The organism is Qipengyuania sp., assembly GCF_965277845.1.
Lineage (GTDB): Bacteria > Pseudomonadota > Alphaproteobacteria > Sphingomonadales > Sphingomonadaceae > Qipengyuania.
In genome coordinates this window covers 672,049-729,719 of record NZ_OZ255844.1, presented here as the reverse complement: position 1 = coordinate 729,719, position 57,671 = coordinate 672,049, and the positions used below count along the sequence as shown (strand labels likewise).

General features: G+C 62.0%; 41 protein-coding genes (2 of these 41 only partly in view). 20 read left to right on the top strand and 21 right to left on the bottom strand.

The window, feature by feature from the left end:
• The 5 genes from ACQY4G_RS03575 to ACQY4G_RS03555 all read right to left on the bottom strand — a co-directional run.
• Positions 1–634, bottom strand: partial view of a TonB-dependent receptor gene (locus ACQY4G_RS03575; RefSeq protein WP_034922553.1) — the beginning only. The gene continues 2,099 nt to the left of window position 1, outside the view; 634 of the gene's 2,733 nt are visible here — the first part of the coding sequence; its start codon is at positions 632–634; the stop codon falls past the left edge of the window.
• A 166-nt stretch (positions 635–800) separates the two neighbouring features.
• Positions 801–1,871 carry an acyl-CoA dehydrogenase family protein gene (locus ACQY4G_RS03570; protein ID WP_067463589.1) on the bottom strand — a complete coding sequence of 357 codons (1,071 nt, stop codon included), beginning with the start codon at positions 1,869–1,871 and terminating at the stop codon, positions 801–803.
• A gap of 18 nt (positions 1,872–1,889) precedes the next feature.
• On the bottom strand, positions 1,890–3,101 hold the full coding sequence (locus ACQY4G_RS03565) for an acyl-CoA dehydrogenase family protein (protein ID WP_006834192.1): 1,212 nt from the start codon (positions 3,099–3,101) through the stop codon (positions 1,890–1,892).
• Positions 3,102–3,169: 68 nt separating this feature from the next.
• The gene (locus ACQY4G_RS03560; protein WP_006834191.1) at positions 3,170–3,496 is read right to left on the bottom strand and encodes a 2Fe-2S iron-sulfur cluster-binding protein; all 327 of its coding nucleotides are present in this window, start codon (positions 3,494–3,496) and stop codon (positions 3,170–3,172) included.
• A 28-nt stretch (positions 3,497–3,524) separates the two neighbouring features.
• A complete protein-coding gene (locus tag ACQY4G_RS03555; RefSeq protein WP_006834190.1) occupies positions 3,525–4,787 on the bottom strand; it encodes a cytochrome P450 in 1,263 nt (420 codons plus the stop codon).
• Positions 4,788–4,988: 201 nt separating this feature from the next.
• Between ACQY4G_RS03555 and ACQY4G_RS03550 the strand changes: the two genes are divergently transcribed.
• The 11 genes from ACQY4G_RS03550 to ACQY4G_RS03500 all read left to right on the top strand — a co-directional run bounded on the left by ACQY4G_RS03550 (position 4,989) and on the right by ACQY4G_RS03500 (position 19,305).
• The gene (locus ACQY4G_RS03550) at positions 4,989–5,717 is read left to right on the top strand and encodes a FadR/GntR family transcriptional regulator (RefSeq protein WP_006834189.1); all 729 of its coding nucleotides are present in this window, start codon (positions 4,989–4,991) and stop codon (positions 5,715–5,717) included.
• 77 nt (positions 5,718–5,794) lie between these two features.
• Entirely contained in the window at positions 5,795–6,910 is a 1,116-nt protein-coding gene (locus ACQY4G_RS03545; RefSeq protein WP_196848010.1) for an NAD(P)H-dependent flavin oxidoreductase, read from the top strand.
• Between the two features lie 80 nt (positions 6,911–6,990).
• On the top strand, positions 6,991–7,683 hold the full coding sequence (locus tag ACQY4G_RS03540; RefSeq protein ID WP_067463595.1) for a Coq4 family protein: 693 nt from the start codon (positions 6,991–6,993) through the stop codon (positions 7,681–7,683).
• Positions 7,680–8,852 (top strand): thiolase C-terminal domain-containing protein, encoded by a 1,173-nt coding sequence (locus tag ACQY4G_RS03535; protein WP_050599565.1) that lies wholly within the window; start codon positions 7,680–7,682, stop codon positions 8,850–8,852. Before ACQY4G_RS03540 ends, ACQY4G_RS03535 begins: the two co-directional genes overlap by 4 nt.
• Positions 8,849–9,325 (top strand): Zn-ribbon domain-containing OB-fold protein, encoded by a 477-nt coding sequence (locus ACQY4G_RS03530; RefSeq protein WP_006834185.1) that lies wholly within the window; start codon positions 8,849–8,851, stop codon positions 9,323–9,325. The genes ACQY4G_RS03535 and ACQY4G_RS03530 overlap by 4 nt, the downstream gene beginning before the upstream one ends.
• Before the next feature lie 6 nt (positions 9,326–9,331).
• Positions 9,332–10,582 carry an acyl-CoA dehydrogenase family protein gene (locus tag ACQY4G_RS03525; protein ID WP_067463598.1) on the top strand — a complete coding sequence of 417 codons (1,251 nt, stop codon included), beginning with the start codon at positions 9,332–9,334 and terminating at the stop codon, positions 10,580–10,582.
• Positions 10,582–11,673, top strand: a complete 1,092-nt coding sequence (locus ACQY4G_RS03520) for an acyl-CoA dehydrogenase family protein (RefSeq protein WP_067463600.1) — start codon at positions 10,582–10,584, stop codon at positions 11,671–11,673. Before ACQY4G_RS03525 ends, ACQY4G_RS03520 begins: the two co-directional genes overlap by 1 nt.
• A 63-nt stretch (positions 11,674–11,736) precedes the next feature.
• Positions 11,737–13,347: an acyl-CoA synthetase gene (locus ACQY4G_RS03515; protein WP_050599568.1), complete on the top strand. Its 1,611-nt coding sequence runs from the start codon at positions 11,737–11,739 to the stop codon at positions 13,345–13,347.
• The gene (locus ACQY4G_RS03510; RefSeq protein WP_421993142.1) at positions 13,344–14,981 is read left to right on the top strand and encodes a flavin-containing monooxygenase; all 1,638 of its coding nucleotides are present in this window, start codon (positions 13,344–13,346) and stop codon (positions 14,979–14,981) included. The genes ACQY4G_RS03515 and ACQY4G_RS03510 overlap by 4 nt, the downstream gene beginning before the upstream one ends.
• Entirely contained in the window at positions 14,978–15,949 is a 972-nt protein-coding gene (locus ACQY4G_RS03505; RefSeq protein WP_050599570.1) for an alpha/beta fold hydrolase, read from the top strand. Before ACQY4G_RS03510 ends, ACQY4G_RS03505 begins: the two co-directional genes overlap by 4 nt.
• A gap of 419 nt (positions 15,950–16,368) precedes the next feature.
• Entirely contained in the window at positions 16,369–19,305 is a 2,937-nt protein-coding gene (locus ACQY4G_RS03500) for a TonB-dependent receptor (protein ID WP_067463606.1), read from the top strand.
• A gap of 440 nt (positions 19,306–19,745) precedes the next feature.
• On the opposite strand, the gene ACQY4G_RS03495 is transcribed toward ACQY4G_RS03500, so the two are convergent.
• The 3 genes from ACQY4G_RS03495 to ACQY4G_RS03485 are packed head-to-tail and all read right to left on the bottom strand — an operon-like array spanning position 19,746 to position 23,955.
• Positions 19,746–21,233: an efflux transporter outer membrane subunit gene (locus tag ACQY4G_RS03495; protein ID WP_006834178.1), complete on the bottom strand. Its 1,488-nt coding sequence runs from the start codon at positions 21,231–21,233 to the stop codon at positions 19,746–19,748.
• Between the two features lie 37 nt (positions 21,234–21,270).
• Positions 21,271–22,824, bottom strand: a complete 1,554-nt coding sequence (locus ACQY4G_RS03490; RefSeq protein WP_050599572.1) for a DHA2 family efflux MFS transporter permease subunit — start codon at positions 22,822–22,824, stop codon at positions 21,271–21,273.
• A gap of 3 nt (positions 22,825–22,827) precedes the next feature.
• Complete coding sequence (locus ACQY4G_RS03485; protein ID WP_050599652.1) at positions 22,828–23,955, bottom strand: HlyD family secretion protein; 1,128 nt, start codon at positions 23,953–23,955, stop codon at positions 22,828–22,830.
• A 108-nt stretch (positions 23,956–24,063) separates the two neighbouring features.
• Between ACQY4G_RS03485 and ACQY4G_RS03480 the strand changes: the two genes are divergently transcribed.
• The 3 genes from ACQY4G_RS03480 (at position 24,064) to ACQY4G_RS03470 (ending at position 26,712) form a co-directional block, all read left to right on the top strand.
• The gene (locus tag ACQY4G_RS03480; protein ID WP_050599573.1) at positions 24,064–24,582 is read left to right on the top strand and encodes a MarR family winged helix-turn-helix transcriptional regulator; all 519 of its coding nucleotides are present in this window, start codon (positions 24,064–24,066) and stop codon (positions 24,580–24,582) included.
• Positions 24,583–25,533 (top strand): MlaD family protein, encoded by a 951-nt coding sequence (locus ACQY4G_RS03475; RefSeq protein WP_082737151.1) that lies wholly within the window; start codon positions 24,583–24,585, stop codon positions 25,531–25,533.
• Positions 25,534–26,133: 600 nt separating this feature from the next.
• Entirely contained in the window at positions 26,134–26,712 is a 579-nt protein-coding gene (locus ACQY4G_RS03470) for a hydrolase (RefSeq protein ID WP_421993140.1), read from the top strand.
• Positions 26,713–26,789: 77 nt separating this feature from the next.
• Here the strand turns inward: ACQY4G_RS03470 and lptB are convergent, their stop codons facing one another.
• Positions 26,790–27,638 (bottom strand): LPS export ABC transporter ATP-binding protein, encoded by an 849-nt coding sequence (gene lptB, locus ACQY4G_RS03465; protein ID WP_421993138.1) that lies wholly within the window; start codon positions 27,636–27,638, stop codon positions 26,790–26,792.
• 81 nt (positions 27,639–27,719) lie between these two features.
• On the opposite strand from lptB, the gene ACQY4G_RS03460 reads away from it, so the two are divergent.
• Entirely contained in the window at positions 27,720–28,955 is a 1,236-nt protein-coding gene (locus ACQY4G_RS03460; protein WP_428483091.1) for a hypothetical protein, read from the top strand.
• A 27-nt stretch (positions 28,956–28,982) separates the two neighbouring features.
• On the opposite strand, the gene ACQY4G_RS03455 is transcribed toward ACQY4G_RS03460, so the two are convergent.
• Entirely contained in the window at positions 28,983–30,059 is a 1,077-nt protein-coding gene (locus tag ACQY4G_RS03455; protein ID WP_291177262.1) for an NAD(P)-dependent alcohol dehydrogenase, read from the bottom strand.
• 104 nt (positions 30,060–30,163) lie between these two features.
• Positions 30,164–31,087 carry a 1-phosphofructokinase family hexose kinase gene (locus ACQY4G_RS03450; protein WP_421993134.1) on the bottom strand — a complete coding sequence of 308 codons (924 nt, stop codon included), beginning with the start codon at positions 31,085–31,087 and terminating at the stop codon, positions 30,164–30,166.
• A 229-nt stretch (positions 31,088–31,316) separates the two neighbouring features.
• Between ACQY4G_RS03450 and ACQY4G_RS03445 the strand changes: the two genes are divergently transcribed.
• Positions 31,317–31,901: a phosphoribosyltransferase gene (locus ACQY4G_RS03445; protein WP_421993132.1), complete on the top strand. Its 585-nt coding sequence runs from the start codon at positions 31,317–31,319 to the stop codon at positions 31,899–31,901.
• 5 nt (positions 31,902–31,906) lie between these two features.
• Here the strand turns inward: ACQY4G_RS03445 and ppsA are convergent, their stop codons facing one another.
• The 4 genes from ppsA to ACQY4G_RS03425 all read right to left on the bottom strand — a co-directional run bounded on the left by ppsA (position 31,907) and on the right by ACQY4G_RS03425 (position 44,173).
• Positions 31,907–34,312: a phosphoenolpyruvate synthase gene (ppsA, locus tag ACQY4G_RS03440; protein WP_421993130.1), complete on the bottom strand. Its 2,406-nt coding sequence runs from the start codon at positions 34,310–34,312 to the stop codon at positions 31,907–31,909.
• A complete protein-coding gene (locus tag ACQY4G_RS03435; protein WP_421993128.1) occupies positions 34,309–42,558 on the bottom strand; it encodes a GH36-type glycosyl hydrolase domain-containing protein in 8,250 nt (2,749 codons plus the stop codon). Before ACQY4G_RS03435 ends, ppsA begins: the two co-directional genes overlap by 4 nt.
• Complete coding sequence (locus ACQY4G_RS03430; protein WP_421993126.1) at positions 42,558–43,592, bottom strand: universal stress protein; 1,035 nt, start codon at positions 43,590–43,592, stop codon at positions 42,558–42,560. Before ACQY4G_RS03430 ends, ACQY4G_RS03435 begins: the two co-directional genes overlap by 1 nt.
• A 137-nt stretch (positions 43,593–43,729) precedes the next feature.
• Positions 43,730–44,173, bottom strand: a complete 444-nt coding sequence (locus ACQY4G_RS03425) for a DUF2267 domain-containing protein (RefSeq protein WP_428483090.1) — start codon at positions 44,171–44,173, stop codon at positions 43,730–43,732.
• A gap of 238 nt (positions 44,174–44,411) precedes the next feature.
• On the opposite strand from ACQY4G_RS03425, the gene ACQY4G_RS03420 reads away from it, so the two are divergent.
• From ACQY4G_RS03420 to ACQY4G_RS03405, 4 genes are read left to right on the top strand one after another with little or no spacing between them, the layout of a single operon-like run.
• The gene (locus ACQY4G_RS03420) at positions 44,412–45,434 is read left to right on the top strand and encodes a sodium:calcium antiporter (protein ID WP_421993122.1); all 1,023 of its coding nucleotides are present in this window, start codon (positions 44,412–44,414) and stop codon (positions 45,432–45,434) included.
• A gap of 60 nt (positions 45,435–45,494) precedes the next feature.
• Positions 45,495–46,235, top strand: coding sequence for an ABC transporter ATP-binding protein (locus tag ACQY4G_RS03415; protein ID WP_421993120.1), 741 nt, complete (start codon positions 45,495–45,497; stop codon positions 46,233–46,235).
• Positions 46,232–48,595, top strand: a complete 2,364-nt coding sequence (locus ACQY4G_RS03410; protein WP_421993118.1) for an ABC transporter permease — start codon at positions 46,232–46,234, stop codon at positions 48,593–48,595. The genes ACQY4G_RS03415 and ACQY4G_RS03410 overlap by 4 nt, the downstream gene beginning before the upstream one ends.
• Positions 48,595–49,752, top strand: a complete 1,158-nt coding sequence (locus tag ACQY4G_RS03405; RefSeq protein WP_421993116.1) for an efflux RND transporter periplasmic adaptor subunit — start codon at positions 48,595–48,597, stop codon at positions 49,750–49,752. The genes ACQY4G_RS03410 and ACQY4G_RS03405 overlap by 1 nt, the downstream gene beginning before the upstream one ends.
• Positions 49,753–49,764: 12 nt before the next feature.
• On the opposite strand, the gene ACQY4G_RS03400 is transcribed toward ACQY4G_RS03405, so the two are convergent.
• From ACQY4G_RS03400 to ACQY4G_RS03375, 6 genes are all read right to left on the bottom strand, one after another.
• Positions 49,765–50,355 carry a CC0125/CC1285 family lipoprotein gene (locus tag ACQY4G_RS03400; protein ID WP_421993114.1) on the bottom strand — a complete coding sequence of 197 codons (591 nt, stop codon included), beginning with the start codon at positions 50,353–50,355 and terminating at the stop codon, positions 49,765–49,767.
• Between the two features lie 344 nt (positions 50,356–50,699).
• Positions 50,700–51,224 carry an Hsp20/alpha crystallin family protein gene (locus tag ACQY4G_RS03395; RefSeq protein WP_421993112.1) on the bottom strand — a complete coding sequence of 175 codons (525 nt, stop codon included), beginning with the start codon at positions 51,222–51,224 and terminating at the stop codon, positions 50,700–50,702.
• 75 nt (positions 51,225–51,299) lie between these two features.
• Complete coding sequence (locus tag ACQY4G_RS03390; protein WP_421993110.1) at positions 51,300–53,426, bottom strand: acetate--CoA ligase family protein; 2,127 nt, start codon at positions 53,424–53,426, stop codon at positions 51,300–51,302.
• The gene (locus tag ACQY4G_RS03385) at positions 53,423–56,086 is read right to left on the bottom strand and encodes a cation-translocating P-type ATPase (protein ID WP_421993108.1); all 2,664 of its coding nucleotides are present in this window, start codon (positions 56,084–56,086) and stop codon (positions 53,423–53,425) included. Before ACQY4G_RS03385 ends, ACQY4G_RS03390 begins: the two co-directional genes overlap by 4 nt.
• A gap of 15 nt (positions 56,087–56,101) precedes the next feature.
• The gene (locus tag ACQY4G_RS03380) at positions 56,102–56,695 is read right to left on the bottom strand and encodes a GNAT family N-acetyltransferase (RefSeq protein ID WP_291168839.1); all 594 of its coding nucleotides are present in this window, start codon (positions 56,693–56,695) and stop codon (positions 56,102–56,104) included.
• A protein-coding gene (locus ACQY4G_RS03375; protein ID WP_421993106.1) for a L,D-transpeptidase family protein crosses the window boundary here: on the bottom strand, positions 56,683–57,671 show its 3' portion. It continues 262 nt past the right edge of the window; the window shows 989 of its 1,251 coding nt (coding positions 263–1,251); its start codon lies off the right edge, out of view; its stop codon occupies positions 56,683–56,685. The genes ACQY4G_RS03380 and ACQY4G_RS03375 overlap by 13 nt, the downstream gene beginning before the upstream one ends.

Here is a 57,671-nt window from a genome sequence, read left to right as displayed (position 1 = left end):
GCGCAGCTACGGTGTCGCCAAGCGGAGCGTTTATGCCACCTTCGACGCGGATCGCATCATAGTTGCCATAAGTGAAGGCCCCGTATGCGCTGAAATCGAACTCGGGCGGTGCGGTGTAGATATTGATCAGGCCTGCCGATGAGTTCCGCCCGCCCAGAGTACCTTGGGGACCGCGAAGGATTTCGACCCTGTCGATAGGGCCGAGCTCACTCAGGGCGCTTCCCGAACGAGAGCGATAGACTCCATCGACAAAAACCGCGACCGAACTTTCCAGACCAGGGTTGTCGCCGACCGTGCCGATACCGCGAATACGCGCGGAACCGTTAGCTTCGTTGCCGGTGGAAGACACCAGCAGGGACGGTGCAACCTGGTTCAGCTCACGTATGTCGCTGGCGCCCGAATTCTGGAGGGTTTCTCCGGAAACAGCTGACACGGCGACTGGAACATCCGCCAAGACCTGCGATCGCCCTTGCGCGGTAACAATGATTACGTTTTGGTCTTCGACATCGGCCCCTTCAACCAGATCCGCATCGGGTTCGCCAACATCCTGGGCGAAGGCGGCTGTCGGTGTGAAGGCAAGTGCCGCTGCCAATGCACCAAGGGCGCAATGGTGGCGTGATGGAAATCTTTTCATGTGCCTCTCCTCTAAGAATGTGCCCCATCCTAGGCACTAGTCGATGTTAGAAACGATGCCGATAAGCGCGTTTCATTTCAAGACTTGGTAGATGAATTGACGGATTATTTCACATTGTCGACAAGCATGTGGCAAAAATGCCATGCAGGTCACTACATGCAGGTTTCTAGTAGCCAGAAAGCTTGGAAAATCGGTCCTTTAACCAGCTCGACGAACCGAAGCTCTGCTCCAGCACGCGGGCGCGCTTGAGATAGAAGCCGACGTCGTACTCATCGGTCATGCCGATCCCGCCGTGCAGCTGGATGCCCTCGTTTGCCATGGTGTGCATAACGCGGTTGGCTTCCGCCTTGGCGATGGTCGCCGCGCGCGCCACGCCGAAGCCGGCATCGACGGCTTGCAGGCCCGCCTCGACCGCGCTGCGCATCTGGGCGAGATCGGCGAAGAGGTCCGCCATGCGGTGTTGCAGCGCCTGGAAGCTCGCCAGCACCTGGTTGAACTGCACGCGCTGCTTCAGATAGTCGAGCGTGTCGTCGAACACTTGCTGCGCCATGCCGAGCATTTCGGCTGCGGTGAGCACGCGCGCGCGGTCGAGCACGTCATCGAGCAGGTTGTCGCCGCCATTGGCGAGCTTCTCCGCCGCCGCGCCGTCGAAGGTGACGTCGGCATGGCTGCGCTGGTCGGTCAGCTTGCGGGTGGTGAGCGCGACGCCGTCGCCTTTCTCGACCAGGTAAAGCCCGTCCTTCGCCGCGACGACGAACAGGTCCGCACCATGCGCTTCATGGACGAAGGCCTTGGTGCCGCTCAGCTTGCCGTCGGACACACTGGTCTCGATCTTCGCAGGATCGTGGCTCGGCCCTTCGTCGACGGCGAGGGTGGCGATGGCCTCGCCGCTCGCCAGCCTGGGCAGCCACCTGGCCTTCTGCTCGTCGCTGCCGCCAAGAACGATCGCCGAGGCGGCGACGGTGTTCATCACCAGCGGGCTGGCGGTGAGCGTCTTGCCGAGTTCCTCGACGACGAGGCCCGCGGACAGGAAGCCGAAGTCCGACCCGCCATGCTCTTCGGGGATGATGACCCCGGCCCAGCCCATCTGCGCCATCGTCGCATAGGCGTCGCGGTTGAAGGCTTCGGGCTCGCCGCTGGCGCGGACCTTGCGGAATTCGGTGACCGGGCTTTCGTTGACGGCCCAATCGCGCGCCATGTCGCGCAGCATTTCCTGTTCTTCGTTGAGAACGGCCATTGTCCTTGCTCCCCTCTCTTACTGGTGGTCGAGCATGCCGAGCACGCGCTTGGCAATGATGTTGTTCTGGATTTCGGTCGAGCCGCCATAGATCGTCGTGGCCTTTCCGAAGAGCCACGCGCGCACGGCCCCGAGCTCGCCGTCCGAAAAGCCGTCGCCTTCCCAGCCGAGGCCCTGCAACCCGCGGATTTCGATCAGCAATTCGCTGCGTTCCTGGCTCAGCTTGGTGCCGAGCTTCTTGAGCACAGAGCTGATTTCGGAGACGCCGCCAGCTGCCTTGCTCTCTTCCATCGCGCGGCGCGCGGTGAGCAGGAAGCTGTTCCAGCGGATTTCGAAATCAGCGATCTTGTCGCGCAGCACCGCATCGGCGAGTTCGCCGTCGGCGCCCGTCGGCTGGTACTTCTTGGCGATATCGCCAAGGCTCTGGCCCATGAGTCGGGCGAGGCTGCCGCCGCCCGAGATGTTGGTGCGCTCGTGCTGCAGAAGGCGCTTGCCGATGGTCCAGCCCTGGCCTTCCTCGCCGACGAGGTTTTCCTTCGGGACCTTCACGTCGGTGAAAAAGGTTTCGCAGAACGGGCTGGTCCCGCTGATCATGGTGATCGGGCGGACTTCGACGCCGGGCGTGTCCATGTCGATCAGCATGAAGCTGATGCCCTTGTGCTTGTCGCTCTTGTCGGTTCGTACAATTGCAAAGCACTTGTCGGCCCATTGGCCGCCGCTGGTCCAGGTCTTCTGGCCGTTGACAAGGTAGTGGTCGCCCTTGTCCTCGGCAAAGGTCTGGAGGTTCGCGAGGTCAGAGCCGGCATTGGGTTCCGAATAGCCCTGGCACCAGCGGATTTCGCCGCGGCAGATCGGCGGAATATGCTCCTGCTTCTGTGCCTCGTTGCCGTATTCGAGCAGCGTCGGGCCGAACATCATGACGCCCATGCCGCCGATCGGGTTGTAGGCACCCGCCTTGGCGAATTCCTGGTCGATGATCTTGGCCTGCGCCTTGGTGAGGCCGCCGCCGCCGTATTCCTTCGGCCAGGTGGGGGTGCCCCAGCCGCGCGCGCCCACGGCTTCGCGCCACTTGGTCTGCGCCGGCGTTTCATTGGTGGGGCCGTCCACGCCGGCCAGCGCGTTCGACTGGCCCTTGAGTTCGGCGGGAAAATTGTCCGCCAGAAACTGCTGCACTTCCGCGCGGAAGGCGTCTTCGTCGGTCTGGGTTGCGGGCTCGATTTGTGTGGCCATGGGTGTTTTCTCGAAGAATCAAGGAAAGACAGATAAGAATGTAGGCTACGGGGACGAGGATCCCTCCGTCAGTATTGTTGTTCGGGTAGGTGAAGAACCAATCCATCCAGCATCGGCTTCATCGGAATCTGACAGGCAAGGCGACTGTATTCAGTGGTGCCTTCGGCGAACTGCAAGAGGTCGGCCTCCATTCCATCATGCATAAGCCGACCCACCTTGTCGATCCATTCGGGATCGACATGCACATGACAGGTCGCGCAAGCACATACCCCTCCGCAATCGCCATCGATACCCGGCACGTCATTGTATAGCGCCGCTTCCCTGGCTGTCTCGCCTTCTTCTATTTCGACCTCCCGTCGCTCACCATCGCTAGCCACGAACGTAATTTTGATCATCTTGAACTCCGCATTTCGATCTCGAGAGTCAGCGGGCGCGGAGCCGCACCGGCAGCCTGGTGATTCCGCGGACGAGGTTTGAAAAAAGACGCTCTGGTTCACCCGTAACCTCGACCCGGGAAAAGCGCTTGTGAATTTCTTCCCAGATGATCCGCAGCTGCAGTTCCGCGAGCCGGTTTCCCATGCAGCGGTGAATGCCATAGCCGAATGAGAGGTGATGGCGCGGATTTTTGCGGTCGATGATGAACTGGTCCGCGCGCTCGATAGCACTCTCGTCGCGGTTGCCTGACAGGTACCACATCACCACCTTGTCGCCCTTCTTGATCTGTTTGCCGCCGATCTCCCAATCTTCCAGCGCGGTGCGGCGCATATGAGTGAGGGGGGTCTGCCAACGGATGATTTCCGGAACCATTTTGCTAATGAGCGAAGGATCCGCGTCGAGTTTCGCGTACTCGTCCGGGCTTTGGTTCAAGGCGAGCACGCCGCCGCTGATGGAATTGCGTGTTGTGTCGTTTCCACCGACGATCAGCAGCATAAGATTGCCGAGAAACTCGAGGAACGGCATGTCGCGCGTGGCGGGAGAATGAGCCATCATCGAGATGAGGTCGTTCTTCGGCTCCTCGTTTATCCGTTCGTCCCACAGAGTCTTGAAATACATCGCGCAACCGATGAGTTCTTCGCGCCGCGCCTCGTAGGATTCGACGATCCCGGTTTCAGGTGCCGCAGTTGCTACATCGGACCAGCGCGTCAGCTTGCGCCGCTCCTCCCAAGGGAAATCAAACAAGGTTGCCAGCGTCATCGTCGTCAACTCGATCGCAACCTTATCCACCCAGTCGAAATCTTCGCCAATCGGGAGTTCATCGAGAATCTCTCCCGCGCGCTTGCGGATGATCGGCTCGAGCAGTTGCAGGTTGGACGGAGCCACTGCCGGAGTCACCGCCTTGCGCTGCTGATCGTGCTTGGGCGGGTCCATCGCTATGAACATTTCAAGTTCGAGCGCGCCTTCCACCGAATGCATGTCCTGGATTGCAATTCCGCCTAGCTTCGCTTCCGAAGAGAAGACCTTATGATTGGTGTCCACCGCCATGATGTCGTCGAACTTGGTAATGGACCAGTAAGGGCCGACATAGCTCTCGCGGCAGTAGTGGACAGGTTCTTCGGCGCGCAACCTGTCAAAAAATAGACCGATGGTATCGTTCTGAAACAGGCTTGGCCGGGCCACGTCGATTTCCTCGATCGGAATTGACGCGATCCTCGCCGCGGCATCCGGCTCGGCGATCTGGCTGTCCATAAGAACTATTCCTTCTACATCTCAGGCCTGATCGGCCTTCAGTCATCCTTAAGGGAGACATCTCGTGCAGTCAATAAATCGTATACTCTTTTAGTCCCTTGCAGACACCAATCCCATCGGATAGTGTGCCGATCCAACGAAGGTTTGCTAATATCCTTATACTTTTTATTCGAGAGGTGCGGGTGTGCTGATGAGTGGCGGATGTCAGCGGTGAAGAAGGCCAAGCGTGCCCTTTCTCTTGCGCAAAGCATCGTGCGGGACATCGAGGCGGGTCGCCATAACCCGGGTGACAGGCTTCCGCGCGAGGATGAAATGCTCGCGCGTTACGAGGTTGCGCGCGCAACTTTGCGGGAGGCTTTGCGGTTCCTGGAATTGCAAGGGGTCATCCATCTCCAGCTCGGCCGTGGTGGAGGTCCCGTCGTAGCCCGTCCGCAGACCGGCGATTTTGCAAGCAGTTTGTCATTGATTCTGCATTTCATGGAAGCCGATTTGCGTGGTTTGCTTGAATTGCGCGAAGCAATTGCTCCCGATGTCGCAGGGTATGCAGCCCAGCGTGCAACTACCGCTGATCTCAGCGCGTTGGCAGGGTGTCTGGCGGAATTGAGGCATCATGAAGCCTCTGATCAATTCGAGGAACTTAATCGCAGATTTCACGACTTGTTGGGTTGGGCGAGCGGCAATCCGCTGTTCGGTTTGCTGACCTCTGCGATGCATCTGTTGACCCGCGAGTTTTCCCATTCGCTGGGATATTCGGCACAGGAACGGGCGGTGCAGATGAAGTTTCTGGTGCGGGTGCTCGAGGCAGTGCGGACTGGCGACAGCGCCGCGGCCCGTCAAGCAATGAGCCGGTTGGTGGCCGGCTCTGCCGTCTATCTTTCGGAGCGCAGCCCCGAGCTGGTCTCGCAGCGGGTGCGGTGGGGGCAGCTGTAGAATTTTCAATAGTTTGAGTGTGCGTTTAGGCAAGTGGCTGGAGAGGAAGAATGGCGTTGAAGAGCCGAATATGCGAAATGCTGGGGATCCGGTACCCGATCCTGCTTGCCGGGATGGGCGGAGCGAGCGTTCCGGCGCTGGCGGCTGCGGTTTCGAATGCCGGCGGGCTCGGGGTCCTGGGTGCCGCGGCGTGTTCGCCCGATCAGTTGCGTGACTGGATTCGCCAGACCCGGGAATTGACCGACAAACCTTTCGGTGTCGATACGCTGCTCCCCGCGTCGGTCAGGCGCGGCTCTGCCCCTCAAAGCGGTGCTGCACCCCAAAATCCCATGGATCTGATGGGTGAATATCAGCAGTTCGCGCGCGACTTCATGGATCGTGAAGAGCTTCCGGAGGTCGATGCTGCCGCCGCCATGCGGGCGGCGGGCGCGCCTGAAATGGGCAAGGGCGGCCCGCAGTTGTTCTCGAAGGAATTCTTTGAGGCGCAGATGGAAGTGGTGATCGAGGAAAAGGTGCCGGTTTATGCTGCCGGCCTTGGCAATCCTGAACCGTGGATGGATCGGCTCCATGCCAATGGCACCAAGGTCATGGCGGTGATCGGCAAGGTCAAGCACGCCGAACAGGTCGTCGGGTCGGGCATCGACATGATCGTCGCGCAAGGGCACGATGGCGGAGGTCACAACTCGCCGATCGGGACTATTTCCTTGATTCCCCAGGTGGTCGACGCCGTTGGCGATCGTGTTCCTGTCCTTGGGGCCGGCGGTATCTCGGATGGCCGGGGTGTTGCCGCTGCGATGATGCTGGGGGCAGAGGGCGCGTGGGTCGGCACGGCATTTCTCGCGACCGAGGAAGCGGGCATCGAGCGCTTCCAGAAAGAGGCGATCACCGAAAGCGGCGATGCCGATACGGTCGTTAGTCGATCGCTTACCGGCAAACCGGCGCGCATGATCCGTAACAAATGGGCCGACGCCTGGGTGCAGGCCGGAAAGGAGCCTCTGCCGATGCCCTATCAGTCGATGATCTCCGGCCCGGTCATGGCCTCCGGGATCAAGGCAGAGCGCAAGGATGTCATCCCCGGCTTCGCGGGGCAAGGCATCGGCCTGATCGATTCGATCCGGCCTGCCGCCGAAGTGATGCGCGACCTGGTCGATGGAGCCGAGAAGGCGTTGGCGTCCGCTGGCATCTACAAGTGAAGCGCAGGAGGCAAGAAGATGGCTTACGCCAAAGGTCATGAATTGCGCCGCCCCGTAGAGCCTCTCAGAGCGCTGGGGCAATGAGGCAGTTGATTGCCGACAGGGAGGATACGGAGCAGGTGTTCCGTATCGTCAAGGCATTGTCGGGCAATTCCTATTATCGGAATTTCAATCGCTTCATGAAGTCGAGCGATGGGCGGCGTATCGCTTCCGACCGGGCCGACCTACTTGAAACCTTGTGCGATCGCAAACGCCTTGCGACCTGTGCGTCTGGCACGCTTGGCCGAGCCTACCTCGATTTTGTTTACGGGGAGGGTCTGACAGCAGAAGGTCTGGCGGAAGCCAGCGAGGCCGGAGGTCTGGAGGACCTCGGCGACCCCGATGTTTCCCTCTATCGTCGGCGCCTTCGCGATTCGCATGACCTGTTTCATGTCGTCGCCGGATACGGCAGGGACGCACTGGGCGAATTGTGCGTGCTGTCCTTCGGAAACGCGCAATTCTATAATCACGGGATCGCTTTCATCTTGGGCGTCGGCATTCCCAAGATGAAACTGGAAGCTGCCCAGTTGCCAGTGGCGCGCGCTGCATTTGAAGCGTGGCGCCGGGGCCGGGCTGCAGCCGATCTGACCACCTTCTACTGGGAAGAAAATCTTGATCGTCCGTTGGAGGATGTCCGCCGCGGGTTGCGACTGCGTCCGCCGGAGACCTATCAGAGGGTGCGCGCTCTTTCCGAACAGCTCGAACGCGATTACCAGGCGGTCAGGCAGGCATGAGCTTAAGCGACAAATCGGCCATCACCGGAGTGGGCGAAACCGCTTTCGTGAAAGGCACCGAGAAAACCGCGGTCGACATGATGCTGGAAGCATCGCGCAAAGCCATAGCAGATGCAGGGCTGAAGCCGTCGGATATCGACGGCATGGTTCCTCCGCCGATCTACACCACCTCGGAAGAGATGGCGGCTAACCTCGGTATCGAAGTTCTGCGCTATGCCTCTACGGTCCACATGGGCGGGGCGAGCCCTACCACGGCACTCCAGAACGCCGCGATGGCAATTGCCAGCGGCTTATGCGACCATGTGCTGGTGACGCTCGGGTGGAACGGTTATTCCGCCTTGCGGCCCAAGCCTGGCGCACCGCCGACGCGGCCGATGAACATGAACACCCTGACGAATACGATCCAAGGCTATTACATTCCGTATGGCGTGTTCCTGCCGGTGCAGATGTATGCCTGGCTCGCCACCCGGCACTCCCGAATTTACGATATCGGCCCGGAAGCGATGGCGGCCGTTGCACTGGCGTGCCGTCGCCATGCGCAGATGAATCCGCAGGCCTTCACTTATGGCCGGGAACTGGATGCCGAAACCTACCATTCCGCGCGCTGGATATCCGAACCCTTTCGCCTCTACGATTGCTGTCTGGAGACTGACGGGGCATGCGCAGTCGTGGTTTCGCGAATGGACCGCGCCAGGGACATGCCGCATGTTCCCGTGAGCATCGCCGGTGCGGCTGAAGGGCATCCTTACCCCGCCGACGATATCCCTTCGCGTCCCGACCCCTTCAAGATCGGCCTGAGCTACGCCGCGCCGCGCGCGTTCGAAATGGCGGGGGTCGATCGCGAAGACATGGATTTTCTGCAGATCTACGACTGCTTCACCTACGTGGTTCTCCTGCAGCTGGAGGCCCTGGGCTATTGCGAACCAGGTGGACAGGCAGAGTTCGTCGCGAATGGCCAGATCGAGCTGGGCGGGCGCTATCCCGTCAACACCCATGGCGGCCTGCTGAGCGAGGCCCATGTTTGGGGACTGAACCATGTCGTCGAGGCGGTGCGTCAGTTGCGCCACGATTGTGGGGAGCGGCAGGTCGAAGGCGCCCAGACCGGCCTGGTGACCGGCTGGGGCGATCTGGGTGACGGCAGTATAGCGATTTTGAGGAGGTTTGCGTGAGCGACGAGAAAGATCTGCCGCCCAAGATGCGCCCCTCGGCGCAGGCCGCACCAGCCAAGCCAAAGCCGCGCCCGCAGGATCCGGTGGAGCAGGAATTCTGGAACCGGTGTCAGGACGGCAACCTTTACTTCCAGCAGTGCGAAGGATGCGGCAGTTTTCGGCATTTGCCGCGCTATATGTGCGCCCGATGCGGTTCTCCTGAGTGGTCGTGGGAGCGTAGCACCGGCAATGGCACGCTGTTTTCCTGGACGGTGACCCATCAGGCACTGCATCCCGCCTTCGCCGGCGAGATTCCCTTCATCGCTGCGGTGGTGGAACTGGAGGAGGGAGTGCGCATGGCAACCCGGCTGGTCGATTGCGCGCTCGACGAGCTTGAGCTCGATCTGCCGGTCACGCTGGATTTCGAGCCGATCTCCGAAGATTTTCGCCTGCCAGTATTCCGACCCGTCGCGATCGCGCGCGCAGAAGGATAGACCAAGATGGATCTCGACTACGGACCCCAGTATGACGTGTTTCGCGAGGAAGTGCGCCAGTTCCTGCAAACCCACGGTCACCGCGCACCCGATGGCCAAGGCCGTGCCGCGCGCCCTTCCCCCGAAGCCGTCGAATGGCAACAGCTGTTGATCCTGCATGGTTACACCGCGCGCACGATTCCCAAAGAATACGGCGGATACGGAGCCGAGCCGGACATCCTGAAATCGCGGATCATTGCCGAGGAATTTTCGCGCGCTGGCATCCCCGCAGGCCTTGCGAACCAGGGCATTTCCATGCTCGTTCCCACGCTGCTGGAACTCGGAACCGAAGCCCAGAAACGGCAATGGATCGAGCCGACCCTTAATGGCGAGATAGTCTGGTGTCAGGGATATTCGGAACCTGGAGCGGGATCGGACCTCGCCGCGCTCAAGACCAGCGCCCGCGTCGAAAATGGCGACTTTGTCATCAACGGACAGAAGATCTGGACCAGCACGGCCAAGCAGGCGGACATGATCTTTTGCCTTGTGCGGACCGAACCGGACGCGCCCAAGCACGGCGGCATCTCCTACTTGATCTTCTCGATGGACACACCAGGGATCGAGGTCCGACCACTCAAGACCATGACCGGTCATGCCGAGTTCAATGAAACGTTCTTTACCGACGTGCGGGTTCCCCTGGATCAGATCGTCGGGCAGCGCGGGCAGGGGTGGTACGTGGCCAATGCCACACTGGGCCATGAACGTGGCATGCTGGGCGACCCCGATGCACTGGAAAACCGGCTCCAGGCGCTGGTCAGGCTGATGCAAAAAGAACGCATCGGCCAGGGTTGCGCAATGGACAACGCCGTTCTGCGTGACCGGCTGGTTGCATTGCAAGCCGAAGTCGCGGCGATGAAATTCAACGGCATGCGCATCCTGTCGAACAGCCTTAGGGGGGATGCCGGCGGCATGGCGAAACTTGTCGTGAAGCTGCAGAGCTGTGAGCTCGCCCATCAGATTTCCGCGCTCGCGATCGACGCAATGGGCGAGATGGGCATACTCTATCACGGAAGCGAGCGCGAGCGCGAAGACGGTGCCTGGCAGTGGAACTACATGTTCCAGCTTGGTCTGATCATCGGTGGAGGCACCGCCCAGATCCAGAAGAACATCATCGCCGAACGCGGGCTGGAAATGCCGCGCGAACCCAAGTTCGCAACGCCTCCCGCGGCCGAACAGGCGACGGCCGTTGCAAGCGGGCAGAATAAGGGAGCCGCCTGATGGATTTCGGACTTTCGCAAGACCAGGAGATGCTCTGCGACGCGATCAGCCGCACTCTTGCTGATACTTGTCCGCTCGATCATGTGCGCGAATGCGCGGAGGGCTCGGTTCCCTTCAGCGACAACGTGCGTTCGGCGCTGGGCGAAATCGGCATTTGGGGAATGATGGTTCCCGAGCAACATGACGGGCTCGGGATGACAATGCTCGATGCCGCCGTTGTGGCCGAGCAGCTCGGCTATGCCGTCGCGCCGGTGGCTTTTATCGGTGCCCATGTACTGGCACCCCTTGCGCTGGCACAGGGCGGTAGCGAGGAGTTGAAGGCGCACTGGCTGCCGAGGATAGCGAAGGGCGAGGCGCAAATCGCCGTCGCGATCGCGGAAACGGTGGAGATCCGGGACCGGGCAGGCGTGGACTTCGACGGCGCAAAGCTCGACGGAACGGCTTTGTTCGCGCTCGACTTCCTGGAAGCCGACGCGTTTCTGGTAGCCGATACCGCCGGTCGTATGCACTTCGTAGCTGGCGATGCTGCGGGTCTGGAGAAGGTTGCTCTCAAAACGATCGACCGCACCCGGAGCGTAGGGGAGCTGCGGTTTTCTGGCGTAGCGGGCGAGGCTCTCGCGGACGATGGTGGGGCCACAGTCAGGCGCCTGCGGGACGCCGGCCGGGTGCTCCTGGCCGCCGATAGCCTCGGTGCGGGCCAGGCTATGATCGAAAAAGCGGTCGACTATGCCGGGCAGCGCGAACAGTTCGGACGAGTGATCGGCAGCTTCCAGGCGGTCAAGCATATGTGCGCGGAAATGGCTGCCCGCCATGAACCATGCCGTTCGCTGGTCTGGTATGCCGCCCATGCGTTCGATGCGACGCCCGACGAGGCTTCGCTGGTGGCATGCCATGCCAAATCACATACGGGCGAAGTCCACCGTTTTGTCGCCCGAACCTCAACCGAGGTGCATGGGGGGATGGGTTTTACCGATCTCCTAGGTCTGCATTTCTGGTTCAAGCGAATCGGTTTCGACCGCCAGGTTCTGGGCGGTCCCGAAGCGGTCCGGGCCGAAGCAGCGGCCTTGCAGGGGTGGACGCAGGTCGCATGAGACGATGAATTAGGCGCACGCTACCGACAAAATCGTGGCCACCAAGGAGAGAGGAATTAATACGTGATCGACTGGAACCTTGGCGACATCCTTGATGCAATCGAGCCTGCGGTCCCAGAAGATGCTCCGGCGCTGATTCACGGCGACCGGATCATTAGCTGGCCCGAAATGTCGAAGCGTTCGAACAATTTGGCGCGCAATCTGCGCGCGCAAGGTGCAGGCGACGGGGCGAAGATAGCCTTCTACATGCGCAACCGTCCCGAATACGGGGAATTGATGGCCGCGTGCTTCAAGGGCCGCCTCACGCACGTGAACATCAATTATCGTTACCGTCCCGAGGAGGTTTTCTACATCTTCGACGATTCCGATAGCGAGGTAATTGTTTACAGTTCCGAGTTCCGCGACTGCATTCTTGAACTGAAGGAACGGTTGACCAAGGTTCATACATTTGTAGAAATCGGCGATGCTTCGCAGATCGCTTCCTTCGCGCTTCCTTACGAAAAACTTGTAGAAGGTAACGGCGCGCCTCTCGATATCGAGCGTTCCCCCGATGACCTGCTGTTCATATATACAGGCGGTACCACCGGCATGCCCAAGGGCGTGATGTGGCGACACGATGATATGCGCAAGGCTCAGCTCGACGCGCAAAAGCTGCTGGGTCCGGTTCCCCAGACCATGGAGGAAATGGTGGCCCTGGTGAAGCAGGGCGAGCTTGCGCGCATCACTTTGCCGGCGTGCCCGCTGATGCATGGAACCGGGTTCATTACTGCTATCGGCACGCTCATGTCGGGCGGGGCCATCGTCACGCTGTCCGATCCATCCTTCGACGCCGAAGAATTGTGGGATGCAGTGGACCAGCACAAGGTGCAGAGCATCGCCATTGTCGGTGACGCTTTTGCCAAACCCATGCTGCAGGCGCTGGACGCCCACCCGAAGCGCTGGGACACGAGCAGCCTGATTTCGATCATCTCGTCCGGCGTCATGTGGAGTAAACAGGTAAAGGCGGGCCTGTGCAAACATATCCCCCAGGTCATCCTCATGGACAGTTTTGGCGCTTCGGAAGGGCTGGGCTACGGCTTGTCGGTGACGACCGCACAGGGCGGCACCAACACCGCGAAATTCGGGATCGGGGAATTTTGCGACGTATTCGACGAGAACGACCGGAAGGTCGAGGCGGGGAGCGGCGTGCCCGGCTTTATTGCCCGCAAGGGCGCAATCCCCACAGGATACTACAAGGACCCGGAAAAGTCGGCCAAGACTTTCAGGACGATCGATGGCGTGCGTTACTCCATCCCGGGCGACTGGTGCCGGGTGGAATCCGATGGAAGCCTGACCTTGCTGGGCCGCGGCAGCGTCTGCATCAACACCGCAGGTGAAAAGGTTTACCCCGAGGAGGTGGAGGAAGTGCTCAAAACCCATCCCGCCATTGCCGACGCGCTTGTCGTCGGGGTGCCTGACGAAAAATGGGGCGAAGCGGTGACCGCTGTGGTGCATTTGACCCAGGATGCGGACTTCGACGCGCAAGCGATCAAGGATCACGTGCGCCAGCAACTGGCAGGTTACAAAACGCCCAAGGCGATTTGCCCAACGCAAACCGCCTTGCGCGCGTCAAACGGCAAGGCGGATTATACTACGGCCAAAGACATCGCGAAAGCGGGTGCCGGGGCCTCGTGAGCCATTCGCCCCTTCCTGACTATGATGTCGTAATCGTCGGGGCCGGGTTCAGCGGAATATACCTGCTATACAAGCTGCGTCAGGCGGGGTTCGATGTTCTGCTGGTAGACGCAGCGGAGCAGCCGGGCGGAATCTGGTACTGGAACCGCTATCCGGGAGCACGGGTCGATTCCCAGGTTCCACTTTACGAAATTTCCATTGCGGAAGTATGGAAAAGCTGGACGTGGAGCGAACGATTTCCAGGCTGGGAAGAACTGCGCGCCTATTTCCTCCACGTCTGCGATACGCTCGACCTCTGGCCGGCAATGCGAATGAAAACACGGGTCGAAAGCGCGCCGTTCGATGAAGACACCGCCTGCTGGCGATTGAAGCTCGACGATGGCGGAAAAGTAAGCGCGCGTTTCCTCTTGCCGGCCCTGGGGTTCGCCTCGAAACCCTACATTCCCGATATCCCGGGCCTTAGCGATTTCGAAGGCGAATGGTGCCATACCGCCCGCTGGCCGCAGGAAGGCATCGACCTTTCCGGCCGCCGGATCGCCCTGATCGGCACGGGTGCCAGCGGCGTACAGGTGGCGCAGGAGGCGGCAAGCTGCGCGGAGCAGCTGACGCTTTTTCAGCGAACCCCGATTCTCGCCCTTCCCATGCGGCAGGAAAAACTGGACGCAGATCGTCAGCTTCGCGAAAAATCCGAATATCCCGCTGTCTTCCAGAAAAGGCTTACGACAAGTGGCGGTTTCGAATGCCAATCGCTGGACATTTCGGCCCTGGCTGTGACCGAGGAAGAGCGGACTACGCATTTCGAGGATTTGTGGCAGCGAGGAGGGTTGCGCTTCTGGTATCATAATTTCGCTGACATACTGACGAACGAGGACGCCAATCGCCACGCCTACGAGTTCTGGCGTGACAAGGTGCGCGAGCGGATCTGCGACCCGACCATTGCCGAGAAGCTCGCTCCCGATGAGCCGCCACATCCCTTCGGGACCAAGCGACCATCGCTCGAACAGAATTATTACGAGATCTTCGCACAAGACAATGTGACGCTGGTCGATCTGAACGACACCGCGATCACTCGCGTCACCGAGGCCGGGATAGAAACAGCCACTGGCATGATCCCGTGCGATCTCATTGTCTTCGCGACCGGCTTCGATGCCGGTCGTGGCGGGCTCATCGACATGAACATCACCGGCCGCGGAAGGCTGGCGCTGGCAGAAGCATGGAAGAGTGAGATCAAAGCCTATCTGGGCATGGCTGTCGCCCAATTTCCGAACATGCTGTTCGCCTACGGACCGCTCAGCCCTTCAGGCTTTTCCAACGGTCCGACAAGCGCCGAAATCCAGGGTGACTGGATCTGCGATTTCCTGATCTGGCTGCGCGATAACAGGATCGGCCTTTTCGAAGCCGATGCGCTGGCCCAGCGAAGCTGGACCGATATGGTCGCCCAAGTAGGGTCGATGACGCTCTTCCCCAAGGCTGAATCGTGGTACATGGGCGCCAATATTCCCGGCAAACCCCGACAACTGATCAATTTCCCCAGCGTATCTGGTTACGCCGATCTATGCCACGATGTCGCACGGCACGATTATCGTGGTTTTATCAGGAATACACTATCCGGTATGGAGACTGCGCCGAAATGAATGAAATGAAACCAATCCACGACGGGTCAACAGATATTGATCCCGTATGGGCCGGCGACGGGGCGGATATACCCGAATGGTTCGCCTGGGCGCTGAGCGTGCCCCGTGAGGAAGGCTTCGTAGAGGTTGGTGGCGCGCGGGTGCATTATCTTCGCTGGGGCAGGCGTGACCGGCCCAAATTGCTCATGACTCACGGTTTTCTCGCCCATGCCCGCTGCTTTGCCTTCATCGCACCGTACCTTGCCGAAGACTACGACGTGGTGGCGTTCGATCTGGCCGGTATGGGCGATAGCGAGATGCGCGGCGTGGCCGATATAGCTGCGCGGGGAAAGGAATTTGTCGAGATCAGCGAAGCGCTCGATTTGTTTGCAGATGGAAGCAGACCGACGATCATCGCCCATAGTTTCGGCTCGGGTGCAGCGCTGACCGCCGTTTCCCAATCGCCGGATGCCTTCGCCGGCGTTATTGTCTGCGATCTCATGGTGATGCGGCCCGAAAAGCTGGAGAAATACTGGACCATGGGCAGATCGAGCCCCGGGTCGGGTAATCCTGACAAACCGGTGCGACGCTACCCCACCTACGAAGCGGCGCGCGAGAGGTATATCCTGTCGCCGCCGCAGGCAGTTGGTGAGCCGTTCCTGATGGATTACATGGCCTATCACTCTCTCCGCCGCGATGGCGAGGAGTGGACATGGAAGTTTTCTCCCGAAGTGTTCCGGCGCAGCAACAAGCCCGACGAATGGCTGACAGTAGGCCAGAGGCTGGTCGATGCGCCCGGGCGCAAAGCGATTGTGTACGGCGAGAAAAGTCAGCTCTTTGATCGCGATTCCGCCCGCTATATCCGGGAACTGGGAGGGGGAAAGATACCAATTGTTGCAGTGCCCGATGCACGCCATCATCTCATGCTGGATCAGCCGCTCGCGTTCGTCGCTGCGCTACGGGCGGTACTGGCCTTTTGGAGCCTCTGAGATCCCCCATACTAAGAGGCTGGTTCCTGGTCAGAGGCCAGCGAGATGGGGGCAAAGGGCGTCCATATTCATCTTGTACTATATCCGAACTATTGTCGCCGTCGGCACGGCGAACGCTTCGTTGGTCTCGATGCCAGCTGGGGCAAAAGCTTTATCGGGAGCAACTCGCTTAGCACGCCAACCATTGCTGATCTTTAGCAAACGTTCACTCCGCGTGCGATCTGGATCGTGGCCCATGGGGTCAAAAGATAAGGCGCTTTACTAATATCACGCGGATGTATATGCCCATGGACGGGGATTGGGCTAATTCTCTCCCTCTCCTCTCCACAGACTAAGGGGCGACCCTCGAGGTCGCCCCATTTTGCAGTAAGCGGCGGAGCCAATTATCGTCGCACTGAAGAGATGGGAAGGGATGCTATATGACACTGAGAGCGATGGTGCTCGCCACTTCGGCCATCTTGGCTTGGCCGCAGATGGCTTTAGCGCAGGATTCCACAACTGATGAGGCGGAACCCCAAGGATCCGTAATCATCGTGACGGCCCAACGCCAATCTCAAAGTCTGCAAGAGGTGCCGATCGCGGTCAGTGCCTTCGATGCTACGGCTCTCGAAAGCCAGCAGATCGAGAACGCTGCTGACCTTCAATTGACGCTCCCGAACGTCTCATTTTCGAAGGGCAACTTCACCGGGTCGTCCTTCACCATCCGTGGTATCGGCGATCTTTGTGTTGGTGTGACGTGTGACGCAGCGACGGCTATCCATATCAATGGTTCCCCTCTTTTTGGTACCCGGCTGTTCGAAACAGAATATTTTGACCTTGAGCGAATTGAGGTCCTACGGGGGCCGCAGGGCACCCTCTTCGGCCGCAACGCTACCTCGGGTGTTGTCAACCTTGTGACAGCCAAGCCTGACCTCGGTTCTTTCGGCGCGGCCGGAGAGTTCGAGTATGGGAATTACAACAGCATCAAGGCCGAAGGGATGGTCAATGTCCCGATCGGCGATTCTATCGGCGTTCGGGTAGCCGGATTCTTTCTGAATCGCGACGGTTACACCACAAACCTTTTCGACAATTCGGATGTCGACGACCGAGACATGTACGCTGTTCGTGGTTCTCTTCGTTTTGAACCCGGTGCCGATACCACTCTCGACTTCATGGCATATTATTTCAGGGAAGATGACACCCGTTTACGTAATCAAAAGCAGGCCTGCCAGCGTGACCCGCTCGGCGTGCTGGGTTGTCTGAACAATCGCCGCGACTTTGACATCACCAATGCCAATTCCACAGTCGGCGCAACGCTCAGTTCGCAAGAGTTCTTCGCTATTCAGGGAATTCCCTCAGTACTGGGATTGGGAAGCCTGTACGGCCCCGATGCATTTGCAGGATTCGATAAGCCCGACGATGTGCGCACGGTAAACACGGCGTATACTCCATTCTATTTTGCCGATGAAGTGCAGCTACAGGCCCGTCTCGAGCAGCGCATCGGAGCTATGACACTGACTGCAACCGGTCTTTATCAGGACACCGAAGTCGATTCCCGGCAGGACTACTTTCTGGGCATTCAGGATCGTACCGGCTTTGCTACGGCCTTGAACGTGTTGTCCGGCTTCGCGGCCAACGGTTTGCCTACCGGCCTCCCCGCACCTGCACCGGCGTTCGTGCCAGGTTCGTCGGCGTATTTTACCCCGATTGTGGAGGCTCTCATCCCCAATGGCCCAGGGGGCTTATTGTGCACCTCCGATAACGATGATGGGAACAGGGGCGCGTTCGAAGGTAATGTATTGTGCGGCGAAACGCCGCTATCCTTCGACAGGTCTTCAGAGCAACGCGAATCCTGGAGCGGCGAAATCCTCCTTTCCAGTGATTTCGACGGAGCATTCAATTTCCTGCTCGGAGGGATCTATGCAAAGTCCAAGACTACCGACAACAGTTACTATGTAAACTCATTCGCGCTTGACTACGCCAGTGCCATTCTGGGATCGTTTGGTACTTTGGCAGGCGGTGCACCGCCATCCTACTTCGCAACATCCATGTACCGCAACAATTCTCTCGAGGCTAATCTTGAGAGCTTCGGTGTGTTCGGGGAGATCTACGTCGACCTGACCGAGCGTCTGACCTTCACCGGAGGTTTGCGGTATAACGACGACAAGAAAGACGTGACTGCGCGCACGACCTTGATTAGCTTCCTCAATCCTTACGCGAATGACGGGGAGCCGTTCGACAGCCCGATCACTCCCTTAACCGGTCCCTCTGGTCTTTTTGATGCCGATCCTGGTACGCCAGGTGAGCAGCTAACGCAATTTAGAGAAGTAGGTTTCGATGAAATAACCGGGCGTGCGGTGCTCGACTACGAAGTTACGCCTGACAATTCGATTTACGCATCTTATGCCAGGGGCTATAAATCCGGGGGTATCAACCCGCCCCTTTCGCCCGTTTTCGATGTGGCTGAAAGCTTCGGATCAGAAACCATCGACGCATTTGAAATCGGATCGAAAAATACCTTTGCGAATGGCGCACTGCAATTAAACGCTACTGCATTCTACTATAAGTATAGCGGGTTGCAGCTTAGCCGCATCGTCGCCCGTACCTCAGTTAATGATACTATCGATGCCGATATCTGGGGTGTGGAACTAGAGTCCGTTATCCGGCCCGATCCCGATTGGCTTGTCAACTTGACGTTCAGTTATCTCAACGCGGAAGTTGCCGGCGACCAGTTCTTCTCCAATCCGCGCGACCCGGGTGGCGGCGATCCTGATGCCGTCATCATCAAGGATATTAGCAACGGTGCTAATTGTGCCGTAACCGGGCCAGCCCCCGGCGCGGCCGACGCATTCGTGGCCGGAGTGAACGCAGCTCTGGGTCTTCGTGGTCCCGAAGAATTTCCTAATGACGGCAATCTTGCGTCAAGCGGCGCATTCAGCATTTGCGATGTCTTGGCCGGAGCCGTTCCGGCGGGCAGCGGCCTTGCGGTATTAAGCCCTGGCGTAGAGGTCAACATAAAAGGGAACAAGTTGCCGCAGGCCCCCGAAATGAAGGTTTCGATGGGTGTGCAGTACACCGCCACTTTCGACAATGGCATGACTCTGGTTCCTCGCGTGGACGTAGCGCTGACTGGTGAGCAATACGGCAATATCTTTAACGGCAGGGTCAACCGGATCGAGCCATTCGTGCAAGCCAACGCGATCGTGCAGTTGAACAGTGCGGATGAGCGTTGGTTCGTGCGCGGATTTGTTCAGAACATTTTCGACAGCAGCTCGGTGACAGGATTGTACTTGACCGACGCATCCTCGGGGAATTTTACCAATATCTACACTTTGGATCCTCGTAGATATGGTGTTGCTTTGGGGTTCAGTTTCTAACAGGTCCAGATCGTGTTGGCGGGGAGATCGGTGGTCCTCCCAACGACCCGAACGGACAGTGCCAGCTAGTTCGTATTTCGACCCATGACTTTATAGCTTTTCCAGAGCGGCGTAATGCTCGATGACCGCCTCGTAAGCCTACCGACGAGGCGGTCATCGAACCGGCCAAATGCGAGCTGCACTCGAAATGCCTGTACGATCGCTCGTTGATGTCGCTACGAGATGCTCGCGGAAAGCTTAAGGCCTTACATAGAAACGACAATGAAGAGTCACCGAATAGTGCAATCGGGATATCCGATGGTGATACTGGCAAACGCACTCTGCGAAAGGCGGAAACATGCTGACCCCTATGATCCAAGATTGGGTCGTAGTGCACGAGGTGCTGACGCGTTAGGAAAAGTTGGAAGGGGCTGCGGGGCAGACTTCTGAGAAAACTTATCCTAACTCTGTTCAGGTTTCATAACTGATTTTCGATCGACCGGAGCTGGCTCAACCGACGTGCGATTGTCGCGAGACAATTCGACCCATCCCAACCCAAGCGACTTCTGGATCGCGATCCAGCCATTTGTCATGGCGGCGATCGCCCGATCGAGATTTGCTCTGGCCTGTTCGCGCTTGCGGATCGAAGTGTTGAGTTCGCCTTGCGAGATTACCCCCGCGGCGCGGCGTTGCTCGTTAAGCTCCGCAGCCGTGTCGGCCTGCCGACTGATCTGCGCCAGCGCGGCTACGTTGGCTCTTTGTTGCCCGAACCGAGCAAGCGATTGTTCGGCGTCGCGTAGTGCGCCCAGGACCACTTCAAGATAGCGCGCTTCGGCCTCGTCGCGCGCACTCTCGGCCTGATCGATCGATGCTGCCGTGCGGCCGAAATCAAGCAGGTTCCACTGCAGCCGCGGCAAAGCGATTGCCGATAAGTTGCCCGGGTCCAGGATGTCGTCGGGCTCCGATCCGCCCAAACCGAGAATCCCCATGAAGGAAATCTTGGGGAAGCGAGCAGCCTCTGCCACGCCAATGCGCGCATTCGCCGCGGCCAGCATGCGTTCGGCGGCTCGAACATCCGGCCGCCGCGCTATTAGCGCTGCGGGATCGCCCACCGCGACCCGTTCGGGGGGAAGCGGAATTTCGGCCTGAGCCGCCAGGAGCCCGTCGAGTGCGCCGGGCGCTTCGCCCGTCAGCACCGCGAGCGTGTCTTTGAATACATCGATGTCCGCTTGAGCTTCCGCGATCTGCGACTTGAGCAGTTCGAGCTCGGCGTTCGCGTTACCGACCGGGAACAGCGCGAGAGCGCCCTGTGTATAGCGCTGATAGGTCAATTCGAGAATTTGCTGCTGCAAGTCGCGCTCTCGCTGGACAAGCTCGAGCCGCCCTTGCGCTTCTCGCAGGCTCACATACGCCCGCGCGATTTCGGCGGCGAGCTGGACTTTCGCATCCTCGGCGTTCGCCACCGAGGCCGCAGCCTGAGCGTTAATGGCCTCGACACGCCGTGCCTGCCCCCCAGCGAAATCGATCTCCCAGTTTGCATTGAGCCCGACGTTGTAGACGCTGAGGCTGTCCTGCTCTTCGGTGTCTGCAGGAGCGCCGGGCGATCCCGGGGGCGGGCCGCTGCCGATATCTAGCCCTGGGATATTCGCCTGGACCGCAGTCGCCTGCGCAGCCACGGCGGGTAGCCGGTTGGCGCGCTCCTGGCGGACAGAAGCCCTTGCCTGTTCGATGCGAGCGCGCGCCGCGGCCACGCCCGGATTGCCGACCAGCGCGCGCGCCTCCAGTTCATTGAGAACCGGATCGCCGAGCAGCGTCCACCAGTCGCCGGCAATCGGCGCAAACGGATCGATTTCGGGGCCGGCGCGTACGAACGCATTGCCTGCGGCGGTCGCAAGTTGCGGGGGACCGGCATAGTCGGGACCGGACATGCAACCCGCGAGGAGCGCCATGGGAGCGAGGAGGGTTAGGGTCTTGCGCATAGAGTTCTCAGTGCATCGAAAGGGATAAGTTCTTCGGGAGAGGCTTGAGGAACAGTACCAGCGGCACCGTGACCAGGGTAATCGCGCCCATGGCGAAAAAGACATCGTTGTAGGTCATCACGAACGCATCGCGCTGAATGATGCCGGAAAGCATCTCCAGCGCGGCCTGTGGGCTGCCCAGCGACGCCGTCATGCCGTCCAGGTATTCCTGTAGCCGGGGGCTGTTGGCGTTGAGGGTTTCTTCCATGCGTCGACTATGATGCCACAGGCGCTGATCCTGGAACGAGGCAAGCCCCGCGAGCGCGAACGAGCCCCCGAGGTTTCGCGCCGCGTTGAAGATCCCGGAAGCATCGCCGGCATCCTCCTTGGCAACCGAAGCTACCGTCGCCTGGTTGAGGAACATCATCGTGAGGATCATGCCGATGCCACGCAGGAACTGGCTTTCGGTGAACACTCCACCTCCCGATTCCGCTGTCAGATTTATGCTGACGAAACAGCTTAGCGCCATGATGAACATGCCCGCGCCGACCGCAATGCGGATGTGAATCCTGCGGATCATGAACGGGAGAACGGGCATCAACAGGAAAGCCGGAACGCCCATCCAGAAGATCACAAGTCCGGTCTGCAAGGCATTATAATCGGAAATTATCGCGAGAAATTGCGGGATCACGTAGGTCGAGCCATACATGACCATGCCAAGCGCCAGTGCCATCACCACGACGCTGGCAAACTGCCTGCTGAGCATCAGGCGCAATTTGAGCACGGGTTTGCGCGCGTAAAGCTGTCCGTAGGTCAGAAGTGCAAAACCCACGACCGTCATCAGTGTGAGCTGGACGATCAGCGTGGAATCGAACCACTCCTCACGGTGGCCTTCTTCCAGAACGATGGTCAGCCCACCCAACCCAAGGATCATACCAGCTATTCCCGCCCAATCAGCCTCGCGCAGGTAAACCCAGTCGGGCTTTTCATGGGGTAGCCCGATGAATAGTAAAGCAAGGAGCAACGCGCAGACGGGCACGTTGACGAAGAAGGCGTAGTGCCAGCTCAGGTTCTCGGTAAGCCAGCCCCCCACCAACGGGCCCATTACCGGCCCAAGAACCACGGTCATTCCGAAGAGCGCCATGCCAATCGGCTGTTGCGATGGAGGCAGTCGCTTTGCGACGATGGTCATAGCGGTTGGAATAAGCGCGCCGCCCATGAACCCTTGACCGGTGCGACCGATGATCATCGTCGTCAGATCGGTGGCAATGCCGCACAACACCGAAAAGGCCGTGAAGGCAGAAACCGCGACGATGAGCAGCGTGCGAAGGCCGAGCAGTCTTTCCAGCCACGCGCTCAGAGGGATGATGATGATCTCGGCAACAAGGAAGGCTGTCGCGATCCAGGTGCCTTCGGTTCCGGTCGCGCCGATTTCCCCCTGGATCGTCGGCAGCGCCGAATTGACGATCGAGATGTCAAGCGTTGCCAGCATCGCCCCCAGCGCACCGGCGGCTACGGCGATCCAGGCCGTAGCATCGGCCTTTTCGACCGGCGGCGAAACCGCTGCAGCGGCGCCTGCCATCGGTCAGTCTCCGGCCGCGTTGCGGATCGAATCGAGTTGGTCTCTAGCGGCGCGCGTATCGACACTCGCGACAACAGACATGCCCGGCACCAGCAGACGCAGGATCTCGGGCGAAGCCTGAATGGATATGCGCACCGGGACGCGCTGAACGATCTTGGTGAAATTACCCGTCGCGTTTTGCGGAGGTAGGATCGAGAATTCTGCCCCGGTACCCGGCGCGATGCTCTGCACTCTTCCTGATAGCTCGAGGTCCGGCAGCGCGTCGATTTCCAAGGTGACGGGTTGCCCCGGGCGGACAAGTCCGAGCTGCGTTTCCTTGAAATTTGCTGTCACGTAGAGGCGGTCGGTCGGTACGAGGCTCATAAGGCGTTGGCCAGGCTGGACAAATTGTCCAGGTCGGACCGTGAGGTCACCCACCCGCCCGGAAATACTGGCCTGGAGCGTGGTCGATGACAGGTTCAGACGGGCGGCCTCGAGTTGCGCACGAGCGGCGTTGGCTTGCGAATTGGCCTGGTCTATCTGCTCGCTAAGCGTGTTCTGTCGGCGCTGTGCCGCCGTGAGCGCGGCGCGCGCTGCCGCGACTTGAGCCTGCGCTTCTCTGGCCTGGGCCTCCAGCTGATCGAGCCTCTCGCGCGGCTCCGCTCCCGAAGCGGCAAGGGGGCGGTACCGGACAACCTGCTCAGCAGCGAGACCAGCCTGTGCAGATGCTGCTGCGAGCTGTGCACGGGCCTGGGCAATTGCCGCGTCCTGCTCTTGTTGCTGGGCGCGTACCGTATCTGCTCCGGCGAGCGACGCGGCGATCTGGGCTTCGACCTGGTTCGTTTGGGCACGATAATCTCGCACGTCCAGCTGGACAAGCGCATCGCCCGACGCGACCGTTTGATTCTCCGTCACTAATACGCGCTCGACGTAGCCCGCAATTTTGGGGGAGATGATGACGCTGTCGGCGGCAATATAAGCGTTGTCGGTGGACTGCTGGAATCTGCCGTACGTCTGATGATTGTAATACCAGTAGCTCCCGGCGAGCAGGACCAGAATGCCGGCGATCAGCAGACCCAGCCGGACCCGCGGACTGGACAACCCCGTCGGACGTGCGCCTTCATCGCTAGCCCCTGCTGTCTCGTCCGCCATGATTATTTCGCTCCTCGCCATCGTTTGAGCCGCTGCGCGAGCGATATAGCGGCCAAAACAAAATGCGAAAGTCCTTTACTATTTTTCTCCGATCGATAGGAATGTCTCATGCCAGAAGATGAGGGCACTCTCGCACTCGACAATGTCATCACCCACGATGATCGAGCGATCTTCATGATGGACCAGATCAGCCGCGCCGCGCGCAAGGCATTCGATGACCGAGCACAGCCGCTGAGCCTCAATCGTACGCAGTGGCGTGTGTTGGCGCAGTTGATCAGAGCTCCTGCCCTGAACCAGACGGACATCGCCAGGAGACTTGAAATCACATCCTCCAGCAGCGGCCTGGAAGACATGACGCCTTCGCGCTTGAGTGACCGGACGCGGCTTGCGCAAGTCATAGCAATATTCGGTCGCCACGGGCGGGGCGGCATCACGCCCGTGTTGGGACTAGGCCGATCTCAAAACCAAAACACATTCGACGCGCCCGGATGCCCCGCTCGTGGCGATTGCGCCAGGGGACGAACCTCGGTCATGTTCTATAGCGGACAACCGAATGGAGCATGCGGGACGCGAACTTTCATTGCACCGGCCCTCTGCCGGACGAACAAACCGCTGGCGGCGTGCTAGATGGAAACTAACGCAAACTTCTCCCTAGTGGCGTGGATCGTTGGCATTCTGATGCTTACGACCATCGCTTTCGCGATGTGGCTAATCGATCCCAGACCAAATCAGGAAACATATCAGATCAAGTTTGATCGCTCCGTGGAAGGCCTTCAGTCGGGATCGACTGTAACACTATCGGGAGTCCCTGTGGGACAGGTAACATCGGTCCGTCTGGCGGAAAATGAACCGGAAAACGTGGTCGTTGTTCTGACTCTCGATCCTTCTGCGGCGAAAGTCCACGGCCTTGAAGCGACAATCAGCACGGATCTGATAACTGGAGAGGCTGCGCTCGTGCTCGAGGGCCGACGGGGTCGTCAGGGCATTTACACCGACAAGTCAGGAAAAAAGATCATTCCCGCCGCGGACGAAACCGGACTATTGGGGAGGGATGCGACCGCCACTGTAGAGACCGTGGCAAATAGCATTCGCGCTCTGAACGAAGGACTGGAGCCAGAAAAGCAACGGGTGATCACCTCCGATCTTGTCCGGCTTCGAGTCACGACGGCCGCACTCGCATCGGACGCCGAAGGTTGGGACGAACGATTGGCCTCAACAAAAGGAAGATTGTTAGACTTAGGGCACAGGGTTGGTGGATGGGGAAATAATCTTCGAGATGCAGATCGGCGGATCTCAGGGCGGAGCGCTTCTGCTATCGCGCAACGACGCCTTCGCCAATTCAGGGAGGGCGTGCAGAACGCTGAAAACAAACTTTCCCAGATAAGGAGTGGCATTCCGGCGGTCGAAGATTCTTTGGTTGAAGGTGAAACGGACCTTCGCGAGCTTAGTCGCGAACTTGCTCCTCTCAGTGAAAAAATCGAAGATATTCAGGTTGAGGGAATTACATCAAATCCTCCCCTCCCAGACTATCGGCCAAAAAGAAGAGAAGCTGGAACGAATATCGATGATTTAAAGTAAACCGAACGGATGACTGCTTCCGGGCAGAGCGCGCAGCCCGTAGAATAGCGGAGATTGGAGCGCAAAGCGGATAACGACCTACTCCGCGGTCAAGTTTGAAATTGAAATTCCGAGTCCTAAAAAAGGCATCGAACCAATACATTAGAGGGATTTTGCGGGCCTTTTGCGGGCTTTTCAGCTTGACCGAAATATCTAAACATCAGAAATTAAACGGAAAAGAAGTTCGAATGTGATGCCTCTTCTGGGCACCACTTCTTCTTCTCTTGCCTCTCCGATCCGTCACTATCCGGACAGGGGCGCGGGCGTTTGCGAGGTCCGCGGTCTAGGGGCCCGTACAGCCTCCAATGCGGACTGGACCACCGTTCTTGTTGGCGCGCGAAGCGTTCCTGCGAGGTCGAAGAAACGCGCTGGCTTCCTTGGGAAGTGCGACACGCGATGGAAATCTGGGTGGCGAATTGGCGGGACTGCGATGCGGTTCGCGGCACCGAGCTTCGCCGCGGCAATACATCGCGCACCAGTAGAGCCACCTACGGACCTTCCCCTATTCCGGCGAGCCTGACGCGGGGAGCATCCTCTTGGCCCCGCTAGCAGGAGGCCGCCATGGGAACCGCTTTGCAAGCAGACTTGCCCGTAAATGCCACGCCGGAAATCGACCCGCTCGACAACACCACCGGCTGCTGTCCGCGCTTCCATCCGGAAGGGTGGGATCGCCAGAGCCTGCATTTCGAGGACAAGCGCTTTGTCCGTGCCACCACTCGCTCGCAAGATCACGTGCCGGTCGACATGGATAAGGTATTCGGCCGCGTACACGAGGCGATAGCCGATGCAGGCGCGCTTGATGAGCCGCATTTCCTGGTCCTCAGCCGCGATCTTTCGTCCCGGGAGGCCGAGCACCTCTTCGCTGTCGATGGCGAGGTGCCGGACGAGGAAACCGTGACGTTGTCCGGACATTTTCGCACGCGCGTATTCGATGCGCCCTATCCGGAGGCTCCTGTCCTGCTCGATGCCTACGCGCGCGAGCTTGCCGACGAGGGAGAGGAAGTCGAGGAGAGCTACATCTTCTATACGACCTGCCCCAAATGCGCCGAGGCCTACGGTCACAATTACATGGTGGCGGTGGACAAGGTGCGTAGCCGGGAGCCTGAGGATCAGAAGGCGCCGCCGATCATGACGATGTGAATCGCGCGCGCATCGCCGCACTATCGCAAGGTCCCACGGTTCGCCGACGAGGTGTCCGGAAGGGCGAGCGCACTCCATCAATCGTGATGGCCGAGATATCGCGCGATAACCTGCCGATCGCTCAGCATCTCCTGCGGACTTCCGGAGAAAACCGTCATGCCCTCATCGAGCAGGTAGGCCCTGTCGATGACGTCCGTCATTTCGGGTACGTTCTGGTCGGTCATCAGCACGCCGATCCCTTGCTTCTTGAAATCCCGTATCATGCTCTTGATGCTCGCGATCGTAAGCGGGTCGATCCCCGCAAATGGCTCGTCTAGCAGAACGAATAGCGGATCGAGCGCCAGCGCCCGCGCGACCTCGCAGCGTCGCCTTTCGCCGCCCGACAAGGATGTCGCCTTGGCGCCGCGCAAATGTTCTATGCCCAGGTCCGCGAGCAACTCGTCCAGCCGCTCCCGGCGGATCCCTCGGTCGGGCTCGACGATCTCGAGCATGGCCAGGATATTGTCGGCGACCGACAAGCCGCGAAAAACCGATGGCTGCTCGGGAAGATATCCCAGGCCCAGCATCGCGCGGCGATAAAAAGGCAGCCGGGAGATATCCGTATCGTGCAGCATTATCCGCCCGGCATCGCATTTCACCAGGCCGAGAATGCAATAGAAGGTGACGGTCTTGCCCGCGCCATCGCGCCCGAACAGGCCGACCACCTCGCCTCCTTTCACCGTCAGCGATACACCGTTCAGAACCTGCCTTGCCCCGAAGGATTTGCGAATGTCGACGACGTCGAGAGCGGTCGGCGAACCATGCCGCTCGCCGCCACGTGAAGGCCGGGGCTCCGCTCGCGGCGCTCTCGTGTTTCTTTCGAGTTTCATCTCGATCCGTTCGCGCTGCCCTGCGTTCCGATTTCGCGCTTGGCTCGTCATCATCATCTGCGAAGCGCGCTGAAAAACCTAAACGATCACGCCAGGCGCAGACCTCCGGTTATCTACGGATATCGGTCACAACGGCGCATGACCAAACAGGTTGAAAGCCAGCCGAAGAGGGTAATCGGAATGCTTTTCCAACGATTGAGACCCAGCAAGCTGTTCGCCTGCGCGGTGGCGGTAATGATCGCGGCCTTCGCACCCTCATCTCCGTCGTTCGGGCAGGCTGAGAGCCAAACGCAGGAACCTGCGGTCGCCACGGCGACAGAAACGGACATGGTATTCGTTTCGGCCGAGAACCTGGCTGTGTCGGCAGTGACGACGGATGATCTGTTCGCGGCCGGCGGCACCGTGGTGACCAGTGGCGCGCAGGCCGATCACCTGTTCCTGGCTGGCGGGGAGATCGAGGTGATCGACGCGACCGTTCATGACCTGATCGCATGGGGTGGCGAGCTCCGGTTGCGTAGCGCGCAGGTCACCGACGATATCATCGTCGGGGGAGGCGATATCGTGGCGAGACCGGGTTTCGATATCGGCGGGTCGGCCGTTCTCGCCGGTGGTTCGGTCAGGCTCGAAGCACCGGTGGGCGGGGACCTGCGGATCGGCGCGGGCGACATCTTCGTGAATTCCTCCGTGCAGGGCACGGCGCGCCTGTCTGGCGACACGATCGTGCTTGGCCCACTGGCGCGGATTGGAGGCGACCTTCTCTATCGTAGTGAAAATCTCACCATCCAGCCCGGCGCCGTTATCGAGGGCCGCAGGGCGGCCCTGCCGATGCCCGACCAATCCACTGCGGAAGAAATCGGCAAGGGCGTCGGCCAGCTGTTCCTTCTCTTTGGCCTATCCATCGTCCTGAGCTACTTCATTCTCGTGGCGCTGCTGGTCTTTTTTGCTCCGGGCCTGATGCGCTCTGCTTCGACCATGATGCGGGAAAAACCATGGCAGAGCTTCGGCATCGGCGTACTCTACGCGCTGATCGTGCCGCTGCTCGTGGTGGCGCTCGTCATTACGGTTGTCGCCGCACCTCTTGCCGTGCTGCTGATTGCCATCTCGGTGGCGCTCACTCCGATTGCGCTTGCCGTCACGGCCTACTTCGTCGGGATGAGTTTGCGCAGGGTGACTACCGGAACATCCGATCCGCCCGACACGCTCTTCGCGCGCATAATCTGGCCGCTGCTCGGCGTGATTGCGCTTTTCCTTCTCACCCTGATCCCGGTCGCGGGAGCGCTGATCTGGCTGCTCGCCATGGTCTTCGGACTGGGCGCGCTCGCGAAGCAGGCAGCAGGCGCGCTGACCGCACCCGCCATGTCACCGTCGGCTTGAAACGACCACCGGCGTCTGGCCCGAACCTCAAGGCCTGATCGCCACTTTGAGCACCCCGTCGCGCTGATGCGAGAATAGTTCGTAGGCGTCTTCGATCGACTCGAGCGGGTAACGATGCGTCACCAATGGGCCGGCATCGACGCGACCCGATGCCACGACGTCCATCAGCCGCCGCATCCTTTCCTTTCCCCCCGGGCAGAGCGTAGTGCGGATCGTGTGGTCGCCCAACCCTGCCGCAAGCGGCTCTAGCGGAATAGTCAGGTCGTCCGAGTAGACGCCGAGCGAAGAGAGCGTCCCTCCAGGCCTCAACACCCGCAAGGCACCTTCGAAGGTCTGCTGGGTTCCCAGCGCTTCGATCGCAACATCGACACCGCGATCGTCCGTGATCTTCAATATCTCGTCGACCGGATCGACCTTGGCGAAGTCCACGATATGGGTCGCGCCCATCTTTCTGGCCATTGCCTGCCGTTCCGGGACTGTCTCCACGCCAATGATGGTCGTCGCGCCCATCATGCGCGCGCCAGCCGTGGCGCACAGCCCGATCGGCCCCTGCGCAAATACGGCGACGGTATCCCCGATCTTGATCCGCCCGGACTCCGCGCCGCTGAAGCCGGTGGACATGATATCGGGACACATCAGCACCTGCTCGTCGGTCAATCCGTCGGGTACCGGCGCGAGGTTCGCCATCGCATCGGGGACGAGCAGGTATTCCGCCTGGGCGCCGTCTATCGTATTGCCGAAGCGCCATCCGCCGATCGCCTTGATGCCATGTTTGCCCTGGCCGCCGCATTGGGCATGACACCCGCCCAGAGAAGCATAGGAAGTACCCGCCGGCGTAATCGCCCCGGCGATGACCCGCTGGCCCTCCTCATAACCTGTGACTGCCGAACCGAGCTTCTCGATTACGCCGACGGGCTCGTGACCGACCGTGAGACCTTTTTCGACCGGATATTCGCCCTTGAGAATATGCACATCGGTGCCGCAAATCGTCGTCGTGGTGACACGGATAAGCGCGTCCAGCGGGCCGACATCGGGGACCGGTTTCTCGCCCAGGACGATCCGCCCGGGCTCGACGAAGATTGCGGCTTTCATAAGCTCGGCCATTCGCTCGCTCCATTGCCATCGTGAGAACAAGGCGAAGGATGCGATGCCGCTCGCACGAGGTAACTACGCAGAAGGCCTTAGTGTTTCAGGTCCGGCCTGCCGGGCTAGATCGGCTTACCGTATATCTTCTCGATATCCTCAAACTTGGCGAGCCCGGTTCCCGCGGTGATGAGCGAGGCCGCACCTGCCGCGATGCCCAAGCGAAATGCATCCTCGTCCGGCTTGCCCAGTGCGAGCCCGTAAATCATTGCCGCCAGACAACTGTCGCCGGCACCCACCGCGCTGGCGGTTTCCACCTGGGGAGCCGCGAGTTCGATCACACCGGCCTCGCTCGCCAGGATGCCGCCGCATTCGCCCATGGTCACCGCGACCAGCCTGGCGCCGCCACTTCGGACAATGTCCATGGCGGCTTCGCCAATCGCATCCGGTTCGGTGACCTTCTTGCCGACCAATTGCTGAAATTCCTTGAGATTGGGCTTGATCAGCTCGAACCCTCCGGCCTCGAGCCCGGCCGAGAGCGCCTCCCCGGACGAATCCAGTACGGTACGGATACCCCTTTTGTTGGCTGCGGCTGCAGCGCGAGCATAGAAGTCGATCGGTACGCCATGCGGCAACGACCCGCTCATGACCAGGAAATCGCTGGAGATCTGGTCCAGCCTGTCGAGGCAACCCTGCCATTCGACTTCTCGCACCTCGGGGCCCGAAGGCACCAAGCGATATTCGTGGCCGGTTTCCTCTTCGAGTATGGTCGTGCTGATACGGGTTTCGCCGCGCACGACGATGCGTTCGCGGACCAGCTGGTGGATGTCGAGCAGCGCGTCCAGCGCGATACCGGTCGATCCGCCGGACAGGTAGACACAGCGCGCGTTGCCGCCCATGCGGACGAATACGCGCGCAACATTGATCCCCCCGCCGCCGGGATCCGCCAATTGCGGCGGAATGCGCACCTTGTCGGTGTGGCTCAGGCGCGGAACGGAGTAGGCGACATCGATAGTGGGATTAAGCGTTAGGCTCGCGATGCTCAGCATGTCGTCAACTCCTTGGGGGAGGATATGTCATGCACCTCCCATGCCTCAGTCCGCCGGCGGATAAATCGCGGAACGTTACGTATTTCGGGATCGCGAAAGAGCGTTGAACCAATTGTAGCTCACATTCACAGAAGGGTCCCAACCCATGCCGATATCTTCATTTCAAGACCGGCGAGCGGCTGGAAAGGAACTCGCGGCAGAGCTCGCCAAGCGCATATGGCACGATCCCGTGATCCTCGCGCTTCCCCGCGGCGGCGTGCCGGTGGGGTTCGAAATCGCCAAGAAGCTTCGGGCGCCGCTCGACCTGGTCATGGTGCGCAAACTTGGCGCGCCAGGCAATAAGGAATTCGCTGTCGGGGCGATCGTCGACGGAGAGACGCCCCAGGTCGTCATCGACGCCGACGTGGCGCGGATGACCGGAGCGAGCGATGCCTACATCGAGCGCGCGAAGGAGGCCGCGCTGGCGGAGATCGGGCGGAGGCGCGTCATCTATGGTGCCATGAACCCCGTCTCTGTAAAAGATCGGACGGTCATCGTCGTCGATGATGGCATTGCGACGGGGAGCACGGCGCGTGCTGCGCTCGAGAGCATTCGCCAGGCCAGGCCGGCCAAGATCGTGCTGGCGGTACCCGTCGCCCCGCCCGACACGATCGCATCGCTGGCATCTCTATGTGACGAGGTGATCTGTCTGGCCCAGCCGCGCTCTTTCCAGGCCGTCGGCGCGCATTATGCCGACTTCGGGCAAACCAGCGACCGAGAAGTCGTCGAGTACCTTGCGAGGGCGCGCGAATTCTCGCCGGAGCAGACGGCCTGAGCAAGCTACTGCGCAATCGCGGGTTCGACCTTGGCGATGCCTTCGGCGGCCGCGACATGGTTCTTTACGGCGACGAAACTGTCGGGCGTGACGGAAATCGAGTCGATCCCGCATTCGACCAGAAATTCGGCGAAGGCCGGATGATCGCTGGGCGCTTGCCCGCACAGGCCGACCGGAGTGTTGTGCGCATGCGCCTCTGAAATGACATGCCGGATCATCCACAAGACCGCCGCATCGCGGGCGTCGAATTGCTCGGCGAGGAGTTCGGAATCGCGATCGATTCCGAGGACGAGTTGGGTGAGATCGTTACTGCCGATAGAAAAGCCGTCGAATCGCTCGGCGAACTCTCCCGCAAGCACGACATTGCTCGGCACTTCGCACATCACCAGAACTTCGAGGCCGGCCCGTCCGCGAGCCAGCCCGTTCGCGGCCATTTCCGCGAGCACGCGATCGGCCTCGTCGATCGTGCGGCAGAACGGCACCATGACCACGACATTGGTAAAGCCCATCGTCTCGCGCAAATGCCGGATCGCACGACATTCGAGCGCGAATCCCTCGCGGAACAGCGGCGACGCGTAACGCGAAGCCCCGCGAAATCCGAGCATCGGATTTTCTTCTTCCGGCTCGAACGCGCGGCCACCCAGCAAGTCCGCATACTCGTTGGTCTTGAAGTCGCTGAACCGGATCACGACAGGATGCGGATATTGCAGCGCGGCAATCCGCGCGAGCCCGCGGGACAGGCGATCGACGTAGAATTCGGCGTGCCCGCGATGACCGCGCGTAAGACGTTCGATTGCGGCACGCTCTTCGGGGTCGGCGATCCGCTCGGGCTGGAGCAATGCCATCGGGTGGACCTTTATGAGGTTGGAAATGACGAACTCCATCCGCGTAAGCCCGACCCCGTCGGACGGTAGTTTCCACCAGCGATAGGCGGCGCCCGGATCGGCAAGGTTGAGCATCACGCGCGTTCGGGTCGCAGGGAGCGCGGAGAGATCAATCCGCTCTTCGCGGATCTCCGACCGTCCTTCATGGACGAGACCGTGCTCGCCGGCGGTGCAATTGACCGTGACTTTCTGCCCTTCTTCGAGTTGTGCGGTCGCATTGCCGCATCCGACAATGGCCGGTACCCCAAGCTCGCGACTGACGATCGCGGCATGCGACGTGCGTCCGCCGTGATCGGTGACGATCGCTGCCGCCCGTTTCATCACCGGCACCCAATCGGGATCGGTCACCCCGGTCACCAGCACCGATCCGTCGACGAAGCGATCGATCTCGGCGGCGCCCGAAATGACGCAGACGGATCCGGTCGCGGCTTGCGAGCCGATGGCTTGTCCTTCGACCAGCACGGGGCCTGGCCGAAGCACTTTCGAGCTGTGCAGGATATCTGCGCGATCCTGCGCCTGCACGGTCTCGGGCCGTGCCTGGACGATGAAGAGCTCGCCCTGCGGGCCGTTTTTCGCCCATTCGATGTCCATCGGGCAACCATAATGGCGCTCGATTACCGCTGCCCATCGCGCAAGTGTGAGAATCTCTTCATCTTCCAGTACGGCGGCGTGCTGTTCGGGCTCGCTAGTATCGACCCATCGGGTGCCGGAATCATCGTTCGAGTAGATGAGCTTGCGCTGTTTGGCCCCGCACCGCTTCTTTATGATCGGGCACAGGCTTCGATCTTCAAGCAGCGGCTTGAAGACGTGATACTCATCGGGCTCGATGGAGCCCTGCACAACGCTTTCGCCCAGTCCCCATGCCGCATTGATCAGCACGACCCGGTCGAAACCGGTTTCGGTGTCGATCGAGAACATGACGCCCGCACCCGCCCGGTCGGAACGGATCATCCGTTGCACGCCGACCGAGAGCGCCACGGCAGAGTGTTCGAAGCCTTTCAATTCGCGATAGACGATTGCGCGATCGGTGTAGAGCGAGGCGAAGCAACGCTTGCACGCGCCGAGCAACGCATCTTCGCCGACGACGTTGAGAAACGTCTCCTGCTGCCCGGCAAAGCTCGCGTCGGGCAAATCTTCGGCCGTCGCGCTCGAACGGACGGCTACGTCCGCCGCTCCCGATCCGTCGCGCGCGTCGAGTTCGCGATAGGCGGCGAGGATCGCATCGGCGATCGGCTCCGGCCATTCGCCTGCAAGAATTGCGCTCCGGATTGCGGCGCCCGCTTGCGAAAGGCTCGCCCGGCCATCCTGATAGTTCGCAATTTCCCCGGCGATCACCTCGTCGAGATCATTGGCGCCCAGAAATGCGCGATAGGCGGCGGCGCTGGTGGCAAAGCCTGGCGGCACGCGAATACCCTTGTCCGTCAGCGCGCCGATCATCTCGCTCAGAGAGGCGTTCTTGCCGCCCACTTTCGCCGTGTCCTCGCGCGTCAGGGACTCGAACGGGTAAATGATCGGGTCATCGTTCATGTCGCTTTATCTTTCACCCCCGCATGTCCGGGTTTGGAAACCGTGTCTGGAGCGTCCCCGATCCGCGCCTCGACCTCGCGGCATTCGCCGGATGGCGGAAAGGCGATCAGTTCCCCGTCGAACGGCTCGCCATCGACAATCAAGTGTGTCCGCGCACGTCCATGGAGGGGCCCCTCACGGGTGAGCTTGATGCGGATCGTCCCGCCGCCGCGCCGCAGGGTCGCTTCATAGCCATCCCATCCTTCCGGGAGCGAGGGCGAGATGTGTATCCGCCCATCGCGCAAGGTGAGCCCGAGAATCCCTTCTACCGCGAGCCGCCAGGTCCATGCGGCGGCACCGGTGTACCAGCTCCACCCGCCCATTCCGCGATGGCGGCCCACCGAGCCGATATCGGCCGCCACCGAGTAAGGTTCGGTACGATAGATATCCGCCGACTGCCGCTCGCGTGCGTGTTCGATCGGGTTGAGCATGGTGAAGATGCGATGCGCGTGATTGCCCTGGCCGGTCCGTGCGAGAGCCAGACCCAACCAGGCCGCGGCGTGCGAATACTGCCCGCCATTTTCGCGGATGCCCGGGGGGTAAGCCATGATATAGCCGGGGTCGTGCGCCGACTTGTCGAACGGCGGCCATAGCAGTCGCGCGATTCCGGCCTCTTCGTCGACCAGCTCGCGCAACGCGGCCTGGAGCGCGGTTCGGCTGCGCGTACTCGCGCCACCGGCGAAGACGGACCAGGATTGCGAGATCGAGTCGATCCAGCATTCGTCGTTTTCCTGCGAGCCGAGCGGTGTCCCCTCATCGTCGTAGGCTCGGCGATACCATTCGCCGTCCCATCCTGAATGCTCTGCATTGCGCCGCCAGGTCGCGGCCCGTTCCGCCCAGTGGCGCGATTCCGGGATACGGCCCAAGAGCCGCTCGCAATGCGCCAGCGACGCGGCGCAGACCGAGGCGAACCAGGCAAGCCAGACGCTCTCGCCCCTGCCCTTGTCACCGACCCGGTCCATCCCGTCGTTCCAGTCGCCGGTTCCGATGAGCGGGAGCATGTGGCTGCCCAGCTCGACCCGCTCGAGCGCCCGTTCGCAATGCTCTATCAGCGAACGGGGCACTCCCCCGGCATCGTACATCGCGTAACGATCGTGCTCGTTGTCGGCGAGCGGGGGCGCCGTGAGAAAGCGAACTTCCTCCTCGAGGATCGACGTGTCACCCGTGGCGTTTACGTAATGCGCCGTCGCATAGGGGAGCCACAGCAGATCGTCGGTAATGCGGGTTCGTACACCGCGTCCTGCGGGCGGGTGCCACCAGTGCAGCACGTCGCCCTCCTCGAACTGATGCGCAGCGCAAGTGAGGATATGATCGCGGACGCGTTCCGGGTCGGCATGCAGGAAGGCGAGGACGTCCTGCAATTGATCGCGAAAACCGATCGCACCGCTGGCTTGATAGAAGCCGGTACGCGCGAGAATGCGCGAAGACAGGCTCTGGTAGAGCAGCCAGCGATTGGCCAGGATATCGAGCGCAGGGTCGGGCGTCTCGACCTCGACCGCGGCCAGCAGGTCGTCCCAATAGGCGGTATTCTCGGCCTCGGCCGCCACGCCGCGGCCGACCGAACGCCAGTCGCGCGCCAAGGCGAGCGCCTCCTGTTCGGTCTCCGCTTCGCCGAGCACGAAGAGAATCTCGCGGCTTTCTCCTCGAGCGAGGTCGAGATGCACCTGGTAGGCGGCGCAGGCGTCCGCGCCGGCGACCTCGGAATTGTCGAGGCCCCAGCGGCCAAGTGCGGCGGGCCGTGCGAGATTGCCTTCTCGGCCGATGAACTCCTGGCGGTCGGTCGCGAAGCCGTGCGCATGCTCGCTCGCCGTGAGAAATGCGCTCCGCCCGGCAAAATCGGCATTCCACGGATTGGTCGCGACTATCGCCTGCGCGTCGGGATCGAAGCGGCAATGGACGTGACGCCGGGCGATGCCGGGGAGTGAGCCCAGCAGCCATTCCGCGTAGTAGGTTGCGGTGATGCGCCGATCGCGCCGGCCGAGATTGCGCAGGGTCAGACGGATGAGCTTGACCGGGGCATCGCGGGCAACCGTTACGGTCATACGCTGCTCGATCCCGCGGCTAGCCTGGCGCCATTCGGTGAATCCCGCACCATGCCGAACCTGGCAGGTCATGTCGCGCCCGGCGGGATCGGGCGTAACCGACCATACCTGCGATGTTTCCTCGTCGCGCAGGTAAAGGATCTCGGTCTGGCGGTCCGCGACCGGATCGTTCGTCCAGGGGGTCAGCCGATATTCGCCGCTGTTGACCGACCAGGTGAAGCCACCGCCGGACTCGGTGACGAGCGTCCCGAATGCATCGTTCGCCAGTACGTTGACCCATGGTGCAGGCGTCGTGTTACCCGGCTCGAGATGGATCAGATACTCGCGTCCATCTGCGGTGAACCCGCCATATCCGTTGTCGAACAGCAGATCGTCCGGCCTTGCTGGCGGACGTTGCGGCTCGGGCTCGAATTCGAGCGAGGGAAGGATCGGCGGGGGCTCGAGGCGATGCGGCATGGCTCGCGCGATCTGGTCGGCCAGCGGTCCGTTCGAGCCGTCGAGGACCGCCCATGCCATCGCTTCGAGCAAGCGCACATGCCCTGAACCGATCTGGTCCGCGAAGACGAGGTGGATGCCGCCATTGCGGCCCAGCATTTCGGTCGCGCCGACTTCCTGAAGCAGGCTCACCAACGCATCACGGACAGGCTCGATATAGGCCGAACCCAGAGTCTGGAGGATGACAATGTCGACCTGGAGGCCCGCGCGGCGCCACAATTGATGTGCGCCGATCACCAGGTCCAACAGTTCGTTTTCCTCCAGTTCCCCCTTCAGGAGCAGGATCGGCAAGTCGCCCGAAAGTGCGAGGCCCCAAAGGTTCTGCTGGCCTAGCGCATTGCCGCGGATCGTGGCGCGCTCGGCCCGCAGGGCGGAGTGCGGATAGACCATGAGCGAGCCGAGTGCCTGGACATCGGGCAAGAGATCGGGCGCGATGCGAGCGCGGTGAATTGCCCGTGAGACTTCCCGCTCGGCATCGTCGGTCAGCCAGCGGATTGCCGAGAGCGTAGCGTGACGTTCGAGCAGTTCGAGGGCGCTCGATCGCGAGGCTGCGGCGATCGTGACGAAGCACAGCTCTTTCGTTTCACCGGGTTCCAGATCGAAACGCAGCTGAAAGCATGCAGCGGGATCGAGCGTCCACCCCTGGGTGCCGGAGAGGCTTCGCGTGGCTCCTAACGGCGCGTGCGCGGTGCGGTTGCGGCCGAGAAACAGCCGGCGATCGCATTCGAAGCTCACATCGGGGACGATCCCGTCGGCCCCGATGACCGTCTGCAAAAGCACAGGCGGTGTATCCTCGGGACGGCGCGGGCGGCGGGTGAACAGCAATGCGCCGGGCTCGGCGAGAAAATCGCTGCGCACGAACATCTTGCTGAAGGCGAGGTGGCGTTCGTCCTCCAGCGGCGGCGCGAGGGCGATCTCCGCATAGCTCGTCAAGCGGAGCGATCGGCGACGGCTGCTTTCGTTGGTGATCAGCAGCCGGCGCAATTCAATATCGTCGCTCGCGCCGACAGTCACCTCGAGCCGGGTGTTTATCTGGCTGTCGCGCCGCTGGAATTCCGCCGCGTGGCTGCGGAAAGTAATGCTCTCCTCGGCCGGAGCGACCCCTGTGGGCTGGCGCGTTGCCGACCACACGCGTTCGCTGTGTTCGTCGCGCAGGTAAAACCAGAATCCCTCGGCATCGCGCGTGGCGTCCGGCACGAAACGTGTCAGCGCCTGTCCATTCCAGAACAGCCCGCCACCGCCCGAAGAAGATATGCGGCTCGACAACCGACCGTTGCCGAGAAGATGCGTTTGCGGGAACGAGGTCTCTGCCGGAGTCCAATTGTACCGGATCTGAGTGTTGGCGCCGGCGGCATCGTCGATCGTGACCGTTTCAAGCCGTTCGATCTCGGCCGGCAGTTCGTGCGGGATGCGTTCCGACAAGAGCAAGGTCGTAAGCTGGATCTGCGGATCCCGCGTAAACCGGTCCACCAGAACGTCGCCGGTGAGCAGGTTGCCGATCGCGCACAGGATCATGCCCTGATGGTGCGCCATGAATGCGTTGACCGGTGTGAAGATGCCGTCCGATGCCGGTGCGCGATGCGGCGTGAAATCGATCGCTTCCCATAGACCGTATCGGCCGCCGGCCCCGAGGCTCTCCAACCGCTTGAGGTTGGCCTGGGCAGCGACTGGGTCGTGGGCCAAGGCGAGGGCGGAGGCATAGGGCGCGATCACCAGGTCCTGGGCGAGGCCGCGGCGCAATCCCAGGCCCGGCACACCGAAGGCGCGGTAACGAAAGCGATGTTCGGGATCGCGCGCCGCGTAGGCGGATTCGGAAATGCCCCAGGGCGTGCTGCTGGATTGGCCATAGCGGCGATGCACGGCGACGGCGGTGTGCTCGCTCTCGCCCAGCAGTGTGTCGGGTCCGCTCGGCATCAACAGGCGGGGCATCAGATATTCGAACATCGAGCCATTCCACGAGACCAGCGCGACGTTGCCATCCGCGCGGGTTATCGGACGCCCGAGATGGAACCAGTGCTCGACCGCGACGTCCTTCTTGGCGATGGCGAAGAAGCTCGCGATGCGCGCTTCGGAGGCCAGCAGATCGTAGTGGTGGACGTCGGTCTCGGCCGTGCTCACATTGTGGCCGATGAAGAATAGACGGCGTTCCTTGTCGTAGAGCCAGGTGAAATCCATTTCCCACGCAAGCCGTTCGGTTTCGTGCGCGAGCGCGATCAACTCCGAGCCGATTGTCGGAACCGTTGCCGTGTCGCGCGCCATATCGTGGATGTGATGCCTGAGGCGTTCGATCCAGATATTGAGATCGCGCACTTGCTCGGCGCGATCGTTGGCCGCGCGCTGCATGATGTGCGCACCTTCCGCCTCGAGCGCGGGAAGATCATCGCTCAGCAGCCGATGCAGGAGGATCTGCGCATCTGCGGCATCGTCTCCCTGCCGCGATGCATCCTCGCCCATGCGCCCGACGCGTGCGCGAAACTCCTCGCTGTCGTCGAGCTCGCCGGCGTGTTCGGCGACAAGGGCGAAGAGATCCTGCAGACCCGCCCAGCGCTGGTTTTCGAGCGCGTTTTCCCTCGCCGCGTCCCGCAGACAATGCGCGTAGCTGACCAAGGCGGCTGCGAGATTGCCGCTATCGACCGTGGAGACATAGCGCGGCTCGAGCGGGCGCAGGTGATGCGTCTCGTACCAGTTGAGAAAATGACCGCGGTGGCGTTCGAGCTGCCCCAGACTATCGAGGACATTGCGCGTTCGCGCGGCCAGCTCGACCCGCCCGACGAAGCCCAGATCCCATGCGCTGGCCGTCGACAGGATCAGCATAGCGATATTGGTCGGCGAGGTGCGGTGCGCGATTTCCTCGTGCGGTGGCCCCTGGTAATTGTCCGGAGGCAGCCAGTTGTCGCCCGGTCCGGCAAAGGTTTCGAAATAGAGCCAGGTCCGGCGGGCCAGTTGGCGCAGATAGGGAATGTCGAGCTTGCCCTCGGTCGGTCCGGCCCTGCGCCGCGGCAGCTCGATGAAGCGGGCTATCTCGGGCGCGAGCGCCCATGGGAGGATCAGGAACAATGCCGGCGCAATTGCCGCAGGCCGGAAAAGGTACACTGCTGCCGCAATGGCAATCGCAAGCAACGGAGCAGGGGCCATTTGCCGCCATAGGGCGAACCTGCGGGGCTCGCCCCCGGCGTGCGCCGCGACATGCGCAGCCGAGGTCCATTCGAGCAAGTTTCGCTTGCTGACGTAGCGGCGCCACAGGGTCACCACGATCGCATGGAGCGAAAGCAAGGCCTCGTGCAGCATGAAGACGATAACCAGCAGCCATCGGCCGGTCTGGTCGATCATCCGCGCCCGGAAGCCGAAGGTTGCGCCGCGGCGACGGCCGCGGGTCAGGCCGCTGGCGAGGTCGATCAGTAGTTGCCCGGCAGGTGCAAGCAGGACCAACGCCGTCCAGAACCAGGGGCTGCCCGGCAGAACTAGCCAGCCGGCCATGGCGAGCATCACCAGTCCCGGCTGTACCAGGCTGCGGCGCAGATTGTCGAACATCTTCCAGCGATCCAGCGCGCCGACCGGATTGCGGATTCGCGTGCCGTTAGTGCCCGGCACTCTGCGCATCAGCCATGGAAGCAGCTGCCAATCGCCGCGTATCCACCGATGGAGGCGCTGCGCATAGTGCCGATACGTGTCGGGGAACCCCTCGTAGAGCACGATGTCCGTCGCCAGCGCGGCCCTGCCCAGCGCACCCTCGAAGAGATCGTGGCTCAGGATCGCGTTCTCCGGGACCTTCCCATCCGCTGCAGCATGGAAGGCGGCGAGGTCGTAAATCCCCTTGCCGACGAAGATGCCGGACCCGAACAGGTCCTGATACACGTCGGATACTGCGCGGCTGTAGATGTCGATCGCGGTTTCGCCGGTGAAGAGCCGGGCAAAGAGGGTTCGCTCGCCGCTGGCGGGCGAAATCTCGACACGCGGCTGGATGATCGAATAGCCGCGCTGCAACCGGCCTTCGCGCGTCATCGCCGGTCGGTTGAGCGGGTGGGCGAGCGTTCCCGCAAGCTTCGCGACCGAGCCGCTCGGCAGAATCGTGTCGGCATCGAGCGTCAGGACGAAACGCGTGGCGTCGAGCGCGATCCGATCGCCGACCCTGATCGTGAAGGGCGCGCCGTCCCCCTCGACTATCAGCCGGTTGAACTGCTCGAGCTTGCCGCGTTTGCGTTCCCACGCCATCCAGCAGCCTTGCTGCGGATTGAAGAGCCGTGGGCGCATCAGCAGATGGAACGGCCCGATGCCGCGCGACCCGTACCGTTCGTTGAGGTCTTCGACCGCCGATTCGAGCGCCTCTACTATCGCGTGGTCGCCGGGCAGGGTTTCCTCGGGCGCATCGGCGAGATCGGCGAGCAGCGCCACCTGCAATGCTGGATCGGTGTTCGCCAGCCAATGCATCTCCATCTGACGCTTGAGCGCGTCGACTTCCTCCTGCCGCGCGATGACGACGGGGACGGTTACGGTCACCGGGAATTCCGCCGGGATGCCGCGCTCGCTGTCGAGTTTTGGCAGGACGCAAGGTTCGGTTATCCTCGTCACGATCCAGTGAACCAGAGTGATCGCAAGGATCGAGGCCGGTATCTGGCTCAGAAGCAATGCGGCGACCCATCCGATCCAGCCGGCCCCGATCCAGGCCAGATAAAATGCCGGAAGTACCGCGCAGAGCACCGCGGAGATCGTCATCCCTGCAGCAAAGAATCGTCCGGGGCGGGCGAGTATCGCGCGCTTGAAGGCCCGCCTCGGCTCAGGCTTCGCATCGAACTGTCGTTCGAGCTCGGCGCGCCCGTCGTCGATCAACCAGTAGCCGACGTGGAAACCGACCTTCTCGGAGCGTTCGCTTCGGCTACGCGCGATCGCCTCGCGCGTTACTTCGATCTCGGGGACGCTACCCCATTTTGCGATTTCCTCGACCGCGGTGCGATATTGATCGCGTGTCTCGAAATCCATCCGCCCATAGGTATCGTGCGGATCCTCGCGCAGCGCCTTCTCCACCAGGCTGGTGCGTTCGAAAAACTCCTCCCACGGGATCGCCGCCGCTTCGGCCAAATTCGAGATAGAGCGTGCGACGCGCTCGGTCGGCTCGAGCGAATGCGCATCGCCAGCGCATGTAGACACAGCGAAACCGAGCCGCACCTGCCCAGCGAGCATCGGAGTGAGCGCAGCAGCCAGGATTTCGATGCAGGCGACCCGGACCATGGTCGGAAACGCCCATAGCTCGGCAATGGTCAGCGGCTTGCTCCGCTGATAGGCGGAGACGAAGCGAACCGCATTGGCCAGCGAGAGTTGCAGGTGCGTGGCTCGCAATAGTTCGTGCGCGATCATGTAGATGCGCGGCCCACATGCCCCTTCGTCCGCCAGCGCCGGTAGCCGTTTGTAGAACGCGTCGGGCATGTCCTTGCGGATGAGCCGCAAGGCTCGGCTCACCTGATAATCATTGTCGAGCACCCACTCGGCAGCCTTGGCGGCATCCGGATCCGGCTTGCGACAGGCCAGCCGTGCTTGATTGAGCCAGTTCTCGACTGCCTTCGGATTGCGGATGATATCGAGTGGGGCGGCGCTTCTCTGGGTGACGCTGTGCTTTTGACCCAGCTCCTCGGCCGCCAGTTCCAGGGGCGAAGTGAGTTCGGCAGCCTCGGCCACTAACCGAAACGAAAGACCGATTGGCCGTCCGGTTCGAGATCGTGACCGCAAAAACCGGTCACGAGATTGGGTCGGACCATCAATACGGGCATGGTGCAATGCGTGGCGAGATATTCGGCAACGCTACCGCACGGCACATCGCTGAGGGCGGTTGCCCCGTGCGACGACATCACCACGAGATCGACGTCCTTCTCCCGCGCGAACTGGCAGGTCGCCTGGCGTGGCTCGGCGGGTCCCAGCAGGGTCGAGTGTACGACGAGGCCGACTTCTTGGGCACGGAGCCGCAATTGCTCGAGATGCTCGCGTGCGCCGCGTGCGTTCTGGCGCTCGATTTCCGAATGCAGGTCTTGGGCCTGTCCGGCTCGGAAGTCGGACAGGCGGCGCACCGGCGGCACGACGTGGACCAGTATCAATTCGGCACCATGGGCACGCGCGATGATGAGAGCGACCGGGATTACGCTCTCGGCGCGCGGGGATCCGTCGACAGGCACCAGAATCCGGCGATAGGTCGGCGCCACCCTCGCTTGTGGAGGCACCAGAAGCAATGAAGCCGATCCATGCTCCAGCAGGCGCAGCACCGTCGAACCCAGGGCGTGGCGGCCGCTGTCGTTTCTCGTCGCGAGCGCCAGCAATGTGGTGCCGTGCGTTTCGCTCCAGTCGATCAATTCGTCGCCGGCATCGCCGCTCAACAGAACCGCCGCAGGTTGCCGGGGTCCGTTGGCATCCTCGGCGAGCTTGCGTAGCTGCGAGTGGTGTTCCTGACGGCGCAATTGCCACTCGATCGGATCGACGGGAGCCCCATAGCGCCCGCCCTCTTCGATCACCCTGGCGAGCGTCATCTCCAGGCCCAGGCTGCGCGCCACTGCTCCTGCGTGGATCGTGACCACGCGCGCCATCGGCGTCTCGTCGACGCAGGCCAGCAGCCGCGGCCCCTTCGCCGCATGCGGCGTGTTTTCGCGGAGCTCTTCGGAAATTGCTCGAGACGTCGCCGGTGGCGGATCGCTGGCTAGCTGCAAGTCCGACTGGCTTAGCATTGTCTTGACCTCTTCGAATCTGACGATCCCCTGCCGCCCGGGCGAAGATGCTGCGGCGTTGCGTGACTCGACATAGGGAACGTTCCTTATGGGGGACGGGCGGTTGGTCGCGAGCGGTGAGAGGCGCGGGTCCTGCGCTACTCAACCACTTCCGAGTCGGGCCACATGGCGCGAATTCCGCGTGGCAGCGACCTAGCGACCTTTTCGATCTGGCCGCGCGACAGGTGGCGGTCGAGCACGCCGAACACCGATTGCACGGCGTCCCTGGGATCCACCCCGCGGCTATCGCGCAGGCCGTCGGCAACAGCCTGCAGGAATTCGTCTCCCCCGTGGGTCGGGCGCGGCAAGCCGGTGGGGTCGAACCGATCGTAGAAGGTTCCGCGCACGATCAAGGGCAGTTGCGCACCGAAATGGGCCGAAAGCTCCAACGGCAGATGGTCGCGCAGTTGCTGCAGGACGACCGACAGAACCCGCCAAGCAAAGGCGCGGTCCGGACCGATATCGCTCTGTATTTCCTCTAGCCAGATGGCCGTGGTTTGCAGGGATTTGTCGAACAAGGGCAGGATCGTGGCGCTCATCATGTTCTCCGAAAGGTGCTGAACGAGGGAATTGCGAAGCTAGGCGCCGATGCCGCTCGCCGTCATTACGCAAACCTCCCGAGGGGTGATTTCCGGACACAGCCAAAGCACGCCAATCGGGACATCTACGGATGTGTTCGGACGGCCGGAGCGCCAAAGGTGCGGAGCGCATTCAATTGGCGGGAACGAGCAACGGCATGGCAGGACGCAGGCCCATCAGTCTTCCATTCGTCCGCGGGCGATGACCGCCTTGTGGGAAATCGCCCTGGTCCTCGCCCTGGCGGCGGCTGCCGTGTGGTGGGCCGGTACGCGTCTTCCGGCCTATGTCGTTGCGCTGAGCGACAAGACGGGCATCGGTCATGGTCTGGCAGGGATGCTCGTGCTGGGCGGGATCACTTCGCTCCCCGAACTCGCGACCGGTACGACCGCAGCCGCGATCGGCGTGCCGCTATTGTCCCTCAACGACATTCTCGGAAGCGCGAGCTTGAACCTGCTGTTGCTGGCGCTTGCGGATATGGTGCTTGGCCCGGCGCCGCTGACATCGGTCGTGGCGCGGCCCGTCACGCTGATCCAGGGCGTGCTCGGCATGATCCTGTTCGCTCTCGTTGGCGCCGCCATCGGGATTGGAGGCGGGGATTGGGGCGGCCCGGCGGGCGCCTGGGCCATCGCGATTTTCCTCGCCGTGCTGCTTGCCCTGGTGGTTTCCGATCGCGCCGAGCGGCGGCCGATGTGGCAGGTGGTCAATCCGCCCGACCTCGAACTGGTCGAGGAAGCCAGGCAAAGACCCATCTCTACCGGCAAGCTTGCAGTGGTGCTTGGCGCCCTTACTGCAATCATTCTGGTCGGGGGTGTCACGCTCGCCAATACCGGTGAGGCAATCGCCCGCGAAACCGGCCTGGGTGTAGGAGTGGTCGGCTTCCTCATCATCGCGATCGCCACGTCGCTCCCCGAGGCGAGTGCCATCGTCGGGGCAATGCGAAACCGGCGATACGAACTCGCGATCGGCGAGATCTTCGGCTCGAACATGTTCAATCTCGCCATCATACTCGCGATCGACCTGGTCGCCTCGGGCGAACCGGTGATCGAGCAGGCGGGCGATTTCGAAATCGCGGCTGCAATGCTGGCGCTGGTGCTGACGGGGATATTCGTACTCGGCCTCATCGAGCGGCGCGATCGGACGGTGCTGCGCATGGGGCAGGACTCGATCGCCGCGATATTGGTCTACTTCTGCGGTATCGCAATGCTGCTTTCGCTCGCGCCGTAACGTCCGGCAATTGCGGGAATTGCGTAACGTCGCGCCTCGCAGACCTGCTATTGAAACGGCATGCAGGGCGAAGGCGAAAACAGCGAGACGGCAGCGAATGCACGCGCTTTTTCGGGACGTGGCCTGAGCAAGATTTACATCACGGGCGAAACCGAGGTGCATGCGCTGCGCGGTGTCGATTTCGATATCCGCAAGGGAGAGGTCCTCGTCCTGCTCGGTCCGTCTGGCAGCGGCAAGTCCACCTGGCTCAATATCGTCGGCGGCCTCGATCGGCCGACCTCGGGGACTCTTCACTACGAAGACAACGAGCTGACTGCGCTGGACGATCGTGATCTTACGCGGTTCCGCCGCGCGCAGATCGGATTTATATTTCAGTTCTACAATCTGATACCCAGCCTGACGGCCGAAGAGAACGTCCGTCTCGTCACCGATATCGCCGAGGATCCCATGGACCCTGCCGACGCCCTCGGCCTGGTGGGACTGGCGGAGCGACGGCATCATTTCCCGGCCCAGCTCTCCGGCGGCGAGCAGCAGCGCGTGGCGGTTGCGCGCGCCATCGCCAAACAGCCGGGCGTCTTGCTGTGCGACGAACCCACCGGAGCGCTGGACAGCAGCACCGGGGTGCGTGTGCTCGAGACGCTCGACACAGCCAACCGCGAACTCGATACGACGCTGCTCATCATCACGCACAATGCCGGGATCGCCGCGATGGCCGATCGCGTGTTTCACTTCCTCGACGGCAAGATCGCCCGGATCGAGAACAACACGCACAGGATCAGCCCGTCGGAGATCACCTGGTGAAGGCGCTCGATCTCAAGCTGATGCGCGATTTGTGGCGCATGCGCGGGCAGGCCCTGGCCATAGCGGTAGTGCTCGCCGCCGCCTCGGCAACCTTCATCCTGTCCATGGGTGTCCATGGCTCGCTGACGGTCACCCGGGACGCCTATTACTCGGCAAACAATTTCGGCGACGTCTTCGCCAACATGACCCGCGCGCCGCGCAGCATCGTCGACCGGGTGGCGCGGGTCGAAGGCGTGCAGCAGGCGCAGGGATCGATCCTGCAATATGCGCTGCTCGACTATCCCGACCGCGTCGACGCAGTACGCGCGCTCCTGCAATCGGTCGACGAGCGCGGGCGGGACCGTCTCGATCTCGTCACCTTGAAGACCGGTCGTATGCCCGCACCGGGCCAGCCGGGCGAGGTGGTCGTCGACGAGGCGTTCGCGCTTGCCAATGGCGTCAGCCCGGGAGACGAGGTCGACGCGATCATCTACGGCACGAAACAGCGGCTGAGAGTCGTCGGGATCGGTCTCGCGCCAAACTACATCAACGCATTCGCGCCGGGCGATATCGTGCCCGACGACACGCGCTTCGGCGTGTTCTGGATGGGCGAGGAAGCGCTCGAGGCAGCGACCGATCGTACGGAGGCGATCAATGCGCTGTCGGTGAAACTACAGCACGGGGCATCCGAACCCGACGTCATCCGGGCGATCGATACCATCCTCGAACCCTATGGCGGAACCGGTGCCTATGGGCGCGAGGATCATCCGAGCCACATGTTTCTCGACAGCGAGCTCGATCAGCTCGAAGCGATGGTGCAGGTTTTCCCACCCGTCTTTCTGATCGTTTCGACATTTCTGGTCTACATCGTACTCGGGCGTATGATCCGAACCCAGCGCTCGCTGATCGGGCTGCTCAAGGCCTTCGGATATTCGGACGTCGCCATCGCCTGGCATTATCTCAAATTCGCGCTCGCGATTGCCATTCTCGCCACCATCCTCGGCTCGCTGGCCGGCATCTGGATGGGGCGCGCGATGACCGAACTCTACGGCCGCTACTATCATTTCCCCTTCCTGCGTTTCAGCTTCGCGCCTGGCGTTTTCGTCGGCGCGGGCGCGCTGGCCATGGCGTCTGCAGCCTTGGGGGCGGTTACCGGCGTATGGTCCGCCGCCCGCCTGACGCCCGCGGTCGCGATGTCGCCTCCGCCTCCGCCCGTCTACAGGGCAGGTGCGGTGGAACGCCTGGGGCAGCGGGCGGGCTTTACCGCGATCGGTCACATGATCGTGCGCCATATCGCGCGTTGGCCCGGCCGCTCGGCGATAACCGTCAGCGGCGTCGCCCTGTCCATGGGGCTGTTGTTCTCCACGCTGCAATTCATCGATGCGAGCCAGTTCATGCTTGAGTCCTATTTCTTCCGTTCGCAGCAGCAGGATCTTTCGATAACCTTCACCGAGGCGCGCAATGAAGATGTGCTCTACGAATTGGCGCAATTGCCCGGCGTCTTGCGCGTAGAACCCCGGCGCGCGCTCAGCGTGGAGATGAGTTATGCCAATCGTCACGAGCGCACGGCCCTGCAGGCCAGTACTCCGGATTCGCTGTTGACCGCGCGCATCGACCAGGACGGCAATGTGATCGCAATGCCGCCAGGTGGCTTGATGCTCAGCCGCCAACTGGCCGACCAGTTGGGTGCCGAGGTCGGCGACCGCGTTCGCGTAAAGATGCTGGGCGGACGACGAACCGAAGCGATGCTGCCGGTGGGCGCGCTGGTCGACGAGTTCATCGGGGCCAACGCCTATGCCACCGACCGCACGATCGAGGATATGGCGCGCGACGGCGCCCCGGCGGGTTCGGCCCTTCTCCTCATCGACCCCGCCATGCGCGAGACTTTGCTGACCGAACTCAAGGCGATGCCCGTGGCACTGAGTATCGGTGACCGCGACCTGGAAATGGAGCGCTTCGCCGAGATGATCGACGATAACATCAACACCATGATCTTCTTCTATATCGCTTTCGCATCGGCGATAGCGGTCGGCGTCGTCTACAACAGTGCCCGGATCCTGTTTTCCGAACGTGCGCACGAATTGGCAACGCTGCGCGTGCTCGGTTATCATCGCCACGAAGTCGCCGTGGTCCTGATCGGCGAGATTGCGCTGCTGGTGGCGGTCGCCGTGCCCCTGGGACTGATAACCGGTCATTGGCTGGCGCAGTTTATGGTGTTGATGTTCAGTTCGGATCTGTTCCGGTTGCCTTTCGCGCCTTCCAATTCGACCTATGCCTATTCGGCGATGGTCGTCCTTGTCGCTGCCTTGCTGACCGCCCTCGTGGTCGCCCGCCGAGTGATGGGCCTCGACATGGTCCGTGTCCTGAAGGCGCGCGACTGATGTGGAAGCGGATCAAACGCTGGCGCTGGGCGCTGCTGATTGCCGGACTGCTCATGGCCGGATTCCTCTATGCCCTGTGGCCGGAAGCGGTTGCCGTCGATACGGGCACGGTAACGCGCGGCGAGATGACCGTCGGGATCACCGATGACGGGGTGACACGAGCCGACGAGTATTACGTCGTCTCCGCACCGGTGACCGGTTATCTTTCTCGGATCGAGCTCGAACCGGGCGATGCGGTAGGCCGCGGGGCGTTGATCACGCGCATGACGGGGCGTCCCTCGAGCCCGCTCGATCAGCGCAGTCGCGACGAGATGCGCGGCGCGCTGGCTTCGGCTCGCGCCGCGGAGAGCGGGGCAACGGCGGCGCTCGGCCAGGCACGGCGCGACCTGAGGCGCGCAGAGGAACTATCCGAGCGCGGCTTTCTGCCGCGTGCGCAGCTCGAGGCAGCCCGCACGCGTGTTGCCACCGAGAGATCGGCGCAGCAGCAAGCCCGAGCGGATATCGCCCGGTTGCGCGCCATGCTGACCGATCCCAGCGGTGCTGCGAGCGGCGCACCGGTCGCCGTGCGCGCGCCGGCAGGCGGGGAGGTTCTGTCGGTCATCAACGAAAGCGAGGGTGTGATCGTTGAGGGAACGCCCCTGGTCACGATCGGCAATCCCGACACGATCGAAGTGGTGGTCGACCTGCTTTCGCGAGAAGCCGTGCGCGTGAAACCGGGCGACCGGGTCGAGATCAATCAGTGGGGCGGTTCCAATCCGCTGCTCGGCACGGTCGAGCGGATCGAACCCTTCGGTCGGCTAAAAATCTCCGCGCTCGGGATCGAGGAACAGCGTGTCAACGTCATCATCGGCTTTGCGGAAGGGTCGGCGGGGCAGGGCGCCCGCCTCGGCCACGGCTATCAGGTCGACGCGACAATCGAATTGTGGCGCAGCGAAGACGCCTTGCGCCTTCCTATCGGAGCGTTATTCCGGGGCCCCGAAGGCGAGTGGCAGGTCTTCGCCATCGAGCGCGGGCGCGCCCGGGTGAAGACGGTCGATCTGGGCCGGATCAACGACGAGCACGCCGAGTTGCTCGGCGGGCTCGATCAAGGCGCCCTTGTGGTCGTCAACCCCGGCAGCGCGATCGAGGACGGTACGCGTGTCGCCTTGCGCGAGTGAACAATCAGGCGATCAATTCGAAGGGTATTCGATCTGCGGCGCAAGACGATCGCGCACTTCGCGAGCATCCATCGCGCGCAAATTGGCATTGGGGAGCGGGCCGCGGCCGAGCCGGATGTCTGCGGTCGCTTCGAACCGCTCGATCGTGCGAACGTCATAGCGATCCGCCCAGAATGGATCCCCGTAATACGGGTACCAGTGATACCAGCCGTGGCCTGCCCGATAATAGCGCCAATACGGCCGCCAGTAAGCGTGATAGGGTGAGTACCAGGGATCGTATAACGGGTCGCGGCGAATCTGTCGCTCTATCTGGTGCTCGACTTCGCGGTCTTCGATAACAAAGTAATCATAGCCCTTGAGCAAGGTCAGTTCGGCGGCCCGAAACAGCAGGTAGCTCTCGACGCGCTCGCGCGAAGTGAGGCGATTGCCCGCGAAGCTGACCCGATAGTGGGTTTCGTCGACCCGGATGTCGGAGTAGCCGCCCGAGATACGGCTGGCCGATTGGAGCGGCTGATAGGGCGTACTGCTCATCGCACATCCCGTGACGACGAATGCGAACGCCATGCTGACTGCCATGAGCAATCGTTTGGAACGTCGTTGCATCGCGGGTGCCTCCTCAAGCGCGGTCCGTTCCTCAGAGTGTGTGGAGACGGCCGCCGCCGCGAAATAGGTAAATGCCCGAATTCGATGGGCCGGAGCGCATCGGCCATGGCCGCGGTCGATTGGCGATCTCGGCTTCAAGGCCGAATAATCGAAACCGTGGAACGTCTGGACGAGGCTGCCGCCGTTCCCGGCCGAGCAGACCGATCGACAGCATCGCAATCAAAAAAGCTATCCCGGCCGAAGGGGGCAAAGAAGGCCGGGATAGCATCTGCTGGATAGCCGGATCGCCGAGCTATCCATTTCATCGTCGGCGCTGATCGGGGGACGGCCGACGAGTCGTGACTTCAGGCCTCTTTGGGCGCCGAAATCTCGATCTTTCGCGTCTTGGGCGACGCATTTTGGTCGCGAGGAATCGCGATCGTGATAACGCCGTTATCGGTCTTCGCTTCGATTGCATCGACTACCGCGTCCTGCGGCAGGGATATGCGCCGCTCGAATGCGCCATAGCGCCGTTCCGAAACGCTGTAGTCGCGCTCCTTCTCTTCACGCGCTTCCCGTTTTTCGCCTTTGAGCACCAGCATGTCGTTCTCGAGAGTGAGATCGATATCGTCCGGAGCGACGCCCGGCACCTCGACGGAGAGACGGTATTCTTCGTCGGTTTCCTTCATTTCCAGCGCCGGCATCGGCATGGAAGCGAGATAGCGGGAGCCAAAGTGCGCGGCCGGAAAGCGCGGCGGGAACTCGTCGAACATTCGGTCGACTTCGCCACGCAGCCGACTGAACGGTTCGCGCAGATAATCTGCCAAACCGGAATGCTCGCGCCGCTTTTCCGCAAGAAGCATTTCTTCGGCCATGATTGACTTCTCCATGGGCTGGTTGGGGGGCGACTCATACGGTTTCCGGTCGATCGACCCGATACGGAAACCCCCTTAGCGCGCGCGAAATCAGGCGAGAATCACTCGCGCATCGAGCGAGATCACACCATCCGTATCGGCGAGCAGCGGGTTGACGTCGAGCTCCGCAATTTCGGGCAGAGCGAGACTGAGCCGGGAAAGCGCCTCCAGCACCTCGACAATCGCCTCGAGATCGGCGGGCGGGATATGCCGGTATCCTCCGAGCACGCGCGAGATACGCGTATCGGCAATTATCTCGCGGGCCTGTTCGGGAGAAACGGGCGGCAATCCGATCGCCTTGTCGGCGATGACCTCGATCGCCGTCCCACCCGCGCCGAACAGAACGACGGGTCCGAAAGTCTCGTCGGTCGCGATGCCGGCAAAGAGCTCGTGCGCCGTCTTGCGTGCAATCATCGGCTGCAATGCAAAACCCTCGATCCGCGCTGCGGGGAAAATTCCCCTGATATGGGCGTGCATGGCCTTGGCGGCCCGGCGCACGGACGCCGCATCGGCGAGCCCCAGGGCCACACCCCCATGGTCGGATTTGTGCGTGATGTCGGGCGAGACGATCTTGAGCGCGAAGGGGGGATCGATCCCGGCGCACGCGGCATCGATCTCTTCGACGGAACCGACATGGCGGGTTTCGACGACGGGGATGGCGAACAGGCGGAGCAGGTGTTTTGCCTCGATCTCGCTCAGGATCTTGCGTCCATCTGCCGCCACCGTCTTCAGCAGCGCCCGGGCCGCTCGTAGGGTCCCCTCGGACACGGCCTTCTGCGCATGGCGAGGTCGTACCCGGCCAGAGCGCTCGGCCTGGATCAGCACGCCGAATGCGCGCACCGCATCGGCCGGATTGGCGAGCACGGGAATGCGTGCGGCCTGCAGGACGGCCGCTGCAGAAGCGTAATTCTCGTCGCCCAGCCAGCATCCGAATACGGGTTTGGTCAGCCCCCGCGCTCGCGCTTGTTTCACCGATTGCGCTGTGACCCATGCTGCCTCGCCGGGCGCGATCAGTCCGGTCGGGCAGTTCATGACGAGAACCGCATCGACTCCGCCGTCGGCGATCACGGCGTCGATTGCGACGCGGTAACGGGCGGCATCGGCATCTCCGATCACGTCCACCGGATTTCCGCGCGACCATGTGGTCGGGAGAGACCGATCGAGCGTCGCCATCGTTTCTGAACTCAGTTCGGCCAGACGCGCACCGGTCGCCGCCATCGCGTCGACGGCGAGAATGCCTGCACCGCCGCCATTGGTGACGATCGCCAAGCGCCCGCCGGCTCCGTCGGGATAGCGGTCCAGCAGGTGAGCCGCGTCGAACATGTCTTCGAGCGTGTCGACGGTGACGATGCCCGTTTCGCGAAATGCGGCGCGGTACACGTCCCAGGATCCGGCCAGCGCCCCGGTGTGGGAAAGTGCCGCCCGGCCGGCCGCTCGACTTCGCCCGGCCTTGAGCGCGATAACCGGCTTGATCCGGCTGGCAGCGCGCGCCGCCTCGACAAATCCCAGCGTGTCCGTCAGCCCTTCGAGATAGAGCAGGATCGCGCTGGTATTCCGATCCTCGGAAAACAGCCGGATCAACTCGCCCATGCCGGTCTGGGCCATGTCGCCGACCGACACGACTGCCGAAAATCCCACGTCGCGCGGTTTGGCCCACTGCAGCATGGCGGTGGCGATCGCACCGCTTTGCGAGAGTAGCGCAAGATCTCCCGGGGCCGGCATATCGAGCGCAAACGAGGCATTGAGGCGATGATGCGGCAATATGATGCCCAGGCAATTGGGACCGACGAGGCGGATACCGGCAGCGCGCGCGGCATCGAGCATGGCCGAGCCTTCCTCGGTCGTCCTGCCGAGTCCTGCGGAGATCACGATCGCCAACCGGATGCCTTTGGTGCCGAGTTCGCCGATCGCCTCGGCAACCGCCTTGGCCGGAATAGCCAAAACCGCCAACCCCGGGCCCGACGGCAGATCGGACAAGGCCGTGAAATGCTCCGCGCCCGCCACACCGAGCGGTTTCGGATTGACGGTCTGAACCACATAGGATCCGCGCCCCGCCAGCAGGTTGTCGCAAATCACCTTTCCCACCGAGCCAGCCCGGTTGGATGCTCCGACCAGCACGATGCGCGATGGGCGAAGCCAGGCGAGATCGAATTGCGGCAGTTCGCTGGATCGGTTCATCGATTGCCCCTGATGCTCGGGGCGCCTGAAAAATGCATCGCCTCTTCCGGGGCACGCTCCATCCGGATCAGCCACCATTTGGCGATCTCGGTGACGAGCAGCACTGCGAGTGCGGCCCCTGCGCAGAGCCACAGGAAACCGCTATCGACCGGCGCGGTGTCGAGCAAACTCTGCAATGCCGGCACGGTCATGGCGGCGATCTGCAGCAGGATGGCCACGGCCATACCAACGAACATCCAGCCGTTTTCCGGGGCATGCCAGCGCCAGAAGGGCAGCTTCAGATTGCGGATGCTGAGCAGGAAGGCGATCTGGAACGTGACCACCATCACCAGGACGTGGTTGCGGGCATCCTCGATCGGCATATCCAGGGCCAGTCGGTCATGAAGAACCCAGACCGCGATAACCGTCATCAGCGCTGCACCCGGGAACATCAGGATCAAGGCTTCACGATCGATCAGCGAAGCCAGCTTGCGTTGCGGCGGGTGCTGCAATTCGTCGCCGTCCCCCTTGCCGAAGCCGAGCGTCACGTCGAGCACTCCGTTGGTCACCAGGTTGAGCCACAAGAGCTGCACCGGCGTGAGCGGCATCGCCAGGCCCAGTGACAGCGCGAGGAGGAACATCAGGATTTCCGCCGCGCCGGTCGCCAGCATGAAGAGCACGATCTTGCGGATATTGGCGAAGGTGACTCGTCCCTCTTCGACCCCGGCGACGATCGTGGCGAAATTGTCATCGGCGAGTACGAGATCGGCCGCGCCGCGCGCGACGTCGGTGCCGCTTCGTCCCATGGCGATCCCGATATCGGCCATACGCAGCGCGGGGGCATCGTTGACCCCGTCGCCGGTGACGGCCACGATCTGGCCTGCCTCTTCGAGCGCTCTCACGATTGCGAGCTTCTGTGCCGGTTCGGTCCGCGCGAAGATCTGCCTGCCCACCACCCGCTCGGCAAAGGCCTCCTCGTCACCACGGCGAGAACCCAGCTCCCGACCGGTGATGACACTCGCCTCGTCGACATCCATTCCGAGTTGGCGCGCAATCGCGAGCGCCGTGGCGGGATGGTCCCCGGTAATCATGACCACGCCGATGCCCGCCTCGTGGCATTTGGCGACCGCCTCGACCACGCCATGGCGGAGCGGATCGGTCAATCCGACGAAGCCCAGCAATTCGAGGTTGCGCAGATGGCCGCGAATGCTGCCGCCGCCGGTCTGAGCCTGCCCTCGGGCAAGCGCAAGGACGCGGAATCCCTCTCCTGCCAGCCGATCGGCCAGGCCCTGCTCGTCCGCAAGCGAATCCCCGCACATCGGCAGCACCGTTTCGGGCGCACCCTTGACTACGGTTCGGGTTCCCTCACCCCAGTCCGCTTCGACCGCCGCGTAGCGCAGCGCCGGCTCGTAAGGGACGATCGAGAGGCGGTCCGCAGCGATCAGGCGCTCGACATCGCCGCCGTTCTCACGCGCGAAATCGAGCAGTGCCAGATCGACCGCATCGCCCACCGGGCTGCCGTGTTCCCGCAACTGCGCCTCGTTGCACAGGCCCGCCGCCGCGGCCAGTTCCGCCAAGGCGTGGTCGGCGCCACCCGTTTGCCAATCCGCCCGCGCGATCGACCGGCCATCGGGCAAGACGACCCGCTCGACGGTGAGCCTGTTGACGGTCAGCGTGCCGGTCTTGTCGCTGGCGATCAGAGTGCAGGCCCCCAGTCCCTCTACCGCCGGGAGGGCCCGGACGATGACGTTGCGGCGCGCCATCCGGCTCGCCGCCGCCGACAGCGCGACCGTTACTGCGACCGGCAGGCCTTCGGGAATGGCCGCCACGGCCAGGGCTATCGCCAGCAGCACGATCTCGCGCCAGCCTTGCCCCTCCAGCGCGAGCATGGTGCCCAGAACGACGATCAGAATAACCGCGATAAGCGCGATCTGACGGGCGAGCACGTTCATCCGCCTGATCAGGGGAATGGCGCCCGCACTTCGACCGGCTTCGGCGAGGGTAAGGTCGATATCGCCCAACTGCGATTGCGAGCCGGTCTGCGTGACCACCGCCAGCGCCCGACCTTCAACGACCGATGTGCCAGCGTGGACCATGTTGGTGCGATCGGCCACGGGCGTGTCGATGCCCAGATTCTCGCTCGCCCGCTTGGCCACCGGCATGGATTCACCGGTGAAGGTAGATTCGTCGGCTTCGAGCCCGATGGCCTCGATCAGGCGCATATCGGCAGTGACCGACATCCCGCTTTCCAACTCGACGATGTCGCCGGGGACGATGTCTTCCGAGGCCACATCGCGTGTCACCCCGCTTCTGCGCAGTCGCGCTATCTGCGGCACGAGCGACCGCAGCGCGCGTGCGCTGGCATCCGCCTTGAGTTCCTGAAACGCACCGATCGAGGCGTTGAGTATCAGCACGCCGAAAATGAAAGTCGCGTCCCAGCGGTCGCCGATCACCAGCGACAGAACGCCCGCGACCAGAAGCAGATAGATGAGGGGGCTGCGGAACTGGCGCAGGAACACCTGCGCCGGGCCGACCATTCTGGCTTCGGGCAATCGATTGGGCCCGTGCCGTTCGAGCCGGGCGTTCGCTTCTCCCTCCGACAACCCGTGCCGATCGACCCTGAGCGCGTCGAGCGCCTCGGCGGCAGACATGGCGTGCCAGGCGCGGTCCTCGGCGGTCATCTGGGACGAGATTGGCTAGAAGGTCTTTTCGGCCAGTTTCAGCGTGGCGTCATCCGGGCAGCTACGGATGGTGAAGCCCATCTCCCGTTCGAGCTGGAGCGCGTCGGCCTGACTTGCGCTCTCGAGCGAGACGATCTTGCCGATTCCCATCGCCTCGGCATAGCGGGCCGCATGGTCCAGCAGGGCCCAGCTGATCCCGCGATGCTTCATGTCTTCGCGTGTGCACACCGCGAACTCGGCAGTTTCGAAATTCTCGTCCGCCCCCAGCATCGCGCTGGCGATGATCTCTCCGCTCTCCTGGTCGATGGCGAGGAAATCGATGCTTCGGTCATCGTCGTCCCGCACCATCTGCTGCAAGCGTTCCTCATCGACTTTTCGCAGGCCCGACAGGAAACGGAAATACAGATCCTGCGGCGCCACGCGATCGAAGAACCGTTGTAGCGCGTCGCGATCATCGGGTCGCGCCGGCGTTATGAGAAATTCCATGCCGGTATGCGTCGTCACAGGGCCGCTCCATGTTTCCTCGGCCTCGCGGTTCGAAAACCGCTTCGGAGGCGATCCTTCCGGCGGGTTCGGGAGGTCGGTGGTCGGCGTGGTCAGATCGGGCATGGCGCGGCTCCTGCAACGGCAGCGAGACTGTCCGATGAGCCTGCGGGCGGCGATCCGTAAATGCCCGTAGCCCCGGCCCGCGAGGAGGGCGGCAAAACCACCGGATCGCGGCTGTAAAGATCCTCCAGGAACCGGATTTCACCCGAGGATGCCGGCTCCGCCGTGAAGTAGGTCACGTAGAGAGGCACATCCTCGGACATCTCGATCGTCTGCGTTTCTTCGCTCGCTACCGCTTGTTCGATCATCGCCAGCGTCCAACCGTCGCGCGCGAGCAACCTCGCTGCAAATGGCAGCGCACGGTCGACACGCACGCACCCATGGCTGAAGGCGCGGCGGTCCTCGGCGAACAGCTCGCGATTCGATGTGTCATGGAGATAGACGCTGTAGGGGTTGGGCATCACGAGCTTCATGCGACCCAGCGCATTCTTTTCGCCCGGCATCTGCCTGTAGCGGCCGTTCTGATAGATATAGCCTCGCGCACGCGCGGCGGCCGGATTGCGGCGAACGAAACGCGCGATACCCTCGGCAGCGATGCTCGAAGGGATGTTCCACCAGGGATTGAGGACCACCCCGGTGACATCGGTGCCGAATACCGGCGTTCGGGTGGAAGGTTTGCCGATGATGACGCGCCAGCGTGCGCGCACACGGCCCCCTTCCCACAAGGTGACGTACTGCGAAGCGATGTTGACCAGCAGATAGCGTCGGCCGAGGTTTGCGGGCATCCACCGCCATCGCGCGAGGTTTCGGGCGATGACCCTTTTCCGATCTGCGTCGGTCTCTTGCGCGAACGCAGTCGCCAAGGCGGCATAGTGGCGGTGCGAGGGCCGAACGGAGCGCAGGTAGAGATCGAGCCGATCCTCGCGAAGGGCACGTTCGAGACCGGCGTGAAGGTCGGCGTCGCGTCTGCTGCCATCGATATGCCACCAGGCAGGCCGCCTCGCGCCGCAACATCGACCGCGCCACGCCCGAAGGAGAA

Bases quoted from the DNA above. Each gene is read 5' to 3' on its own strand.
- ACQY4G_RS03570 (WP_067463589.1), bottom strand. From the start codon at position 1,871: ATGGCCGTTCTCAACGAAGAACAGGAAATGCTGCGCGACATGGCGCGC.
- ACQY4G_RS03565 (WP_006834192.1), bottom strand. From the start codon at position 3,101: ATGGCCACACAAATCGAGCCCGCAACCCAGACCGACGAAGACGCCTTC.
- ACQY4G_RS03425 (WP_428483090.1), bottom strand. From the start codon at position 44,173: ATGATGAGCGCCACGATCCTGCCCTTGTTCGACAAATCCCTGCAAACC.
- ACQY4G_RS03405 (WP_421993116.1), top strand. From the start codon at position 48,595: ATGTGGAAGCGGATCAAACGCTGGCGCTGGGCGCTGCTGATTGCCGGA.
- ACQY4G_RS03390 (WP_421993110.1), bottom strand. From the start codon at position 53,426: ATGAACCGATCCAGCGAACTGCCGCAATTCGATCTCGCCTGGCTTCGC.
- ACQY4G_RS03525 (WP_067463598.1), top strand. From the start codon at position 9,332: ATGGATCTCGACTACGGACCCCAGTATGACGTGTTTCGCGAGGAAGTG.
- ACQY4G_RS03395 (WP_421993112.1), bottom strand. From the start codon at position 51,224: ATGGAGAAGTCAATCATGGCCGAAGAAATGCTTCTTGCGGAAAAGCGG.
- ACQY4G_RS03380 (WP_291168839.1), bottom strand. From the start codon at position 56,695: ATGCCCGATCTGACCACGCCGACCACCGACCTCCCGAACCCGCCGGAA.
- ACQY4G_RS03520 (WP_067463600.1), top strand. From the start codon at position 10,582: ATGGATTTCGGACTTTCGCAAGACCAGGAGATGCTCTGCGACGCGATC.
- ACQY4G_RS03540 (WP_067463595.1), top strand. From the start codon at position 6,991: ATGAGGCAGTTGATTGCCGACAGGGAGGATACGGAGCAGGTGTTCCGT.
- ACQY4G_RS03415 (WP_421993120.1), top strand. From the start codon at position 45,495: ATGCAGGGCGAAGGCGAAAACAGCGAGACGGCAGCGAATGCACGCGCT.
- ACQY4G_RS03500 (WP_067463606.1), top strand. From the start codon at position 16,369: ATGACACTGAGAGCGATGGTGCTCGCCACTTCGGCCATCTTGGCTTGG.
- ACQY4G_RS03475 (WP_082737151.1), top strand. From the start codon at position 24,583: ATGGAAACTAACGCAAACTTCTCCCTAGTGGCGTGGATCGTTGGCATT.
- ACQY4G_RS03545 (WP_196848010.1), top strand. From the start codon at position 5,795: ATGCTGGGGATCCGGTACCCGATCCTGCTTGCCGGGATGGGCGGAGCG.
- ACQY4G_RS03485 (WP_050599652.1), bottom strand. From the start codon at position 23,955: ATGGCGGACGAGACAGCAGGGGCTAGCGATGAAGGCGCACGTCCGACG.
- ACQY4G_RS03460 (WP_428483091.1), top strand. From the start codon at position 27,720: ATGACCAAACAGGTTGAAAGCCAGCCGAAGAGGGTAATCGGAATGCTT.
- ACQY4G_RS03495 (WP_006834178.1), bottom strand. From the start codon at position 21,233: ATGGCGCTCCTCGCGGGTTGCATGTCCGGTCCCGACTATGCCGGTCCC.
- ppsA (WP_421993130.1), bottom strand. From the start codon at position 34,312: ATGAACGATGACCCGATCATTTACCCGTTCGAGTCCCTGACGCGCGAG.
- lptB (WP_421993138.1), bottom strand. From the start codon at position 27,638: ATGATGATGACGAGCCAAGCGCGAAATCGGAACGCAGGGCAGCGCGAA.
- ACQY4G_RS03470 (WP_421993140.1), top strand. From the start codon at position 26,134: ATGGGAACCGCTTTGCAAGCAGACTTGCCCGTAAATGCCACGCCGGAA.
- ACQY4G_RS03455 (WP_291177262.1), bottom strand. From the start codon at position 30,059: ATGGCCGAGCTTATGAAAGCCGCAATCTTCGTCGAGCCCGGGCGGATC.
- ACQY4G_RS03420 (WP_421993122.1), top strand. From the start codon at position 44,412: ATGACCGCCTTGTGGGAAATCGCCCTGGTCCTCGCCCTGGCGGCGGCT.
- ACQY4G_RS03560 (WP_006834191.1), bottom strand. From the start codon at position 3,496: ATGATCAAAATTACGTTCGTGGCTAGCGATGGTGAGCGACGGGAGGTC.
- ACQY4G_RS03400 (WP_421993114.1), bottom strand. From the start codon at position 50,355: ATGCAACGACGTTCCAAACGATTGCTCATGGCAGTCAGCATGGCGTTC.
- ACQY4G_RS03480 (WP_050599573.1), top strand. From the start codon at position 24,064: ATGCCAGAAGATGAGGGCACTCTCGCACTCGACAATGTCATCACCCAC.
- ACQY4G_RS03490 (WP_050599572.1), bottom strand. From the start codon at position 22,824: ATGGCAGGCGCCGCTGCAGCGGTTTCGCCGCCGGTCGAAAAGGCCGAT.
- ACQY4G_RS03550 (WP_006834189.1), top strand. From the start codon at position 4,989: ATGTCAGCGGTGAAGAAGGCCAAGCGTGCCCTTTCTCTTGCGCAAAGC.
- ACQY4G_RS03555 (WP_006834190.1), bottom strand. From the start codon at position 4,787: ATGGACAGCCAGATCGCCGAGCCGGATGCCGCGGCGAGGATCGCGTCA.
- ACQY4G_RS03430 (WP_421993126.1), bottom strand. From the start codon at position 43,592: ATGCTAAGCCAGTCGGACTTGCAGCTAGCCAGCGATCCGCCACCGGCG.
- ACQY4G_RS03450 (WP_421993134.1), bottom strand. From the start codon at position 31,087: ATGCTGAGCATCGCGAGCCTAACGCTTAATCCCACTATCGATGTCGCC.
- ACQY4G_RS03535 (WP_050599565.1), top strand. From the start codon at position 7,680: ATGAGCTTAAGCGACAAATCGGCCATCACCGGAGTGGGCGAAACCGCT.
- ACQY4G_RS03505 (WP_050599570.1), top strand. From the start codon at position 14,978: ATGAATGAAATGAAACCAATCCACGACGGGTCAACAGATATTGATCCC.
- ACQY4G_RS03385 (WP_421993108.1), bottom strand. From the start codon at position 56,086: ATGACCGCCGAGGACCGCGCCTGGCACGCCATGTCTGCCGCCGAGGCG.